The sequence below is a fragment of the Synechococcus sp. M16.1 genome, assembly GCF_014279895.1.
In the GTDB taxonomy this organism is placed as follows: Bacteria; Cyanobacteriota; Cyanobacteriia; order PCC-6307; family Cyanobiaceae; genus Parasynechococcus.
Map to the genome: position 1 here is coordinate 1,140,103 of NZ_CP047954.1, position 49,945 is coordinate 1,190,047.

Sequence of the window (49,945 nt, forward strand, 5' to 3'; positions counted from 1 at the left end):
GCTCATTGGCTCGAATGCTGACCCACCTTTTCGCGATCGCTCCCGCCTCCGTGTCCTGGTCTCCCAAGGTCGCCCTGGTGATGATCCTCTGCAATGTGGTTGCCATCATGGTCGGCAAGGCCACGATCAAGCACCCCAACGTTGGAGCCGCACTCCCCAACGCTTCCTTCTTCGGCGGCATGGGTCATGCAGCCCTGCTCGGCACCACCAGCCTCGGCCACATCATTGGCATCGGCGCCATCCAGGGTCTGGCCGCCCGCGGCGTGCTCTGAAGCACATCTCTTGAGGGAGGAGCCCGTCTCCTCCCTGAAACAACCCTTGGCTTAGAGCAGATACGGCAACAGACGCAGGCCGTAACGCTCGAAGTTGTAGTTGAACAACAGCTCTGAGAGAGCGGTGGCTTCTGCGGTCGCAGACAGCCCATGGATCAAACGTTCCAGACGTCGGTCCGCCCTTGGATTGTCGAGGCCCCACCAGGTGCGCCGCGCCAGCCGGCCCGACACCAACCAACGCCAACTCCGTTGGGCCTTGAGTTGCTCTTGGTAGCGAAGGGCAATGGCCGTGGAGTCCCCAGACATCCCTTCAGCGATCAGCAGTTCGGCCAGTTGATCCGCGCTGTCCATCGCATGGCGGATCCCTTCTCCCCCAAGCAGATTGGCGGAACTGGCCGCATCCCCCACCGCCAGCAGGGCACCGGCCACCAAAGGTTCTGAGCGGGCGATGCTGCTGGACACCGGCCCGCCATGGCGATCCAGCACCGGGCAGGCGCTCAAGCCGCAGCGTTCAATCAAACGCCGAAGGGGTCCAGCCAGGCTGCCTGGACTCGGACGATCCGCCGGTGGGAGGTGACAGACCCCCACCTTCAGCCGTTGCCCCTGCATGGGAAAGATCCAGCCGTATCCATGGGGGATCCAGTCGGTGCCCAGAAAGAAACTGATCCGATCCCGCCAGGCAGCCGCCTGACGGTCATCGGCCTGCAGCAACCACTCAACGCCGATCCCCTGCAGCAGAGGATCCTCGGGATTGGGGCTGAGGCCGGCCTGCTGCAGCAGATCTCGGCGTGCACCGGTGGCATCAATCAGCCAGCGCGCTGAGCGCAATGACGTACGCCCATCACGTGTTTGCAACCGCACGCTGGCTTGATCGGCCGTGAGCGTGCTCAGCGCAGCCCGGCAGCCCTGGATCAACTCGACCCCATGGCGGCGCGCTTCCTCCCAGAGCCAGGACCGAAGCCAGCCGAAGTCGAGCACCACCCCCAGATCGCCGGACGACCACCACTGATGAACCAGACCCGAGGGATCGTGCAGCTGCCAGCCCTGCCAGGTGGCGGCAATGGCGTCATCCGGAAGACCCAAGCGACGAACAGCCTCCAGAGGCAGGGCTCCACTGGAATAGGCATGGCGATGGGGATCAGCCAGGCGATCCACCAGGGTCACCTCAGCACCCGCCCGCGCCAGTTGAATCGCCAGACGGGCACCGGACGGTCCCGCGCCAACGATCAGAACGGACACCGATCCCTCAGCTTCAGGCCTGGAGGGCCTTGATCGAAGCGGTGGCTGGCAGATCACCAGAGGTGTTGCTGAAGCGCTCAAGGATGCGTTCAGCCATCTGCGCAGGAGTAAGGCCAAGGGCTTCCTTGCTCTGCTGCGGCGTGGCGTGATCAACCAGCTGGTCGGGGATACCGATGCGCAACATCGACACGTTGATGTCCTGATCGATCAACGACTCCAGAACCGCTGCGCCAAAACCACCGGGCAGGGCTCCCTCTTCCATGGTGACCACGCGGGGAATGCGACGTGCCAGGGGATGGATCAGCGCCTGATCCAGGGGCCTCAGGAAGCGGGCGTTGATCACGGTGGTGGAGAGACCGGCTTCCTCCAGAAGCGTTGCTGTGGCGAGGGCCGGAGCCACCATCGAGCCGTAGGCCACGATCATCAGATCGTCGCCTTCCCGCAGCAGTTCACCGCGGCCGATCGGCAGAGACTCCCAACCCTCTTCCATCAAGGGCACGCCTTCCCCGGAGCCCCGCGGAATCCGCAGCGCCGTGGGCCCGTCGTGCTGCAGGCAGGTCACCAGCATGCGCTGAAGCTCAGCCTCATCCTTCGGTGCCATCACCGTGAAGTTGGGAATGGCCCGCATGTAGCTGATGTCGTACTGACCCTGGTGGGTCGGCCCGTCGGCACCAACAATGCCGGCACGATCGAGCACGAAGGTGACCGGCAGCTTCTGGATGCCCACGTCGTGGATCAACTGGTCGTAGGCGCGCTGAAGGAAGGTGCTGTAGATGGCAACGACAGGACGCAACCCCTCGCAGGCCATACCTGCCGCCAGGGTGACGGCATGTTGCTCAGCGATGCCCACGTCCACGTACTGGTCAGGAACGGCCTTCTGAAGCAGATCGAGACCGGTACCAGTGGCCATGGCCGCAGTGATGCCGATCACCCGACTGTTCTGCTCACACAGCTTGACCAGGGTCTGCCCAAACACCTTGCTGTAGCTGGGGGGCTTGGGCTTGGACGACGGAATCGCCTTGCCGGTGCCGAGATCAAAAGCTGATTGGGCGTGGTAGCCCACCTGATCGGCCTCGGCGTAGGGATAGCCCTTGCCCTTTTTGGTGACCACATGCACCAGCACAGGGCCACCCTCACGGTGAGCTGCCTGGAAGGTGCGCACCATTTCACCGATGTCGTGGCCGTCGATCGGCCCCATGTAGGTGAAGCCAAGTTCCTCGAACACCGCACCCACCTTGGGAACCGCGAGGCGACGCATGCTGCCCTTGAGGCGGTTGAGTTCCGCAGGAATCTCACCACCCATGAAGGGCAGATGCCGAACGCTTTCCTCAACACTCCCTGAGAGGAACTGCATCGGTGGGCTGAGCCGCGCACGGTTCAGCACGTTCGAGAGCGCACCAACCGGCGGAGAGATCGACATGTCGTTGTCGTTCAGCACCACAAGGAGCGGCGTGTTGGGAAGGTGTCCGGCGTGGTTGATGGCCTCCAGAGCCATGCCGCCTGTCAGGGCTCCATCACCGATGACGGCAACGCATTTGAACGACTCGCCCCGGTTGTCCCGCGCCATGGCCATGCCCAGCGCCGCTGAGATGGAGGTGCTGGCATGACCCGCTCCGAAGTGGTCGAAATCGCTCTCTGTGCGCTTGAGGTAACCCGCCACCCCGTGCTGCTGGCGCAGGGAGTCGAAATCGTTGAACCGGCCGGTGATCAATTTGTGAGGGTAGGCCTGATGGCCCACATCCCAGATCACACGGTCATGGTCGAGATCCAGCGTCTGGTAAAGCGCCAGGGTCAGCTCCACAACCCCCAGGCCAGGCCCCAGGTGGCCACCGCTGGTGGACACCACCTGCAGATGCCGCTCACGAATCTGCCGAGCCACGTCCTCAAGCTGGGCCGGGCTGAGTCCGTGCAGTTCATTCGGATGCTTCAGATCTCCGAGATGCATGCACTGCCAACTCCAATACGTGCAATCTACGGGAACCAACCCGGATCCTGTCTGGATCGAACCCTTGGAAGAATGGTGAGATGACCGACTACCTTCAGCGGATCCTGCGTGCCCGCGTCTACGACGTGGCGCGGGAAACCCCTTTGGATCCCGCACCCAATCTGAGCCGCCGGCTGAACAACACGGTCTGGCTAAAGCGTGAGGATCTCCAGCCGGTGTTCTCGTTCAAGCTGCGCGGCGCCTACAACCGCATGGCGCAGCTCAGCAGAGACGAGCTCAAGCGCGGTGTGATTGCCTCCAGTGCCGGGAACCATGCCCAGGGCGTCGCCCTGAGTGCCCAGCGCCTTGGCTGTCGGGCCGTGATCGTGATGCCAAGCACCACACCCGAGGTGAAAGTGCGGGCCGTGCGGGCCCTGGGTGGTGACGTGGTCCTCCATGGCGAGACCTACGACGAGTGCTCCGCGGAAGCGCAGCGACGCTGCAAGGCCGAGGGGCTCACCTTCATTCACCCCTTCGACGATCCGGAAGTCATCGCAGGCCAGGGAACGATTGGCATGGAGATCATGCGCCAGGCCGAGCAGCCACCCAATGCGATCTATGTGGCCGTGGGTGGCGGTGGCCTGATCGCGGGCATCGCCGCCTACGTGAAACGGCTGTGGCCGGAAACGGAGGTGATCGGCGTGGAGCCGGTGGATGCCGATGCCCTGAGTCGCTCCCTCGAGCGAGGGCAGCGGGTGGAACTGGAACAGGTGGGGCTGTTTGCCGATGGTGTCGCCGTGAGAAAGGTGGGGGAACACACCTTTGCGCTGGCCCAGCAGTTCGTCGATCGGATGGTGAGGGTCGACACCGATGCCATCTGTGCCGCGATCAAGGACGTTTTTGAAGACACCCGTTCGATCCTTGAGCCCGCGGGTGCTCTGGCGGTGGCAGGACTCAAACAGGACGTGGCCGAGCGCCAGCTGGCGGGGCGCAAGCTGGTGGCGGTGGCCTGCGGGGCCAACATGAATTTCGACAGGCTGCGCTTCATCGCCGAACGGGCTGAGCTCGGGGAAGAGCGCGAAGCAATGCTGGCCGTGGAGATTCCCGAATCACCCGGCAGCCTGAGGCGGCTTTGCGAACTGCTGCGGGAGCGAAGCCTCACGGAATTCAGCTACCGCATGACTGATGGCGCCTCGGCGCAGATCTTCATCGGTGTGCAGGTGAGCGATGACAACGACCGTGCATCCCTGCTGGGCCAGCTGGAGCGTGGCGGCTTCCCCTGCCTCGATCTCAGCGACAACGAATTTGCCAAGGTTCACCTGCGCCACATGGTGGGCGGCCGTCTGCCGGCTTCAGCCCGCACGGCCTGTGCCGGCGAATGCAAAGAGCTGCTGTATCGCTTCGAATTTCCCGAACGCCCGGGTGCCTTGATGAGCTTCGTGGATGCTCTCCACCCCGGCTGGAGCATCAGCATCTTCCACTACAGAAACCATGGCGCTGACGTTGGGCGCATCGTTGTTGGCGTGCTGGTGCCGGAACAGGACATGCGGGGCTGGACCGAATTCCTCAATGCCCTGGGCTATCGCCACTGGGATGAAACCAACAACCCGGCCTATGGCCTGTTCCTCTGAGTTTCAGGGCGGTAACTTGAGTGCTCTCGAGGGGTTGTGATGACGTCTCCATCCCTGCCCACCCGGCTCGAGGCGATTCTTTATCTCAAGGGTCGGCCCGTCAGCATCGGTGAACTGGCCGAGCTAGCCGACGCCGACCGACGAAGCGTTGAAGAAGCCCTCGTCGCCCTGACGGCCTCCTACGCCCAGCGGGACAGTGCCCTGGAGGTCGTTGAACAGAGCGGTCGCTACGGGCTGCAGCTGCGCCCGGGCATGGGCGATCTGGTCAAAGACCTGCTGCCGGTGAACCTCTCCACAGCAACCCTTCGAACCCTCGCCACCATTGCCCTGAAGAAACGCATTCTTCAATCGGATCTTGTGGATCTGCGGGGCTCGGGGGCCTACGACCACATCAAGGAACTGCTGGCGCAGGACTTCATCGAACGGCGTCGTCAAAGCGAGGGGCGGTCCTATTGGCTCACCCTCACCGAAAAATTTCACCGCACCTTCTCCGTGCTTCCTGATCTTGGGGCAACCGATCTGACGGAAGCTGCATAAAGTCAGAGCAGATCAGCTCCCGTCATGGAATCTCTACCCGTCACCTTGCTGCAGGTGCTGTCCCAGACCCTGCAGATCTATTCCTTGGTGCTGATCGTGCGGGTTCTGCTGAGCTGGTTCCCAAATCTCGACTGGGGCAATCCGGTGCTCAGCAGCGTGAGTGCGATCACCGACCCTTACCTGAACGCCTTCAGGGGTTTGATCCCACCGCTGGGGGGCATTGACCTCTCCGCCATCCTGGCCTTCCTGGCCCTGAACCTGTTGCAGAGCCTGGTGGGGCAGTCGATCAGCGCCTTCTACATGTCGGGCTCCAGCTGGTGATCACGTCTGGGTGATCACTGCTGGTTAATGCCCCGTTCCAACGGCAGCAAGTCATCCTCGTCAACATCAACGCGGCTGCGGACTGGAGCATTGAATCCACGGGCACGGGGATTTTTGATCACAAACGGCCCTGGGGTTCCGGCCGGCACTGAGATTCGCAGGGCGAACGGGGAGTGACCAGGGTTCACATCCCCGATGGATCCCACCCGGGTTCTGTTGGGAAGAACCGGTTCACCACTGGCATCCAGGATCCGTGCATACACATCGGTGTCGATGACGCTGTTCTTGCTGCGGTTCTCAACGTCTCCCGTCAGCACATAACAGCTGGCACCAACCGGGCGGCTTAATTCAGGTTGATTGCCGGCATCCAGCTCTCCGCAGGGATCCAGGCGAACCTCACTGAGCTGCAGTTCAGCGGCGTCACAGGGGAGCGCCAGCCCCAGCAGCAGGGGCAGGCAGAACAACACGGGAACAAGTCGACGGAGCATCAGGAGATCAACGTTGGTCACCACTGCCTCCGATGCGCCCACGGGCAGCCCGGCTCGACAGTTTCTGCAGGTTGGCGTCAGCCACCTCATTCAGGTCATAACCCAGTTCGCTGGCCAGCTGAGCCACGTACCAGAGCACATCTCCCAGCTCCAACTTGATCGCTTCGCGGGTGTCGGCATCAAACACACCGCCACGGTCGCGAATCACCTTTTTCACCTTGTCGGCCACCTCGCCGGCTTCACCGGTCAAACCGAGGGTCGGATAGATGGGATTACGGCCCACATCCGGGTAGGCAGCCGTCTTTCGGGCGGCGTCCTGATAGGAATTCATCTCCATGGGTCCGGTTGGGAAACGCCCGGATGGTAGTTTCCGCAAGGATTTTCAGCCGCGATATGGGCCAGTTCGACCTGAACCGACGGACCAAGATCGTGGCCACCATCGGCCCTGCCACCGAGAGCCCGGAGCGGATCAAGGAGCTGGTGAAGGCTGGTGCCACCACTTTCAGGCTGAACTTTTCCCACGGGGACCACAGCGAACACGCCGCTCGCATCGCCACGATTCGTCAGGTGTCTGAGGAATTGGGGCAGACCATCGGCATCCTCCAGGACCTTCAGGGCCCGAAGATCCGGCTCGGGCGGTTTGCTGAGGGGCCGATCACTCTGGCTAACGGTGATCCGTTCACGCTCACCTCAAGGCCGGTGAGCTGCGACAAGACGATCGCAACAGTCACCTACGACAAGCTGGCGGACGAAGTCACCGCAGGAAGCCGGATCCTGCTCGACGACGGCCGCGTTGAAATGAAGGTCGACACCGTCGACAAAGCGCTGCAGACCCTGCATTGCACCGTCACCGTGGGCGGTGTTCTCTCCAACAACAAGGGCGTCAACTTCCCGGACGTTCAGTTGTCCGTTCGCGCCCTCACGGACAAGGACAAGACCGACTTGGCCTTCGGACTCAGCCAGGGCGTGGACTGGGTGGCCCTCAGCTTCGTCCGCAATCCCTCCGACATGGAGGAGATCCGCGGACTGATCCGCGAACAGGGCCACGAGACCCCTGTGGTGGCGAAGATCGAAAAGTTTGAGGCCATCGATCAGATCGATTCGATCCTGCCGCTCTGTGACGGCGTGATGGTGGCCCGCGGTGACCTTGGCGTGGAGATGCCGGCCGAGGAAGTGCCGTTGCTGCAGAAGGAACTGATCCGCAAGGCCAACAGCCTGGGCATCCCGATCATCACGGCCACCCAGATGCTGGATTCCATGGCCTCCAGCCCCCGGCCCACCCGAGCCGAAGTCAGCGACGTGGCCAACGCCATCCTGGATGGAACCGACGCTGTGATGCTCTCCAACGAGACCGCGGTGGGGGATTTCCCCGTGGAGGCCGTTCAAACCATGGCCACCATTGCTCGCAGGATCGAGAAGGACTACCCCCAACGCTCGATCGACAGCCACCTGCCCAGCACCATCCCCAATGCCTTGAGCGGTGCGGTCAGCACCATCGCCAGCCAGCTCAATGCCTCCGCGATTCTTCCCCTCACGCGAAGCGGGGCCACAGCTCGCAACGTGAGCAAGTTCCGGCCTGCGGCACCGATCCTTGCCATCACTCCTGATCGCACGGTTGCCTGTCGTCTGCAACTGGTTTGGGGCGTGACACCGCTGGTGATTCCCCAGGGCGAACGCACCACGCAGACCTTCCAGGCGGCGATGGTTAAAGCCAAGGAGCTCGATCTTCTGAAGGAGGGTGATCTCGTGGTGCAGTCCGCAGGCACGCATACCGGCGTTTCCGGATCCACAGATCTGGTCAAGGTGAGCATCGTCGGCAACGAAGCTGAAGCGACACTGATCTGAGCGACGCCACACCATGAAACGGCGCATGCCCGCAACGGAAACGGTGCGGATGGCCCTGTCCACCCTGCGCAGCAACCGCCTGCGCAGCCTGCTCACGATGGTGGGCATCGTGATCGGCAACGCCTCGGTGATCACCCTTGTTGGGGTTGGACGGGGAGCGCAATTGCTGGCTGAAGGCCAGTTGAACAACCTCGGCGCCAATGTGTTGTTTGTGGTTCCGGGCAACACAAACGCCAGACGCCAAGGGGTTGCGCGACCGAAAACGCTCGTGCTGGAAGATGCCGAAGCCATCGCCACCCAGGTTCCCAGCGTCAAGCGCGTGGCGCCCGTGATCAACACCAATCAGGTGGTGCAGGCCGGAGCCCGCAGCTCCACGGGGGCGGTCTTCGGCGCGACATCGGAGTTCCCCCCCGTGCGCGGATTCGACGTGGCCAAGGGCCGTTTCATCAACGCAAAGGACGTGGCCGGTGCGAAAGCCATCGCCGTGCTCGGCTCGGATCTACGCACCAAGTTGTTTCCCACTGGCTCAGCGATTGGCCAGCAGGTGCGCATCGGCAATCAAAGCTTTGAGGTGGTCGGTGTGATGGCCCCAAAAGGGGCAGTGTTCGGCAGCAACCAGGACGAAAACACCTATATCCCCATCACCACGATGGTGAACCGGATCACCGGTCGGGATCCGATTTATGGCGTCAGCCTCAACTCCATCAGTGTTGAAGCCAGGGATGAAAACAGCATCAACGCAGCCAGCTTTCAGATCAACAACCTGCTGAGGCAGCGGCACCGGATTCTCCGGGACGACGATTTCGTGGTGCGATCCCAGAAAGACGCTCTCACCATCGTGGGCACCATCACCGGAGGACTCACCCTGATGCTCGGGGCCATTGGTGGGATCTCCCTGCTGGTGGGAGGCATCGGGATCATGAACATCATGTTGGTGTCCGTCAGCGAACGCACCGAGGAGATCGGTCTGCGCAAAGCCCTGGGGGCCCGCAGCGCTGATGTTCTGCAGCAGTTTCTGGTGGAATCCCTTGTGCTTGCCAGCCTTGGCGGCGCCATCGGCACGCTGGCGGGTCTTGGAACAGTGAGCCTCGTGGCGGCGGTCACGCCCCTGCCAGCGACGATCGGCGCAACGATGGTGGTTGTCACCGTTGGACTCTCAGGATCCATCGGGCTGTTCTTTGGAGTTGTTCCAGCCCGACGCGCCGCAAAGCTCGACCCGATTGTTGCCCTGAGAAGCCTTTGATCAGGCCTCAGAAATCAGTCCAACTCCTTTACACTCGTTAACGAATTTCTTCAGCTCATGAATCAGCGCTGGCGCCTTCTTGCCCTCTGGCTGTTGCCAATCGGCGTCGTGTTGCTGATTGGCTGGCAGGTGGTGAGCAACGGGGGCATCAACGGCCTCAGCCAGGACAGCAATGGCACCACCGTCGCTCCCCGCAATGCTGCGGTGGCACGGATGAGCTACGGCCGCTTCCTCGATTACGTCGAGGCCGGTCGCGTGACAGCCGTTGATATCTACGACGGTGGCCGCAACGCTGTGATCGAAGCCGTCGATCCCGACCTCGACAACCGCGTTCAACGCCTGCGCGTTGACCTTCCTGGTCTGGCCCCTGAGCTGATCAACACGCTGAAGACCGAAGGCATCAGCTTTGATATTCATCCGCCCCGCACAGCACCTCCGGCCCTCGGCGTGCTGGGCAATCTGGCCTTTCCTCTGCTGCTGATCGGTGCCCTGATCTTCCTGGCCCGCCGCAACAGCAACATGCCTGGCGGCCCTGGTCAGGCCATGCAGTTCGGCAAGAGCAAAGCCCGCTTCATGATGGAAGCGGAGACCGGCGTCATGTTTGATGACGTGGCCGGCGTCACCGAGGCCAAGCAGGAACTCCAGGAGGTGGTCACCTTCCTGAAGCAGCCCGAGCGATTCACCTCAGTGGGTGCTCAGATTCCCCGCGGCCTTCTGCTGGTCGGCCCTCCCGGCACCGGCAAAACCCTTCTGGCCAAGGCCATTGCCGGCGAAGCGGGCGTTCCCTTCTTCTCCCTTTCTGGTTCTGAGTTCGTTGAGATGTTCGTTGGCGTGGGTGCCAGCCGCGTCCGCGATCTGTTCAAGAAGGCCAAGGAAAATAGCCCTTGCTTGATCTTCATCGACGAAATTGATGCCGTCGGCCGCCAGCGCGGTGCCGGCATCGGTGGAGGCAACGACGAACGCGAACAGACGCTCAACCAGCTCCTGACGGAGATGGATGGCTTCGAAGGCAACAGCGGCATCATCATCATTGCCGCCACCAACCGCCCCGACGTTCTGGACTCAGCTCTGATGCGTCCCGGCCGTTTTGACCGTCAGGTCACCGTGGACGCCCCCGACATCAAGGGTCGCCTGGCCATCCTCGATGTGCACTGCCGCAACAAGAAGCTCGAAGAAGAGCTGTCCCTCGAAAGCATCGCCCGCCGCACACCTGGTTTCACCGGTGCAGACCTGGCCAACCTGATGAACGAGGCGGCAATCCTCACCGCCCGCCGCCGCAAGGAAGCCATCGGCTTGAGCGAGATCGACGACGCTGTGGATCGGATCATCGCCGGCATGGAGGGTCGTCCCCTCACAGACGGTCGCAGCAAGCGTCTGATCGCCTATCACGAAGTCGGTCATGCCCTGATCGGCACATTGGTCAAAGACCACGACCCTGTTCAGAAGGTCACCTTGATTCCCCGTGGCCAGGCCCAAGGCCTGACCTGGTTCTCCCCTGATGAGGAGCAAACCCTGGTCACCCGTGCCCAGCTCAAGGCACGCATCATGGGAGCCCTGGGTGGTCGTGCCGCAGAGGACGTGGTGTTCGGACACCAGGAAGTCACCACCGGAGCCGGTGGCGACATCCAACAGGTGGCGTCGATGGCCCGCAACATGGTGACCCGACTCGGCATGAGTGATCTCGGCCCTGTAGCCCTCGAGGGCGGCAGTCAGGAAGTGTTCCTGGGGCGCGACCTGATGTCACGCAGTGACGTGTCGGAATCGATCTCCCAACAGATCGATGTTCAAGTGCGCAACATGGTGAAGCGCTGTTATGACGAGACCGTCGAGATCGTGGCTGCCAACCGCGAAGCCATGGATCGCCTGGTGGAACTGCTGATCGAAAAGGAAACCATGGATGGTGATGAGTTCAAGGCTGTGCTGGCTGAATTCACCGCTGTTCCTGAGAAAGACCGTACCGTCGTCACCCTCGACTGATTCTGGGTCGAGCAATAAAGAACCCCCGCCTTGTTCAGACGGGGGCTTTTTTTATGGATTGGATTTGTTCTTGCGTCGTCGACAACGCTCGGAGCAGTACACAACTTCATCCCAGCAATTTCTCCAGGCTTTGCGCCACTCAAAGGGGCGCTCGCAGACCGGACAGATCTTGCTGGGACGGTTGTTGTTAGAGCTTCCCTTCTTCAAGCAACAGCCTGAACGGGACGCTTGTCGATCACCGAATCAATCAAGCCGTAGTTCACCGCTTCGGTGGGTGACATGAAGAAGTCACGGTCGGTGTCCTGCTGGATCCGATCAAGGGGTTGGCCGGTGCGATCAGACAGTTCCTTGTTGAGGCGATCCTTGAGGAAGAGGATTTCGTCCGCCTGAATGCGGATGTCGCTGGCTTGGCCCTGGGCACCACCCAAGGGCTGGTGAATCATGATCCGGGAGTGCTGCAGGCTGCTGCGCTTGCCCTTGGTGCCGGCACAGAGCAGGAAAGCTCCCATGCTTGCGGCAAGGCCGACACACACCGTGTGCACATCCGGTTTGATGTGCTGCATCGTGTCGAAGATGCCGAGGCCGTCGTAAACCGAGCCGCCGGGAGAGTTGATGTAGAGGTAGATATCTTTCTCGGGATCCTCAGCTTCGAGGAACAACATCTGGGCCACGATCCGGTTGGCGGAGTCACTGGTGACAGCCTCACCAAGGAAGATGATTCGCTCGCGCAGAAGCCGGGAATAAATGTCAAAGGCCCTTTCTCCCCGGCCGGACTCCTCAATCACAATGGGGATCATCTGAGCATCAGCAGGGTCGCGCAATCCTAACGGCGATGTCTGCGGCGCTAGGGTTCCGGCCATTCATTCCTGGACTGCACGTTGGCCGCAAGTCAGACCATCGCCGACAGCAAACGCGCGTTTCATCAGGCCTTTCCCCACGTCATTGCGCCGCTTTACCGCCGCCTTGCTGATGAGCTGCTGGTGGAGCTGCATCTGCTGAGCCATCAAAGTCGGTTTGAAGCCAACGGGCTGTTCAGCGTTGGGCTCTGCACAGTGTTCGACACCTTCACCAAGGGCTATCGGCCTGAAGCGCAAACCGAGGCACTGTTCAGTGCCCTATGCAGCAGCAATGGCTTCGATGCAGCGAAGCTGCGCAAAACCAACGCCTCTCTGGTGGACCAGGCCAAGGGAAAGGATCTCGAGAGCCTCAAAAGCTTGCTGTCATCCCACAGCCTCAAGGAGGGCAGCCACTACTCGCGTTTGATGGCCGTTGGACTGATGAGCCTGCTCAAGGCGGCTGCAGCGGATGCCACCGGTACGGACTCCGAGGCCATCGTCAAACAGAGCAAGGAACTGGCTGAGGGACTCGGTTTGCCCACCGATCGCGTTGAGAAGGATCTAACGCTGTTTGGCTCCAACAGTGAACGGATGGATCAGGCCGTTGAACTGGTGGAAGAGACCATCGCTGCCGAGAAGCGCAAGAAGGAACGTCGCTTGGAAGAGCAGGCTCAACGCACGTCCAGCTGAAGCCGAAGCCATCCGGGCTGGAGCTGCTTCGGCAGTGCCGTCATCTCAAGCTCCAGTTGAGGTGCCTTGCCAAGCACCCGCGGCCAGCCCGGTCCGAGCCACCCCAACCGAGTCAGTTGATCCGGTCGTGCGCGAAGGCGAAGCCGCTGTTGGCCCATTCGTTTCAGCGGATCGCCGTAGAGGCTCGGGGCATCCCCCAGGGCCAGCAGCAACTCCACCTGACCTCGGAGTGCAGGACCCAGTGACCATCCACCTTGGGGATGCCCCTGTGGATCCAACCAAACAACGGCCAGATGGTTTGAGGGCCGACCATCGGGAGACAACAGGGGACGTTCAACCCGTTGAAACCCGCCCTTCAACAAAGCGGTGGCAACGGCATCAAGACTTCTCTTGGTCATGGCGATTTCACCAGCAGCCAGCATCAACCTGGCTTGAATCGCAGCCTGGAAACGACCACCCTCCAGCGCATCCAACCTCACAAGGACAGGTGCCTTGAGCAGAACGTCGCGCAACTGCTTCGGCAATCCATAGAGGCTGTCGAGTTGTTGGGCGAACAGTGAATTGTTGAACAAGGATCCCAGCAGCTGCCACAGGGAAACGCTGTTGAGCTCCAGGTAAGCCGACGGCGGATCGAAGCGAACGAAGTTGGCTTGGTGTTCCGGGTGGTGAGCCTGCAGGGACGCGAAGGGGCTGGAGGCCACAGGCCCTTCAGCCATCAGACGATCGCCCTGAAGCGCAACACCCAGACAACCATGCGACACGCTCGCCAAGGCGGGAAAAAGGGAACCGCTGATCGAAGCCAAGCCTGAGGGTTGCCACTGAACGGCCGATCCGCTGGTCAGCAGCCGCAAGCAGTGCTGTTCCAGAGCCGAGGGCTCCCGTCGCTGAAGCGACGGGAGTTGATCAAAACTGCTGCGGTGCAGTTCATCAGCGAACAGCAGATCCAGAGCAGACGAATGCGGTGCTGACGGAAGAGCCAGAAGGGGTTCACCGTCGTCCAGCCAGATCAGCCACCAGGTGCCGCGACCATGACGGGCCCAGCGATCAGGAGCTTCCGAAGAACCAAGCCGCTGCTGCCAGAGCTTCGGCACCGGTGCGGCGGGGTCCGCCTCAAAACTCTGAACCAACCGTGCCCGCCGACTGATCTCAAACAGCTCTGCTGTTCCACGGCGATTCAGGGAAGGCGTTTTCAGGCTGGAGGTGCCCAGCAGCAGGGCGGGCAAAAAAAAGCACAACCCAAGGAGAAGGGCTGTGCAGGGATGAAGTCCAAGTTGACGTCGGACGGACGCAATCAGGACGACGACTTGGTTGAACCTTGACGGCGTCGACGGTCTCTCCATTCGATCGTTGAGAGATAGATCACGGCAACGCTGACGAAGACAAGAAGCACAGCTGCCGTGACCGCCAGGGTCTGGCTAAGAAGGGGTGCGTCTTGAAGCACAGATTCGATCAGAAGTTCAGGGTGCCGTCACCATTGCGTCCCCAGACGACCATGGCGATGGAGAAACTGAACATGGCGGCCAAGGACGCCCAACCCAGAGTGAACAACATGCGCTTGACCACTTGACTGCCGGGATCCTACCTAGGGTTCAGCACCTTTTCGTCCGCCCGAAGGCATCTGTCATGACCAGCTCCAGCCCAGGTTCATCAGCAGTGCTGGAGCGTCAGGGAACAACACAGCGCTACCCCCAGGCTCGCGTGATCGTTCTGGACGACGATGTGAACACCTTCCAGCACGTGGTGGATTGCCTACGCAAGATCATTCCCGGCATGAGTGAGGACAAGGCCTGGAACCTCGCCAACAGGATTGATGGTCAGGGTGCGGCCGAAGTTTGGTGCGGCCCCCTGGAGCAGGCCGAGCTGTACCACCAGCAGCTTCAGGCCGAGGGGTTAACGATGGCCCCTCTGGAACGCTGCTGAGTCAGGCCGCCGGCTTACGGCTGGCTTTGGTGAGGCGCAGCAGATCAGCCACCTGCAAACGCTGCATCTGCTCGTCCATCACGAAACGCACCACACGGCCAGGGCACAAGGCCAGGCCCCGAACCTCCGTTCCGTGCACCTCAGCGGTGAGCATGCGGGCCTGGGGGCCGCAGGCATCTTGCAGCGGTCCGCTGATCACGTGGCGGAGAGCGTCTACTGATTTCAGCATCACAGCCCCGGAGCGCTCTCTCTGGCATAGCCAAAGTGGCTAACTTTCACCAGTTCTCGGGTTTTCGTTCAGCTTTGGGCCGGGTCGTCATCACCCACAGCACCTATGTGGACGGCTTGATCCCATGGCTGAAGGCCCTGTCCCACGAGACGGAGATCCAGACGATCACCCCTGCCGTGATCAGCCGCGTTCGTGGCCGCTGTCCCGAACTACAGCTGCGGGTGTCCACACCGATCCAAGGGGGTTTCAAGCTGGTGGCTCGCAAAGGCACTTCAGCCCAAGAGGTCTTTGTCGTGACATCGATGCGTCGGCCAGACCTAGAACAGGCCGTCCTGCATCACCGCCCCTGAAGGCGATTGCCTGACTCAAATCCAGCAGCACGACAGGCCTGAGGATGACCATCGGCAACGCTGGGATCACGGGCACAGAGTTCAGCCCAATCAGATCGGCGGAAACATTGGGGAAGGATGGCCCGGCATGCGATTTCAGCGTCATCCGGCAAAAAGGTGACAGCGTCAGCCGCGGGGCTGCCGAAACAACCCACAAGCAGTGCGCTTGCCAGCAGGCCGAAGACGGATGAGAAGAAAGAAACCAGCACGGAGGGATGAACAGTGAAGCGATGCGGAAAAGTGATTCTCAACAACACCGACAGCCAACCAACTCAATAGGAGAACGAAATGGGTTCCCTCAATCCATGCACAGTGGCATCAAGAAGTGGCATCAACAAGTGACATCAACCAGCGGCATCAATCCTTGGAGTCAGATGCAGGAATCTTGAATTCCATAAACAGCGCTTCCGCATCAGCATAATCTTTCTTTTCGCGCAAATAAAAGACCTGAGCTTTCCACCAATCCCAGGTTTCCATTTGGATCAGTTCGTCCAGGCGTGGATCACGCATCTCAGCACTGCAACCAAACAAACGCTAAGTACAGGAAAAGCGCTGACAAGCTTTGTTCACACAGCCGTAAGCATCATCGACTACACAACAGCACAGGGGTAGCCTTGATGGCTGCAGCGATCGATCCATGCCCCTCGAAATTGCCGTCAAACAAGGGCAACAAACGATGGAGAGCATGGGCAGTTTCGACGACCTCGAAGACGCTTTGACCGAATTCAACGAATTGATCAACCGTCGGAACTGGCATCAGAGCGTAACCACCATCTCGCTGACCGACACCGATAAAGACAAATGCCTCGCCCAGTACGCGCTCCAGGAGTTCAACCACTCCGAAAACTAGCTCCACCAAGAATCTCCACTCCAACCCAGACGAACGCATCTAGAGTGCAATAAAAGAAAAAATCTCAGCATGAATGGGAAACTACTGGTGATCGGCATCGGCTCATTCTTTCTTCTGTTTTTTGTGGCCGAGTCTTGGTTGATGAGAAGCCTGCCTCACTAACAAAGCTGAGACATTTTAAAGCAGAACCTAGAGAGAATACAAAAAAATTATCCGGTAAATCAAGTCCAAAAAACAAACTTTCAGAATATTGACGCAGAAACTTGGAGATATTGGTTTTGTGATGGCTTGGCGAAGTCCAAGGCACCCACCACATTGATCAAGCGAAGGGGGTGAACCGCCATGCCGTGCGAGCCCCAGTGGTCGACCTGGAAGAACCAGAAGGGGCGACAAAGTGGGGTTTCGTTTCCGGCTGCATGGCCGGTCTACGTCACCGTCACGACAGTCTCCCCAAGTCGAAAGAGAGTCAGATCAGAGCACTAGAAAAAGGCCGTCACCAACACAGCAGTTCGCTACCAACCCTAGTCCTGACTCTCGCTCTAGAGGGGCCAGATCCGGCGAATGGCGGCAAGTGCTGACTCAGCCTCATCGCGCCGCTTGAGGAGTGTGTCACCCTCAAGCAGCAGCGTCACGTGCCCCAACTTGCGGCCCGGTGTTTCCGGTGACTTGCCGTACCAGTGCAGGTGAAGCCCCGGCACGGCCTCCAGGGACTCAAGCCGCTGATCCAAAGGAGGATGACGCTCGGGGTCGAGGCCGAGCAGGTTGACCATCAAGGCACCACGGCTTTTGAGCTCGGGATCAGGCACGGGAAGACCAGCCGCGATGCAGAGCTGCTGATCGAACTGACTGCTGGTGCAGGCCTCGATCGAGAAATGCCCGGAATTGTGGGTGCGTGGAGCAATTTCATTCACCTGCAGGCCAGCGGGCCCATAGAAAAACTCCAGAGCCAGCACCCCCACATAGCCGAGCTTCGTCATCAGAGAGGCCGCCACGTTGTAAGCCAGCGCAGCCACCGAAGGATCCACGGGAGCAGGGGCCAGAACCCAGTCGCAGACTTGTTGATGTTGGTGGGTTTGCACCAGCGGAAAATGGCGGATGCGGCCGCGCTGATCGCGGCTGACCACGAGAGCCAACTCCAGCTCGTAGTCCACCCAGGATTCCAACAGCCAGTCGTCGGCAGGGACCGCCCGCAACAACTGCGCCAGGCCATCGATGTCGCGCAACACCACCGTGCCCTTGCCGTCGTAACCACCACGGGAGGCCTTGGCCATCACCGGAAAGGTCCAGCCCTGAGGAAGCGCGGGATGGGCCGGTGAAATCAAACTGAGCGGACACCAGGGCGGGCTCGGGATCGCCAGATCGTCGAGCAGCTGGCGCTGCGACAACTTGTCGACCAAGGGCGAAAGCGCAGCAAGCGAGGGCTGGAAACGAACCCCCTGCTGCTCCAGCGGCAGAAGGGCATCGATATTGACCCACTCGTTCTCGAAGGTGATGCCGTCACAACCCACCACCAGCTCCCGGGTTCCTGCCACATCCCGGGGATCCGCTGCCACGAGGCGCGAGGCCAAACCAGCCGCGGGATCCGCTGCATCGGACGTTTGAACAGCGATGGGAACATCGCGTTGCGCAGCAGCCTGCACAAGCATCCGTGCCAGCTGACCACCTCCCACAACGCCGATCATCGTGTCCGAGCTGATCTCCGCAGCTTGCCAGTTTGCAGGGTCGATGACAGCGTCAGATCAGGGGGCGATCGCCGGCAAAGGCCAACCGGATCATGGTGAACAGCAACACCAACAGGAACAGCGCCAGGCCCAGGGTGCAGGCGTAGCTGATCTCCAACTCGGCAAAGGCCTGGTCGTACACGTAATAAACGATGGTTCGCGTGGCATCCGCAGGACCTCCCTGGGTCATCAGGAACACTTCCTCGAACACCTTCGTGGCCGCGATCGACGACACCACGGCGACCAGGGTCACGTAGGGACTCATCAAGGGCAGGGTGATGTCGAGATGCTTTCTCCAGCCCTCGCTGCCATCCAGCTCCGCTGCCTCATAGAGCTCCTGGGGAATGCCCTGCAGACCCGCCAGAAAAATCACCATGTAATAACCAAGTCCCTTCCAGAGGGTCACCAACATCACGGCGGGCAGGGCCAGCTGCGGCGTGGTGAGAAAACCAATCGGGCTGAAGGCATCACCAAGCAGGGCGCTCAACCATCCATTGATCAGACCGTTCTCGGCATACAGCCAGCGAAAGGCGATGGCTGCAACAACGATCGACACCAGAACCGGGGTGTAGAAAGCGCCCCGCAGAAAAGACCGACCGGGCAGCCCCTGGTTCACCAGCACCGCCAGCGCCAGCGCCCCAAGAACGATGGGAGGCACCACACCAACTAGATAGAGAAAGGTGGTGACCAGCACCTGCCGCGCCATCGGATCCGACAGCAGGCGCTCCAGGTTGGCCAAACCGACAAAACGCAGGGGTTCACTGACGTCCAGCCCTGTGGCGGTGAAACTCATCACCAGAGCCATCAGGGCCGGCACCAGCACCGACAAACTGATCAGCACCACCGCCGGCAACAGGAACGCCCAGGCCGAAAGGGAGTTGCGCACTGATCTTTCGCGCACAGGACCAGCGACACTGTTGCGAGAGTAGGTGGGTTCCAACGGTTTCATGACCACAATCACCCCGTTGCATCACATCCGCGTTGCGCTGGAGCGCAACCCCTACGACGTGGTGATTGGAGACGGCGGCCTGGCCAGGCTTGGTCAGCAGATGCTGGACGCTGGAGTGCAGGCGGGTCGGCGTGTGCTGGTGGTCAGCAATCCGGATGTGGCCAGCCCCTATGGCGACGCCTGCCTGAACAGCCTCAGAGCGGCAGGTTTCAGCGTGGAGTTGTTGGTGATTGACGCCGGCGAAACCCAGAAGACACCCGCCACGGTGGCGGAGATCCACGATGCGGCTTACAACGCCAAGCTCGAACGCAGCTCCTTGATGGTGGCCCTCGGCGGCGGCGTTGTGGGAGACATGACCGGCTTTGCGGCAGCCACCTGGCTGCGGGGCATCCAGGTGGTGCAGGTGCCCACAACCCTGCTGGCCATGGTTGACGCGTCGATCGGTGGCAAGACCGGGGTCAACCATCCCCGCGGCAAAAATCTGATCGGCGCCTTTCACCAGCCGCGGCTGGTGTTGATCGATCCATCCACCCTGAACACCCTGCCCGAACGCGAGTTCCGGGCCGGCATGGCTGAGGTGATCAAATACGGAATCCTCGGTGACACGGCGCTGTTCGAGGAACTGGAGGCCTGCCCCGACCCGAGCACGCCCGCTGGGCTTGGATCGGAACGCCTGAGCTCGATCCTGCAACGATCGGCCGCGGCCAAGGCCCGGGTGGTGGCCGCCGACGAAAAGGAAGGAGGCTTACGAGCGATCCTCAACTACGGCCATACCTTCGGCCATGTGGTGGAGACCCTCTGCGGCTATGGCACCTGGCTGCATGGCGAGGCGGTTGCCATTGGCATGGTGGCCGTGGGTGAACTCGCCGTGCTGCGGGGCAGCTGGAGTCGCGAGGATGCCGAGCGCCAACGCCGGCTGATCGACAGCGCCGGACTGCCCACCGCCTGGCCCGATCTTGCCGCCGATGCAGTTCTGGACAGCTTGCAGGGGGACAAAAAGGTGCGCGACGGTCGCCTGCGCTTCGTGATGCCCACCAGCATCGGAACCATTGAGATTCGCGATGACGTCAGTCGCGACGAGATCCTCAGCTGCCTTGAGCGCCTGAAAGGCTGAAGCCGTCTTCCGGCAACCCGCGCCGGTAGGTGAGCCAGCGGAACGCACCGAGCCCCGCAGGGTCCACCAGGCGAAGCAGGGCTTCACGCCGTTGCAGGGCTTCTGCCAGCTGATGGCCCGGTAGCTGCTGCAGTCCATGCAGACGCTCTGCAAGCCCCAAGGCCAGCAGGGCCTCGCCCTGCTTCGCCTGATCACCCACCATCCAACCGTTGCGCTGAGCCGCTTCATCCACGACTTCGATACAGAGGTGGGCCGTGAGGTCCTGCTCGCCGGGCTGATCCAAGGGCGACAGCCCCGCCTGCTGAGCGCAAACAGCCATCAAGGTGCCGTCGGAGCGCCGGGCTGTGAAATAACGCTGGGCCTCCAGGGCGTAATCGATCACCAGCAGCACGCCGGCATCCACGGCAGCCGCCGCCGCAGCGAACCAGTCGGGCAATGCAGTGTTCCACTCGGTGGTCCACCCCTCTTCGGCATCGGGTGGCGGCAACTGAATGCCGCCTTGGCTGCACACACGCCTGATCTCCTGCTGCAAACCATCGGGGAGAGGACGATGCGTTGTTCGCAGGCCACCGTTTTGGTTGAGCTCCACCCACTGCTGCCGGAAGGATCCCTCCCGCCAGATCAAGCGCTCCACCGGGAGGGCATCAAGCAACTCATGGGCAATCACCACCCCATGAACCGGAGCGCTGCCCAACTCCTCCAGGGAACACCAGCGCAGCGGCAGATCATCCGCCTCCTGCAGCAGAGCCTGTTGCCGCCGCCGCATGCCGGGATTGGCCTCCACCAACACCAATTCGATCCGAGCCAACAGCTCTGGATCAGCACCAAGCAATGCAGTAACGAGATCCCGGGCCAGATGGCCCTCGCCAGGGCCGATTTCCACGATCGACAGACGTTGATCCGGATCACTTCGGGACATCGACGTCAGCCAGGCCAGGATCTGAGGAGCCAGAAGGGCTGCGAAATCACTGCCCAGCGAGGGGGAGGTGACGAAATCACCCTGGGCTCCGATGCGTGCGCGGCCTGAGCCGTAATACCCGTGCTCCGGCTCATTCAGAGCCAGATCCATGAACCGGGAAAACGGAACGGCACCCCCCGCCTGATGCAGATGCGTTGCCAACCAGTCGGGACAGGACGCAGCCATCGGTTCCATTGGAGAGAATGCCGGTCGCTGCAGCAGTTCCATGGGAACACATCACATCCGACATCTGTGGAGCCTCGTCGTGGTGGCTCTGGTCAGCCTGGGTGTTCTGGTGACCCCGGCTGAGGCCTACGACAACCCGGAGCTGCTGCCGGATCACCCCACCCCGGTGATCGACCTGGCCAAGGTGTTCAATGACACCCAGCGGGCCCAGCTGGAAGCATCCCTGGCGGATGTGGAGGAACGCACCGGCTGGAAGATGCGGGTGTTGACCCAGTACGAACGCACACCAGGTCTGGCCATTCGCGAGTTCTGGGGGCTGGATGAAAGCAGCCTGCTGCTGGTGGCCGACCCCCGCGGCGGGAACCTGCTGAACTTCAACGTTGGCGATGCCTACTTCGCGATGATGCCGCGCACTTACTGGGTGGAGCTGCAGACCCGCTACGGCAACCAGTACTACGTGAAGGATCACGGCGAAGACGGAGCCGTGCTGGATGCCCTCAATGCGGTGGAAATCTGTCTGGACCGTGGTGGCTGTCAGGTGGTTCCTGGTCTTCCCCAGGAACAGTGGCTTTGGACGCTGACCACCTCAATCTTTGGCGGCTTGATTGCTGGCTTTGCGGCCTATCCCCGCAAGGAGGGCGAAACCATCGCCTGGGCCTGGTTGCTGCTGCTCTCACCGCTGTGGGTGATGCTTTTCGGCGTCTTCGGCGTTGCCCCTGTGATCACACGCACGTCTGAAGTGATGCCCCTGCTGCGCAATGGAGTCGGCTTCCTGGCGGGAGGCATCGCCGCCTATCTGATCGCCCAGGCCACGGTTGGTCGAAAGCTTCAGAACGACGCCGAAGGCTGAGGAACGTCGAGAAACGTGAATGCCGTCAGAGCCGGGTGGCGCATTCAATGCGCGACCCGGTGCAAAGGGCCGGAGGGGGAGTGACGAGCGCCTGGCGCTTGACGTCACGCAGACGCCGCAACTCCGCGAGGTTCACGTCATAGAAAGAACGCAGTCGTGCGTATTTCTTGACGGGTTGGCCGTAGTAGCTGCGACCGGCGAGGGTTGGAAACGACGCCCATTCCGGAGCCAGCATGGCGGCGAGCAGCGGGCTGAGAACGCCGGTGTCGGTCAGACCCAGGGCTTTGCGCCGCTGAATCAGAAACAACGCGCCCTGGTCCTGAGCCTCAGGGCCGAAACCGCGCACGCCGATGCTGCGCTGTACCAGATTCCAGGTGAAGGGCATGAACTGGTAAGCCCCCGCAGCTGCACTGGCGTAGCGGGAGCTGTAGATCACCCGGTTGGGATGCCGGTCGAGCGAAGGCATCAAGCCACCGCCGAACATCACCCGATAGCCCACATCCAGACCACCTTTCCAGGTGCCTTCCGCAAAACGGATCGTGTTGAGCATCGCCCGACGTTCGGGCGTAATTACATAGGGAATGGCCCGGCTGGGCTGGAAGTCAGAGGTATGGATCAGCTGCGCCCGAGAGGCGGGGGGGAGCAGGCTCGCCTGGGCAGGAAGAAGGGAACTGAGGGCAGGCAGAACTCCGACGATCACGGCCGCATGAAGCGTCTGACGACCGATGAATGCAGAGATAGCCATAAAGAGCGTTCAAGGAGCATGCCCTCGAAAGAGGACGATGAGCAGATCAGAAGCGGATGAAATGCTCGAGCGGAAAAAAATTTCCACACGCTGTGACTTTCTCGAATTAAAGGCTCAAATCAATAGGTATATATGCCAGTCAAATAATCGGCCAGACCACTAACAGGCAGGCAAATCGGCTCAAAAAGGTGATGAAAAAGACCAAAAATTAAAAACGACTTGCAACCCAACCCACCAGTGCCAGAGCGGCTTCTTCAGCCCCTGATGCAGAAAGAGGGGCTTCGCTTGGCGCCAGTAACGGCTGGTCCAGCTGCCATGCGCCGGTGTCCAGCTCCTGACGGCTGAGGCAGCGATGCTGGCCGTGGCGACGCAAACCATCCATCAGCGCCGAAGCTTCGGCAAATCCGCTGCGCTCCACGACGTGCATCCCAACCCCTTGGGCCATCGCCTCGCAGAAGCTGCTGAAACCCGGCTTGCCCAGAAAACGGGAGCAACGGCCGAGCACATCGACGGGGCGCAGCCCATCCGGCAGAAACGTGAGGTTGGGGAGCGCCGCCAACTCAGGCGCTTGCGAGGCATCTGCTGACGCCGGCAGCAGGAAATGGTGGTTGGGCCAGAGCTGAAACAGATCCCGCGAAAGGGACAAGCCCAGGCCTCCAAACCCCACCAACACCAGGGGAGCATCCTGGGCATCAAGGCAAGCCTCAAGATCCGCCGGAATGGGCCGCGGGCTGGCGCAAACCAAACCGAGCCTCTGTTCAGGCAACCCCCAGTGCATGGCGAGGTCAAACGGGCAGCGCAGCAACAGATCACCGCAGCGGTAGGCCTCAGCAGCAGCATCGGCCCAGCCTTGGAAGGCAGAGCCCAAGGGGCGATAGATGTCATCCCACCCGAAATTGCTCATCCACACCAGAGGTGCATCGAGGCGCTGGGCCAGGGCGGCTGCGGCCGGGGGAATGTCCCCGATGATCAACACCGGCTGCCCCTGCGACGCAATCCAGAGAGCCTCAGCCTCGATCATGGCCGGCAGCCGTTGCTCCAGCTCATCCAGGGCCCTGAGGGTGGTGGCGCAATCCACACCGAGCGCGTCGGCCTGCACCATGCCCACATCCCATTGACAAGACCGCTGCTCAATCGCTGCATCCCCCAACAGCAGGTTGAGTACGGGGGAGGGCAGACCCGAGCTCATCACCAAGGTCCATTCAGGACGCAAGCGACGCAGTTGGTGGAGCACCGCAGCATCGCGAGCCGCATGGCCGAAGCCATGGCTGCTGCTGCAGAAATAGATCAGCACGGCAACGGAGCATCGATCGGCAACTGCTCCTGATGGATCAACTCAGCATCGGGGGTATACCAGCGATGGGCGAGCTGCGTGAGGCGGGCCCCCTGGAATTCAGCCCAGGAGAGATGCAGCAGCGTTCGACCTTGCCCATCCACACCTGAACGGGGCACACAGGCGGCATTGATCAGCGCGGTTCCATGGCGATGACGCAACAGGGTCTGGCGGAAACCAGAGCCGCGCTTGAGGGCATGGTGCATGTGGCCAAAGATCACCAGATCGGCAGGTCGGTCTTTGGCCATGCGGTCCAGGGCAAGGGCCAAATCCTGATCCCCCCAGTCCACTGCCGGCGTCTTCCAGTCGCGTCCGCAGGGACTGGCGGCCTCGGATCCCAAGCCTGAGGGACCGCAGTGGGCCATGACGATCAGGGGCTGATCAGCGGGCACATCAGCGGCGGCCTGCACAATCCGCTCGGCTGAAGCTTCAAGCGACACCGGGCCGTACACCGCCTCCACCGCTTTCGATAGGTGAAAACCTCCACCAGCACTGCATGGACGCGCACCCACAACCGTCAACGGGAGCTCCGGCCATTGGATTGAGCACCAAGCGCAATGGAGATCGCCGAGCACAGCGCGTTGTTGCTCGAGGATGCCGCCACTGCGATCACGCCCGCGGTCGTGGTTCCCCAGGATCACGGCCACGGGGAAGGGAAGCCGCGTGATCCGGCGCGTCAGACGCAGATCCCCATCAGCAAGATCACCAACGAAAAGAACAGCGTCGGGCTTGAGCTGCTGCAGCAGCTGCTCATCCGCGTCGCCCCAGGCGCCGTGGAGATCACCGGCAATGGCAAGTCGCAGGTGCTTCAGAGCGAATGCCTAGGCTGTGGCCATCCTGCCCCGAACCGGTCCTGATGAGCGCTGACACCGCCCTTGTTGCGGCGATCAACCGGCTTCGCCAGGACCGCAATGCCGTGATCCTGGCGCACTACTACCAGGAGCCTGAGATTCAGGACATCGCCGATTTCGTTGGTGACTCCCTGGAGCTGTCGCGCAAGGCCGCCAGCACCGATGCAGACGTGATCGTGTTCTGCGGCGTGCACTTCATGGCGGAGACCGCCAAGATTCTTAGTCCGGAAAAGACGGTGGTGCTGCCGGATCTAGAGGCCGGATGCTCCCTGGCGGACGACTGCCCCGCCGATGAGTTCGCCCGCTTCCGGGCAGAGCACCCCGACCACGTCGTGGTGAGCTACATCAACTGCACGGCCGCAGTGAAGGCGCAAAGCGATCTGATCTGCACCAGCAGCAATGCCGTTGATCTGGTGAACCAACTGCCTGCCGATCAGCCCGTTCTGTTCGCCCCCGATCAGAACCTGGGGCGCTGGGTTCAGCAACAGAGCGGTCGCGAGCTGACCCTCTGGCCGGGACGCTGCATCGTTCACGAGACCTTCAGCGAAGAAGCCGTGCTGGCCCTCAAGCACGAACATCCCGGGGCTGAAGTGATCGCCCACCCCGAGTGCCAGCAGAATCTGCTGGACCTGGCGGATTTCATTGGATCCACCAGCAAGCTGTTGAATTACGCCGAACAAAGCTCCTGCAACAGCTTCATCGTTCTGACGGAACCGGGGATCTTGCATCAGATGCAGCAGCGGGTTCCTGAAAAAACCCTGCTCGACGTTCCAGGGATCGATGGATGCAGCTGCAATGCCTGCCCCTACATGCGGCTCAACACCCTTGAAAAACTGAAGGCATGCCTGGAGACCCTCACGCCTGCAATCGAGATGGATGAATCGATGCGACTGAAGGCCATAAAACCCATGCAGCGCATGCTCGAAATGAGCCGGTGACGCGCCAACAGATCAAAGAACGACGCGGTACGCGAATAAATTTTCGATAATCCAGTCCCTGCGATTAATGGCCCGCGTCATCCAGCCCCAGGGCATCAGGGTTCTGACCTTGACGGCAGCGTTGGCGGGGACGTTGTGCACCGCAGCGACTGCACAACCGTGGAACCAACCGATTCCTGAACCCGCAACGGAGTCCACAGCACAAACGATCAAGTTGGCCGAGCAACTCAACACGGTGGGCGCCAGGTTTTTTGGAGCCCATTGGTGCCCCGCCTGCAAAGAACAGATGAAGCTCTTCGGCAAACAGGCCGGAGCCAACCTGAACTACGTGGAATGCGGTCTGCCCGAAAAGTACCCCGATCAGCTCAGGCAGTGCAGGGATAAAAACATTCGATCCATCCCCACCTGGACACGGCCGGGATCAACGCGACTCCAGGGTGTTCAATCGATCAACACCCTGGAGCGCTGGAGTGGCCTAAGGCCTGAGCCACTGAATTGATTACTTCTTACGGCAATAGCCAGCGCCAACATTCATCCAGCCGGAGGGGCAGGCTTCACCGTTGGTGGGCTTCATCTCGTAATAGATCGGAGACACACAAGTGGTGCCAAGGGTGTTGACGTAACCCAGGGGTCATTGGTTGTGGCCTTGGGCCTTGGGAATTTTTTTCTGAGCCAAAGCGGAGCTGGGCACAGCCAGGGCTGAAACAAACAGAGCGGCAGCGAGCAGCTTCATGGCAAGCGGGTCGAACGCGCTCAAGGTATGGGCCTTTCAGACTGTCTGCAGCGATCGGCAGCGGAGCTTGATCGAACGCACACCGGAAGGGTTGTATTGCCGTGCCGCAAAGGCCTGGGTCGATCCGTGGCGTCCGGTTCCCCGGGCCCTGATCACCCACGCCCATGCCGACCACGCCCGCCCCGGATGCGGGGAGTACTGGGCCGTGGCCTCCAGTGAAGGGGTTCTGCGCCAGAGGCTCGGCAAAGACATCACCCTTCACCCGGTGGCCTACGGCGAAGAACACTGGCTAGGGCAGTGCAAGGTGTCGTTTCACAGCGCCGGGCACGTGCTTGGTTCAGCGCAGATCCGCCTGGAATCGGAGGGTGAGGTGTGGGTGGTCAGTGGGGATTACAAACGGGATGACGATCCCAGCTGTGACCCCTTCGAACCAGTGCGCTGCGATGTGTTGATCACCGAAGCCACCTTCGGAATGCCGATCTATAGCTGGCAAAGCGGTGAGCAGGTGGCCAAGGAGATCCATGCCTGGTGGAGCCGTGATCGCAGCAGGCCATCTCTGCTGTTCTGCTACGCCTTCGGCAAAGCCCAACGCTTGCTGGCTGAACTGAAGGCCATCGGCGTGGAGGAGGAAGTGCTGCTGCACGGCGCCGTTGAAACCGTGACCCGCCACTACCGCGAGGCAGGGGTTCCGATGACCCCCAGTCGTTCCGTCAGTGAACTGCCCCGCAAGGATCCGCTCGAGGGACGATTGATCCTGGCGCCACCGTCGGCCCATCGCTCCAGCTGGATGCGCCGCTTCAAGTCACCCCAAACCGCCTTTGCCTCCGGCTGGATGGCCGTGCGCGGAGCCCGTCGACGGCGGGGCTACGAGCGGGGATTCGTGCTCAGTGATCATGCCGACTGGCCTGGACTGATCCAGACCGTTCGCGACAGCGGCGCCCGCAAGGTGTACGTCACCCATGGACAGAGTGACGTTCTGGCCCGTTACCTGCGGGAGGTGGAGGGTGTGGATGCGGAGCCGCTGGACACCCTGTTCGAAGGGGAGTCGGACTAGAACTTGGCGATGCCGTCCGGCAGCTCGGGGAGGTTGAGGTTTGCTTCGCGACCTTCGATCGCGGCTGTGAGCGATTCGATCATCATGGCGTTGCCGCTGTCTTTCACGGCCTCAAGTGCCTTCTGAAGACGACGACGACGGTCGGATGGATCATCCGATGTGCCGGAGCCAGCCACGGGGGTGACGACGGCCGTGGCTGAGGCGGTAGCGCGCACGCTGCTGAGTTGTTGCGCGAGGTTGTCCCAGAGGAGTGCCATCCGGCTGATTCAGGAATCTGTGGCTCAGATCAACACAGGTCTCCGCCGGATTTCCAGCACTGCTCACAAAATGTCTTGTCAGGATGGCGGGGCTTTCCATCCATCCCGTTCCAGCGCGCATGCGTGCCTTTCAGAACCTGTTCAATCAGTTGGATCAGGTCACGGGCACCAAGGCCAAGGTGCAAGCGCTGGTGGATCACTTTCAGGGGGTCGAACCAGGGGAGGCGGCCTGGGCGTTGACGCTGCTGCTGGGCAAGCGCCGCAGGCGCCTGATCACCGGTCGCCGACTTCGCGACATCCTGCGGGACCGCGGTGGTCTTCCGGATTGGCTGATCGACGACTGCTACGGCCAGGTGGGCGACTCAGCTGAAACCATCAGCCTGCTCTGGCCCGCCGTGCAAGAGCGCGTCGAAGCAAGCGATCCGGATCTGCCCAGCGGTGATGGAGACATGCCCCTGAGCTGGTGGATGGACACCCTGCTGCCGGCCATCAGCACCAGAAGCGACGACGATCAAGCCAATGCCGTGATCTGGCTCTGGCACCGAACCCCGCTCGACCAGCACTTCATCGTCAACAAGTTGCTCACGGGGGGATTCCGTGTCGGCGTGTCGACAGGCCTGATCAGCCGGGCCATCGCCGAAGCGTTTGATCTCGAGGAAAACCTTGTGGTGCAACGGCTGATGGGCGGCTTTGAGCCCTCCGCAGAGCGCTTCAGGCAACTCACCGCCTGCGCGACGGCGGATGAACACCATTCCAGCGGCACCGCCTACCCCTTCTATCTCGCCAGTCCCCTGGAACCCGACCGACTGCTGGAGACATCGGCAAGCGATTGGCAACTGGAGTGGAAATGGGATGGAATCCGCGGTCAGCTGATTCATCGCGGCTCCGGCGTCTACCTCTGGAGCCGTGGAGAAGAGCTGGTCAACGAGAGCTTCCCTGAGCTTGTGGAGGTGGCCAAGGCCTTGCCATCCGGAAGCGTTCTGGACGGCGAGCTGATCTGCTGGCAACAGGACGCCGCCGCGCCGCTTGGCTTTGATCAGCTGCAACGACGGCTGGGCCGCAAAAGCGTTGGAGCAACGTTGAAACGGGATTGCCCGATGCGGTTCATCGCCTACGACCTGCTGGAACATCAAGGCGTGGACATTCGCCAGCAGGGATTACGGCAGCGCCAGCAGCAGCTGGCTGCGCTGCTGGGCAGCATCGAGCATCCAGAGTCGTGGCGGCTGAAGCAGAGCCCGTCCTGGTCGATCGACTCCTGGGAGGAACTGGAGACACAGCGCAACCAGGCCCATCAGCACAACGCCGAAGGGTTAATGCTCAAACAGGCGGAATCGCCCTATCTGAGCGGCCGCAAACGGGGCAACTGGTGGAAACACAAGCTGGAGCCGATGACCCTCGATGCGGTGCTCCTCTATGCCCAGGCCGGCAGTGGGCGTCGCGCCAACCTCTTCACCGACTACACCTTCGGCCTCTGGACCAACGCTGAAGAGCCGCAGTTGGTGACCTTCGCCAAGGCCTATTCCGGCCTCAATGATGCCGAAATCCTCGAGCTGGACCGCTGGATCCGACGCAACACCCTGCAGCGTTTCGGGCCGGCACGGTCCCTGAAAACCGAGCTGGTGTTTGAAATCGGCTTTGAAGGCATCCACCCCTCAAAACGCCATAAATCCGGCATCGCCGTGCGTTTCCCGCGGATCCTGCGCTGGCGACGCGACAAACCCGCCGATGAAGCGGATTCACTCCAGACCGCGATGGCATTGATCGAGAACCGCTGATGGCAGCTTCAGAAAAGAAGGCAAAAGCGAAGGCGAGGCCAAAGCCAACAACCAACGACCCTCGCTTGGAGCCGATTCATGCCTGGTTCGCGCAAAGGAACTGGACGCCGCTGCCGTTTCAGCAGCAGACCTGGAGCGCCTATCTGGCGGGGCGGAATGGCTTGATCCAAGTGCCCACAGGGTCCGGCAAAACCTTCGCCGCCGTGATGGGACCGATCGCGCGGATGTTGGCGGAGGAGGAGCCGTTGAAGGGAATACGACTGCTCTACATCACGCCCTTGCGGGCCCTCAGTCGCGACTTGTCGCTGGCGATCCGCGAACCGATCGAGGCGATGGGCTGGCCGATTCGGGTGGGCATCCGCAATGGCGACAGCAGCAGCAGCGAACGCACCAAACAGCTCAAGGCACCACCACAGATTCTGGTGACGACTCCAGAGTCCCTCGCCCTGCTGCTGAGCAATGCCAAGGCCGAAGAGCTGTTTGGCCAACTCGAGACGGTGATCCTCGATGAATGGCACGAGTTGATGGGCAGCAAACGGGGCAGTCAGACGGAGCTGTGCCTGAGCTGGTTGCGCCAGCTGCGCCCCCAGCTCCAGACCTGGGCCATCAGTGCCACCATCGGCAACCTCGAGCAGGCAGCGCGCCATGCCCTGGGAACGGCAAGTGAGCCACAGCTGATCGGGGGCGCTCCTGCCCGCAGCACGGAGATTCAGAGCATCCTTCCGGAGACGATCGATGGCTTCCCCTGGGCCGGACACCTCGGGTTGCGGATGTACGAGGAGCTGGTGGCACGTCTCAATCCCGGCATCAGCACCTTGCTGTTCACCAACACCCGCAATCAGTCGGAGCGTTGGCACCAGTGTCTGCGCTTCGCCTGCCCGGAAATGGAAGAGGGATTGGCCCTCCACCACAGCGCCATTGATCGCAGCGAGCGGGAAGCGATCGAAGCCTCCGTGAAGGCCGGCGGCATTCGTTGGGTGGTCTGCACCAGCTCCCTGGACCTCGGGGTGGACTTCCAACCCGTGGAACAGGTGGTGCAGATCGGAAGCCCGAAGAATCTGGCGCGGCTGCTGCAGCGGGCGGGGCGGTCAGCGCACTTGCCCGGCGGAACATCCCAGGTGCTGTTCATGCCCACCAATGCGCTCGAGCTGCTCGAACTCAGTGCTGTGCGTCGGGGACTGGCGGAGGGGCTGGTGGAACAACGCAAGCCGCCGAAAGCCCCTCTGGATGTGCTGCTGCAGCACCTCACGGGATTGGCCTGCGGCCCTGGCTTCCATCCGGAGCAGACCTTGCAGGCCGTGCGCAGCTGTGCCGCCTACGCCGAGCTGAGCCAGGAGGATTGGGACTGGTGCATGCTGTTTCTGGAGCAGGGCGGAGAGTGCCTCGGTGCCTACCCCCGCTACCGCAAGCTCGAGTGGGAGGAGACAAGCCAGCGCTACCGGGTTCGCGAGAAGGCCATCGCCCGGCTGCACCGTCTCAACGTTGGAACGATCACGGCCGCACCAGCGATCACCGTGCGCTTTATTCGTGGTGCCGTGCTCGGACATGTAGAGGAGAGCTTCATCAGCCAGCTGAAGCCGAAGGATGTGTTCTTCTTCTCCGGCCGCCAGCTGGAATTCGTGCGGCTGCGCGACATGACCGCCTACGTGAAGGTGAGCACCAAGAAAACGCGCGCGGTGCCTGCCTGGGCTGGGGGGCAGATGGCTCTCTCCGATCTGCTGACCCATCACCTGCGTCTTGAGGTGGACCGCGCCAGCCGTGGTGATCTCGACAACGCTGAACTTCAGGCTCTGAAGCCCCTGTTTGATCGGCAACAGGACATCTCGGTGTTGCCATCAGTGGGGCAGCTGCTGATTGAGACCTGTCGCACCCGGGAAGGCACACACCTGTTTGCCTTCCCCTTTGAAGGGCGGTTCGTGCATGAGGGCATCGGCTTCCTCTGGGCATCGCGGCTCACCCGTCTGGAGCGGGGCACGATCACGGTGTCGGTGAACGACTACGGCTTTGAGCTGTTGGCACCGAAGAGCTACCCCATGGCGGAGTTGCTGGAAGACCACATCGATCTGCTGCTCGATCGTCAAAAGCTGGAGCGGGATCTGAAGAACGCACTGAATCTTTCCGAGCTGCAACGGCGACGCTTCCGCGCCATCGCCCAGATCGCAGGCCTGATGAACCGGGGATTCCCGGGATCGAGCAAAAGCACCGGTCAGCTTCAGATCAGTGCATCGCTGCTGTTCGATGTGTTCAACCGCCATGAGCCGAACAACCGCTTGCTGCTGCAGGCGCAGCAGGAGGTGCTCGATGACCAGTTGGAGATCTCACGCCTGGAGGCGGCCTTGGAACGCGCTGCAAGCCAGGAATGGCTGCACGTTGAAACTCCGCGGCCCAGCCCATTGGCCTTCCCACTGCTGGTGGAACGGCTGAACAACAGGATGAGCAATGAATCCGTTTTGGAGCGGGTTCAGCGGATGAAAGAAGAGGCGATCAGGCGCGAGGGGTAGCGATCACTGCAAGACCCACCGAGAGCGGCGGCACTTAGGCCTTAGATACCTAGGCGAGGAGACCGGAAACCCTGACGTCGATCTGATCAGAAGCTGAGTGTGTTGGCCTCAACCCGCCTCAGTTCTGTTGACGAGATTGCTTCACTGCGAGCCCAGCCTCTACTGCTGTTCCAGCTGCGAGAGCAACGAGCCCAAGCAAGCCAATCCATTGGTTTTGGATTTCTTCAGCAGCCTCAGCCCCCTGTCCCAGCACTCCACCCAGGACAAACCAGGTCGTCGCAATAGCAGATGTAATCCAGTACGCCTTCCAGCGGCGCTGGTAGAGGTAGCCAGCACCCAAGCCCGGAACCACGTTCAACGTGACGGCAACCCAGCCTGCCGATGCGGCAAGGATCTCTCTTTTGGTGGGCGCCATAACAACAGATGTTTCAGTCCATTTTTGTCGATATCGAGAGCCATCGCGCGTGGCGGCCCCTTATCCATAGGGCCCAAATCGCGTCGCACAGGCGGCACCACACTGGGCACCCAAAGCGATGGCCTTCGCCAGGGGCCAGCGCGCCGCAAGACCCGTGACCACGCCTGCCGCAAAGCTGTCACCGCAGCCATAACTCTCGACCAAGGGCCCCGGAAGGGGTGATGGGTCATAGCGGCCGCCTGGATAACTAACACCGCCTGCGGCACCTTCCGTGCGAATCACTGTGTGGGGAGCTGGGTTCAACTGCCCCGACTCCACCCGTTCACCTGGATCAAGGCCACTGCCAATCAAGGCATCGAGGGGCACACCGGCCTGCTGAAGCACGGGCAAACGAACGCGCGGGGTCGCCGCCAAAACTGCAGCAGAACGGCAGGCTTTCAACAAAGGAGCATCAGCGGCCGTGACGAACAGGCCGTCGCATTCGCCAAGGGCGTTCCAGGGAAGGTCGTCATCCAGTGATGGGGTCAGCCGCTCGCCGATCACCGTGATCGCCCGATCCCCCTCACCATCAACCATGCTCACGCCCCGACGGGTTGGCACCTCCCTCCAGGCGACATGAACCTCAAGGCCCAGATCCTCGAGTCGCTTGACGCAGGCTTCTCCAACCGAATCGCGACCTAGAGCCGTAAAGAACTGGACGGGTTGCTGCTGCAACCGTGCCATCTGCACCGCAACGACGGCTCCACCGCCAGCAGGCTCCTGCAGGGTCTTCAAGGCATGGCCAATGGCTCCGGGACGGGGCAACTGATCCACCGCCAGAAATTCCACCCATTCGACGTGACCCACAACGGCCAGGCGTAGAGGCGGCAGAGCTGAGGCGGAAGACAAGGGCCGTTCAAAACAGCTGGACCCCATCCTCTCTGCAGAAACGGCTCAGCAACAGGATGGGCGCGGATGAAGGACGAGGCCATCCGCGAAGTGGGGAGAGATCGCTGTCCACTGCGGTGCCCTTAAGGTTCAACAGCGGAAGGTATGAACAACGTTGGCCAAGCTCGGGGAGATCAAGCTCAAACAGATTCCGCAACTGAACACGGCCAACAGCTCGCCATTGATTCGGAAACACAAAGAGGTTCTGAATCTGATGATGAGAACGCTTTTCCTCGATACCTACGGCCTCACCTGGGCCCAGTTCATCAAGGGGTTTGGTTGCGGTGCTTTGGCCGTTTGGCTGCTCATGCGCTGAGCTCAGCCATGACGCACGGGCCTTCCACCCCGTCGCAGCGACTCCAACATTCCCTTTTCCAAGGCCGTCAGTTTTGGTGCCGGCTCGTTTAATGCAGCTTCCGCCCGTGTCTTGGCTGCGGCAATGAAGCGATCTGTTTTATCTCCAGAATCAAAAGCCACGGTTCCTCAGCAAGAATCACCAAAGGTATGGATCAGCACCTGTTGAGGCTCAGGACTTAAGAAAGATGCCTGAACTCAACAGATGTGGGGGTGAGCTCCCCGCAGCCATCCCCTCGATCGCAAAATCGTTGCTATCGGTTGGAGGTTGCAGCAACCCGATGAGCCGTTACCCCGTCTTCTATTGCGCTCCAGCGGCCGTTGACGCTGGCTTCAAGCCTGTTGAAGCGGCGGATGCCTACGAGGCTGAGCAGATCGTGCAGCGCGAGCACCCCGGCGCAGTCACGGCATCTCTGAGCGAACGGGTGACCAACGAAGAGGAAATCCGCCGGTTGTTCTTGGCCTGGCTCGAAAAAGTCTGAACACCTGGAGCCACCAAAGGGGTGCATGGAACGCAATCCGTTGTCGGTCACGCCCCCTAGCTGGCTGGACATCGACCCCGACAGCTACAAGCGGCTGCTGAACCGCACGGCTTTGACGATCACCAAGCGCGCCAGGAAGCGAGGGGCGACGTATCAGGTGAGGGAAGCCATCGATACCATCCATGCAGCCTTCCTTCGTTGTGACGGCACCGATCCCTACGACGGACTGCCGCTGGACAAACGCCTTCATGATGGAGGCCGCAGTCCGACCGTCTCCCCGGTGAGCAGCAGCACCACCGCAACCTTTGAGATTCTCAGCCTGCAGACCAAGGAAGCCAAAGGGGAGAGGAACGGCGAGGAGTTCATCGCCCACTGCCGTGCGGTCGTCGCCCATGCCGACGCGTCATCACAGGGCCAGCGATGAGCAGCGCCAAGAAGCTGTTCCTGGTGGTGCTGGGGGGCCGTTGCAAGGGCTGCCATGTGGAGCAGCACGATGTGCGCTGGGTCGTGGGCGAGACCATCGACGCAACGCTGCCGGCGCTGCGGCAGGAATGGATCGGCCTCCGCCGTGGCTTGCACATCGACAGCTACCGCTGCATCGACCATGTCGATGGCTATCGCGTTGAGGTTGTTGAGCGAGCGCAGGATCCATCCAGTACTGACGGTCCGCAGCTGTGGTTCGTCAACCTTGGCGCCTATGACCCCACCTCGATGGCAGAACAGCATGCCTTCGGGGTGATCGTGGCCCGGTCTTCAGCCTCCGCCAAGGCGCGGGCACGGCAGCGTTGGCTGAACGGACAAGAGCAGGTGCACAAGGACGATCTTCACCCTGTCGAAATGGACAGCGCGCTCGATGATCTGCTGCCGATTCACGGCAATGGCCAGTGGGACTTGAAACTGATCGCGGATGGCCAAGTTGACGACGGCCCAGCCCATCCCGATTGGTACGGCTACTGGAAGATCTGACCACAGAACCAACACGGCTCAGCTACAACAAACCACCACGTTGTGGATGTGTCGTGCTGATCTTGATACTCCTCGTGCTGACGGGCTCCTACGCCGGACTGTGGGCCCTGCGTTTCGTGCTCGAACAACGCACAGACACCGAGTAGGGAATCACGCCCTCAAGACGCATCCAGTCACATCTGGCCGAGATGCTGTCACGTTCACCAGGCAAAGCCGAAATACGTTTTCCTCAGTCCACCGACGCCCCTTGTCGCTTGTTCAACGTCTTGGCATCGCTGCGTTCGTGGTGGTCATCACTGGTGTCGGCCTGAGCCCTGCGGTGGGAGCCCATAGTGCTCATCACCACCATCACCACCACTCCCGCAAAAACAAAAAAAAGAAGGCCTACAACAGGGGCTACAAGCATGGCTACGGAAGGGCCATCGAAAACAGCTACCGCCCCCACTACCGAAGGCACTACCGCAGCTATTCCCCGCTGTACGGCCCCATGGTTTCACCAATGCCCCGGCGCGTCATCGTCACCCCAACGCCCTGGATGGTTCCGGTTCACCTGCATCACCACGGCACCCGCGTCCATGTTGGGCACGGGTTCCATCTCTAAACACCGCGTCATCCACCATGTCTGATCGAATCAGCAAAGACGCCAGCGAGGCCTGGCGCGACCATGTGCTGAAGCAGGTGGTGGATTACCTGGAAAAAAATCGCGATGAAATCATCGATGGCTTCGAAGCAGAGAACGCTCACAACTTGAAGCGTGAAGACATCGAACAATCCGATCTTCTCGATTTCGATGTTTCAGTTACGCTGCATCGCGATCAATCCTCATCCTTTGGCCTTGGATTCGGTTTTTTCAAGGCCAACATGATTCGCTGAATCAACCTTCAGGCTTCCAGAGCACCTCGGCATCCTGGCGTTGGAGTGTCTGTTCAGCCAGCTTGAGGTAATAAAAATAGCTCTGTCTGTCTTCCGATTCAGCAGCTTTGTTCATCAAGTGCAGATAACTGAGACGCTGATCGCTGTTCATGCATGGGCTGGAAGAGAAGCAAACAATCACCTCAGCTGGCCTTCAACTTCGGTATCGGAGCGAACAACCGAAACAATTCTGGGTATCGATTGAGCACTTTTTTATCTTTTCTTTTGAAACTCTGGCCATAAAACCCGTCCTCACGATGCAATCAACAGGGCTGGAAATTCGTCGTGACAGGCGGACCACCTCCAGGAGGAACAACACAGCTTGGATCGGATGAGCCTGTGTTCTGCTCGGGCAACGCAGGAGATTGGCCAGGCCCTCCCGGCGATGCCGGGCCCAAGTCAATCTTGCCGGGCCGGATCAGTTGGGACGTGACGTTGAACGCCAACCCGCCGAGCAAGCCAAGCCCCATCGAGGCCGAAAAAGCAACAAGAATTTGACGCTGACGGTTGTTCATCCCACTGCTCGATCCCGATGAAGGTTGATTGGCCGCGAGCTCTGGCCTCAATCTCAGTGAATAACGGAGATTTGACAGATCAAAACAGACCGCCGGATGATCCGCTTGCTGCAACCGGAACGATCGAAACACAGTCTTTGCTGACGCTGCTCACACCCTTCCTCGTGTTCGGGGCCTTGTTTGTGGTGCTCCTGCTGGTCTGGGACCGATGACAGCCCCGGTTGCGGGACTGTTCTGGACGCCATACGCCGATTGGATCTACACCGTGGTAAGCCTGAGTGGCTTGATGCTGATCACCTGGCTGGTGCTGGGCCGCAGCAGCGGCAGCTGAACCACTTGGACGCACGTCAAGGTCGTCAGGCAGCAAGCATCTCCATCTCGGGCTCAAGCAGCACATCGCGGGCGGTGTTGAACCGTGTCATCACCTCAGGGTCGCCCCCTTTATCGGGATGGTGTTGAACAGCCAGAAGCTTGTGTGCCCGCTTCACCTGGGCAACAGTTAACCGCCCAGTGAGCGGCAGGCCGAGGCACTGTCTGGCCTGAATCGCCTCGAGGCCGGGGTCGCGCCCCATTGGGCATTGATCACGGCGATGGTTTGACGTTCCCGGCTTGCGCTTCTTGCTGGATTTGCGTTTGGCCGACGTGGCCTGACCCCCAAACCCTTTCGTTTCCTGCACAAGCTGATCGCCGAAGCAGGCCACAATGCCTGATCGCCTGGTTCAGTCTCCGAGCTGCGACCACCAACGCTCGATGCGATCGGTGGAGCCGTACCAGCTTTGGCCGAACAATCCGCCGTGGGCCGTATCAGCCAGCTCAATCGACCGGGCATCCCGCAGCAGGGCTGATGGAAGGGGAACCAGACCGTCCCCCTGCAGATCCGGGTCGCCCATGATCTGGCGATAGCTGCTGGCAGCGCTGCGGCGCGAAAAATTGGATGCATTCGCTCCCAGCGGATCAAGCCGACCCGCAACCGCGACGTAGTCCACCCGATCGGCTTCAGGGCAACCCGGAAACTCACGATCCACACGAGCCCGCAATCGTGTGGAACGCAGAGCCTGATGGGGACTGCCGAGCGTGATCAGGCGATTGCATCGGGCTGCACCGTTGAAACGGCGTCCCAGAAAGGTCTGATCAGCCAGATAGGGCCGCAACATCACCCCGCCGGAGCTGTGACCAATCAACGTGACGCGCCCTGTGGGCGACTGGCTTTGAAGCTCACGCACAGCGGCATCAACGCGATCAAGCAGGCGACGCCAACCGAAGCCCCAGCTGGTGGCCAGCCAATCCAATTTGGACGCAAGCACGATGCGCACCGCAGCGCCGGTTGCCTGATCAATCCAATCAGCGAGGGGGCGATAGGCCTCCTGCGTGATCAGAAAGCCACCGAAGATGACGACGGGCTGGGTGAGGCGAGACGTGTTGCTCACCGAATCAACGCACATTGCGGAGCCTTGATCAGGTCGTAGCCACGCCGAATGCGACTTCCACCAGGTTCAAGAACCGTGCTCAGCTGTTGATCCTCAGACGAAGCCTCAAGAACCACCTGCTGACCGATCAACACGATCCTGAAGCGCCAGGGGAGAAGACCCGGAAGGGTAAAGCTCATGCAGATCCTGGTTCTCGCCTCACGCTGCCGCAATTCAGAACAACGTCCATCCCTGCAAGGCAAAGGAAAGTCGAGGAATCAGTAGAGAGGTTTCTCGGCCACGACGGCAAAGAAAGGATCTCCCTTGCCACCGAACAAGCCCATCACACCCTCGGCGCGGGTGTCTTCGGCAACGATCTCCGGCTGGGGCCAGCCCTGGGCCATCAACACCTCAGCGACGTAACGCAGGTGATCACCGTCATCACCGTCGGTCCAGACCTGGGGAGCCTTGGTGAAGAACATTCGATTGGAAAACGCCACGATCACCTGGCCCCGGGGGCGGGTGATCCGCCACAGCTCAGCGGCGATCGGCTCGGGCTGTTGCAGGTATTGCCAACCGGCAACGATCAAGGTGGCATCGATCGATGCATCCTCAACCGGGAGGGTTTGGTCGCTGTTGAGGTTCTGAACCCAGTGCCGATCCAATCGGGGGTTGGCACTCAGCTCCTCAGCATTGAGGCCATGGCCGATGACGTTGTCGTAACTGACATCGTCCGGCAGGTGGCTCACCCAACTGCTCATCAGATCCAGCACCTGGGCACAGGGAGGAATGCGCTCGCGGTAGAGGGCCGCCAGCCGAGCACGAAAACCCGCATCCAGATGGTGAACGAAACGCGGCTCGCTGTAGAAGATCGCGTCGTCGGTGGCATCCAACTTGAAGCGTTGGGAGTCCTTCAGAACAGGAACAACCGTCATCAATCAACCCAGCTGCAGGTACCAGCGCAGAGCTGCACCAAGCTGACCCGCGATTCCCAAGCCCGTGGCTTTTTCAAGCACCACGGCAGCCAAGAAACCGAGCATGGCCACCCGGCCATTGAGCCGCTCCACATCGGTCAGGGCAGACCGGTTCCAGGGGCGTGCTGTGGTGAGCGACTCGCCGAAGCGTTCCGGTTCCTCGTAACGAAAAGCAGGCCGACTCATCGCAATGCGCAGATCCAGCGGACCTTAACCACGGTTCCATCGCGACCGGGGTACACGGTCCAGGCACCATCGGGCTGGCGTTGCTCCAGCTGACCTTTGGCACAGTTGGCACGCATCGGCAGAACCCGTTGGGTCCACCGGTCCTGGCCAGCGCGCTGAATCAGCAGGCCTGCTTCCACCTCAACGGAACCGTCCACGCTCTGGGGAGCCCGGATGTATTCAGCCGCCTTGATCGCGGGGGTGTCGAGGGCTTCCATGAAGATCCAGCCGTCGCCGGGAAGCAGATCGCCGCGACGGGATTGCCAAACCGCCGGCTCCTGCATCGGCTGCCATTCCGCCTGAACAGGCCCTGCGATCAGGGACAGGAGTGAAGCGAGAGCAACGTTGAAGGCCAGAGCAGGGGAGGCCATGGGCAGCGGGATGCGGGCAGAGAGGTGAGACGGACTGTCGATCGCTTCAAACAACTTTACGAAGCGTTGAAACGCAAACATGAATGAATGGTTATGGAATTCCTCAGGGCAGGAGTGCCAGCTTGAAACCACTGCTTCATCAGTCCATGGCCAGCATTGCTCAGGGACGGGCTGCCTACACCGTCCGACACAAGACATCCAACGGAGAAAAGCTGGAATCCTGCTTCTACGCCACCGATGCCTTTGAGGCCCGTCTGCTGGCCATGGAGTTCAACGCCTATATCCGACAGCACCCGAACTGCATCGATTCGATCCTCAGGACGGAGGCTTGAGCGGCGCCCGGCGACGCTCCACCTGAACGAAGACCAGCCAGGCCAAGCTGGCGAGCCCCCCTCCGATCCAATCGCTGCGCAGCAGTTCAACCAGGGCAACGGTGCTGGCCCCGATGCGCAGTCCCCGTAGAAGCAGGTCCGTTATGGGAGGTGTCCGGCGCTTGTCGCGCTGCATGGGCCGACTCCGAAAAGATGGGGGTGTTGCAGAGCCCCATGATCTCAGCCTTGCCTGGTTCTCCTGCCGCAGCTCTTCTGGCGAGGGAAGACCAGAGCCGCCGTGAGGGCAGCGGCATTCAGATCGAGCAGCTGCCGGGCTGCTGGATGTTGCAGCAGACCTGGACCCGCAGCGGGGATGCACCGGCGCCCGGCACCGCAACGCTGCTGCGCTGGCTGCAGGCCAGCCTGAGCTTGAGCCGCGGCGACCAGGGCCTGAGCATCGTGAATCAGGTCTGCCTAGCCGGTTTCCGCTTGCGGTTCAGCGGCCAGGCCCAGCTCAAGGGTTCCAGACCACTGCTGATGTTCAGCTTCACGTCGTTGGAGCTGAGCTGGTCCGATCAGGTACTGCTGCAGCGAAGCCTGCCGTCACCGGAACCCCAACGCTTGCCCTTCTTTGCCCTGATTGAACTGAACGAGCAGCAGGGAACACTCACAGCGCGGGGGCGGGGCGGTGGACTGGCCCAGTGGTCCCGCAAGACACCGGAGGCGTCATGAAGCCCGCCGTCGCCCTGGCCATGCTCGAGCGGGAAGGCCGATGGCTGCTCCAACTGCGCGACGACATCGACTCGATCATTTATCCGGGCCACTGGGGGTTGTTTGGTGGCCATCTCGATCCGGGAGAAACAGCCAGCGAAGCCGTGCACCGCGAATTGCAGGAGGAGATCGATTGGTCACCCAGCGTGCCGCTCGAACCATGGTTCAGCGATGACAGCGGCAACCGGGTGGCCCACGTGTTCCGCGGAACGCTCAGCGTGCCCGTGAGCCAACTGCAGTTGAAGGAGGGCCAGGAGATGAAGTTGGTGCCCCTCAGTGATCTGGTGCGTGAGGCCATCTGGAGTGAGCGGCAGCAGGCGCTCCGGCCTGTCGCTCCGCGCCTGTCGATCGTGATCGATCGGTTGCTGAAGGAGGGCCATGACCACTGAAACCTGGCTCGATCTCCGCAATGTGGAGGCATGGCTGGGCCATCGGCCGGTGCTGCACAAGCTCAACCTGCTACTGAAACTGCGGCAGTCCACAACGGTGTTAGGGCCCAATGGCGCAGGCAAAAGCAGCCTGGTGAAACTGATCGACCGCAGCCTGTATCCCATCGTTCGCCCCGACGCTCATCTGCGGTTGTTTGGCAGCGAGACGGTGAACCTCTGGGCGCTGCGTAGCCGCCTTGGGGTGGTGTCGAGCGACATGGAACAGCGGCTTCACCCCAAAACAGCTGTTGAAGAGGCGGTGGTGAGCAATTTTTTTGGGGCCACCCGACTGGGCCGGGATCAGAAGCCCAGTGCGCGGCAATGGGAGCAGGCGCGGGATCTGCTCGATCAACTGCACCTCCACAGCATCCGCGAACGCTGCTGCGGAGAGCTGTCGGACGGACAGCGGCGCCGCCTGTTGATCGCTCGCGCCCTGGTTCACCAACCCGAGGTGCTGGTGCTGGATGAGCCGAGCCGTACCCTCGACCTCCAGGCCTGCCATCAGTTGCTGGCGATCCTGCGGCGCTTGATCCAAACGGGAACCACCGTGGTGCAGGTCACCCATCGGGTGGACACAATCGTTCCCGAGATGGAACGGGTGCTGTTTCTGGCAGAGGGACGTCTTGTTGGGGATGGAAGCCCACGGGAGATGCTGCGGCCCGCCGAACTGAGTGAACTGTTCAACACCCCGCTCAACGTGGTGGAAGCCCATGGCTTTCGCCAGGTTCTTCCGGGGTAGATCGGTAGGCAGCACCCTGCTCTGCTAGGGATGAGGGCCAGACCACGCAATCGCCATGGCAACGGCAGAACAGAAAAAGACCATCACCAAGAAGCGCCTGCAGGAGCTGCGCAACCAGTGCCGTGACCACTACAACGTGGTGGCCGATGGTGTTCTGCCCGATGGTGCCGATGTGCGCGTCACCATGGGCAAGCTCCAGGAGCTGATCGAACTGCTGGATGGCAAAGCCAAGTGGGATGACAGCGAAGCCTCCTGAGCCGTTCCAGAACATGCGGGACGATCTTGATTACCGCGAGCCGTGGGACCAAGACGGTTCCAAGCAAACGTCATCAGATCAGGGTCGTTCCGCCAGGGACTTTCACTTTCGGGAAGCAGGCGTTCAGCGCTTCAACGACACCTACGACTGGGACGACGACGAGCGCTGATCCACTGATCCAATCATCCACACATCAACTGATCAGAGTCGCCGCAGCACCCCCTGCCCAGGTGCAAGAAGAAAGGCGAGCACGAATTGCGCGGTTTGCGCCAGCACGATGCAACCGGCGGTGGAGCTGTCGGTCCAGTAGCTGATGAACACCCCCAGCACACTGGAGAGCACGCTGCTGGTGACGGCTAGCAGCGTCATCCGGTCGAACCGATCGGTGAGCAGATAGGCCGTGGCCCCGGGGGTGACGAGCATCGACACCACCAGGATGATTCCCACGGTCTGCAGACCGGCAACGGCGGCCAGGGAGAGGAGTCCCAACAGCATGTAGTGCAGGAGTCCGGTGTTGATCCCGATCGATCGGGCGTGGGTGGGATCGAAGCAGAAGAGCATCAGGTCCCGCCGGAACAGCAGCAGCAGTACCAGAACCAGCACCGAAATCACCAGGGTCTGCTGCACATCCCCCGCTGAGATCCCCAGCACATTGCCAAACAGGATGTGGGTGAGATCGATGTTGCTGCGCGTCTTGGAGACGAGCACGAGCCCCAGAGCGAAGAAACCGGTGAAGACAAGCCCGATGACGGTGTCTTCCTTCACCCTCGACTTCTGCTTCACAAAGCCGATGGCGGCAACGGAACCCACACCGAAGACGAACGCCCCCAGGGAGAAGGGCAGGCCCAGGGCATAGGCAACCACCACGCCAGGCAGGACCGCATGGGAGACGGCATCACCCATCAACGCCCATCCCTTCAGGGTCATGAAGCAGGACAACAGCCCGCAAACACCCCCAACCAGGGCACTGATCATCAACGCCTTCACCATGAAGGCGTGACTGAGGGGTTCCAGCAAAAGCTCCATCGGATCAGTATGGGCGCGCTGCAGTCGGTTCGATGCCTCGCGCCTCCACCCAGAACGCTCGTCCCGCACTGCGCCGGCTGCCCACCCGTCCCAGCCGGATGGTTCAGGCCGTGGTCAGCCGCCTGCTTCCGCTGCTCTTCCGCAGTCAGGGCCTTGAGCTGAGCCACCGTGATGCAGCAGAAGCCCTGGCCGAGGCCTTTGCAGCCCAGCACTCGGGGGCCTGCAATCTGCTGATCGCCTTTCGGCACCCCAGCACCCGAGATCCGGTGGTGATGGCGGATCTGTTCTGGAACGGCATTCCCCAGGCAGCACGGCGACTCAAGCTGCAGCTGCCACGACCCATCCAGCTGCGCTTTCTCTACGACCGCGGCATTCCGATCTGGGCTGGCCCGGTGATCGGCTGGCTGTTGCAACGCAGTGGCGGCATCGCCATCCACCGCGGCCGCTTGGATCGCCCAGCGCTGGCCCAGGCCCGCGGGGCTCTGGCCCAGGGGCGCTACCCGCTGGTGGTGGCACCGGAAGGAGCCACCAACAACCTCTCCGGCGAGATGGCGCCCTTGGAGCCGGGAGTGGCCCAGCTGGCGTTCTGGGCAGCGGAGGATCTGGAGAAAGCCAACGACGAGCGGCCGCTGGTGGTGTTGCCCATTGGCATTCACTACAGCTGGAGGCACCCCAACTGGATCGCCCTCGAAGCGCGACTGGCTTGTCTCGAACGCCATCTCGGCATCTCCTCCCCCGACGCCGACTCGGGCAATTCAGAGACCAGCAGTCGCGACCGGCTGATCCAGATCGGCATGAATCTGCTCAAAGCCCTTGAGCAGCTCGAACGGCTGAAGCCCGATCCAGCTCAGACCTTCAGCGAACGGATTGATGCCTACCGCCGGCATGGCCTGGCCAAAGCCGAAACCCATTTCGGCCTGCGTGCCGTCGGCAATCTTCAGGAGCGCTGCCGCCGGATCGAGCAGGCCGCCTGGGATCGGATCTACCGGGAGGGTGTTGATCAGCTTCCGCCACTGGAGCGGAGCCTGGCGGACTGGGAGGCACGGGAAGCCGACCTCCAACTCACCCGCATGCGACTGGTGGAGCATTTCACCAGCGTGAGTGGTCATTACATCAGTGATCGACCCGACTTTGACCGCTTTGCCGAGATGTTGCTGCTGGTGGAGGAAGCGATCGGCTGGATCGAAGACAAGCCCTGGAAGGGTCAGCCCAGCCTCGGCCCACAACGGGTGGAGGTGCAACTCGGACGAGCCTTGCCCGTGCGGCCTCGCCTGAATCAGTACCGCAGCAACCGTAGCGAGGCGATGCAAGTGTTCATGCAAGACCTGGAGCAGGCTCTCGTTGCCCTGATGCCCGACGCCTCTCGGACCATGACGACGGACGCGGGAGAGCTCTGATTTAGAACGTCTCCTCCGGGGAGCTGTTGCCCGTCAGCAGATCGGGCGGCACGCCACCGAAAGTCATGGCGAGGTTCTCGGGGGTGAACACTTCTGAGGTTTCCCCGTAGGCGAGCACGGTCTTATTGATCAGAACCACCAGATCGCAAAAATCACGAACGTGGCCCAGGTCGTGGGTGGAGATCAGGATCGTGCGGCCCTCGTCGCGGAACTGAAGAAACAGCTGGGCCATCAGCTGCTCAGTGCGCACATCAACCCCATTAAAGGGCTCATCCAGCAGCAGCACATCAGCGCGCTGGGCGATGGCTCGAGCCAGGAACGTGCGCTTGCGCTGACCACCGGAGAGAGTCCCAAGGGGACGATCGGCCAGCTCCAGCAGATCAACCCGCGTCAAGGCGTCCCGCACAGCCACACGATCCGAGCTGCGGGGAATCCGCAACGCATTCATCGCGCCGTAGCGGCCCATCATCACCACATCCCACACCGACACGGGGAACTGGGCATCCACCCCTTCGCTCTGGGGCACATAGGCAACCGCTTGATGACGCTGCGCTTCGGCAACGCTGCTGCCGTTGATCCGGATTCTGCCGCGCGAAGGGCGAACAAACCCAGTGAGAGCCTTGAAGAACGTCGATTTACCGGCACCGTTCATGCCCACCAAACCGCAGATGCAACCGGCTGGCAGGTGCAGGCTGGCGTCGTACAGGGCAACGGTGCCGTTGTAGTCCACACAGAGCTGGTCGGCCTGAATGCGCATCAGCGGTTGCTCTTGGACAGGTCCAGGCCCTTGCGGATCAGACCCACATTGTGCCGCTGCAATTCCAACAGGGTGGGGGCAGGCCCGTCCGGAGGCGAGAGGGAATCCACGTAAAAGGTTCCACCGAATCGCGCCCCTGCCGCCGCTGCCACCTCCCGTTGGGCTTTATCGCTCACGGTGCTTTCACAAAAAATGGCTGGCACCTCGCGCTCTCGCACCGTGTCGATCAACCGTGCCATGCGTTTGGGTGTGATCTCGCTTTCGGCATTCACCGGCCAGAGGTAGGCCTCCTCGAGTCCGTAATCCGCTGCCAGATAAGAGAAGGCTCCCTCGCAACTCACCAACAGCCGTTGCTGAGCCGGCAGCGCGGCAATCGCCGTGCGCAGCTCCTGATCGAGGGCCTGGAGCTTAGCTTTGTAGGCCGACGCGTTAGCGGCAAAGTCCTCGGTACCGGCTGGATCGAGTTGGCTGAAGGCCCGCTCCAGATGGTCCACGTAGCCCATCGTGCGCTGGGGGGACATCCAGGCATGGGGATTGGGCTTGCCTGAATAGGCGTCCTCTGTGATCAGCAGAGGCTTCATCCCTTCCGAAAGGGTGATGGTGGGCACATCCCCCGCTGCAGCCGTGAAACGCCGGGCCCACAACTCCAGCCCCAACCCGTTCTCAACAATCAGATCCGCCTTGCTGGCGCGCTCGATGTCACTGGGGGTGGGTTGGTACCCGTGAATCTCGGCACCGGGCTTGACGATCGAAGCCACCTGCAACCGATCACCCGCCACATTGCGGGCCAGATCGGCCAAAACCGTGAAGGTGGTGAGCACCTGGGGGCGTGAATCCGCGCTGACGTCCTGCTCTCGGCTGCGGCAAGAGGACAGCAACACACCCATCACAACCAGCAGCGCTGCTGCCGAACGGTTCCAGTTCAACCGGGGCAAAGCGTGCTGACTCGTCCTGATCGAGGATCGCATCAATGGGTCCTAAAACAATCTCGGCAATGGCAGGGAAAGGCTGCAACGAAGCGATGCAATCACCGAAGCGCCAAGATCACCTCACCCACTGAACACCCGTGCGCAGGTCTGAGCGGGTGGAGGTGATTCTGCAGCGCCTCCACGAGCAGTACCCGGAAACACCGATCCCCCTGGATCACAGTGATCCGTTCACCCTGCTGATCGCTGTTCTGTTGAGTGCCCAGTGCACCGACAAGAAGGTGAATGAGGTGACGCCGGCGCTGTTTGCCGCTGGGCCAACACCCGCCGCCATGGCAGAACTCGAGGAGGAGCAGATCCTGGCGTTCATCCGGCAGCTCGGGCTGGCCAAAACCAAGGCCAGAAACGTGCGCCGCCTTGCCCAGATTCTGGTGACGTCCTACGACGGCGACGTTCCCCAGAGCTTTGAGGAACTCGAAGCCTTACCCGGCGTGGGCCACAAGACAGCCAGCGTGGTGATGGCCCAGGCCTTCGGCGTGCCCGCCTTCCCCGTCGACACCCACATCCACCGGCTGGCCCAACGCTGGGGATTGAGCGACGGCAGCAGTGTGGCGCGCACGGAACAGGACCTCAAGCGCCTCTTCCCCAAGGAGCACTGGAACCGACTGCACCTGCAGATCATTTTCTGGGGCCGTGAATTCTGCACAGCACGGAGCTGCGACGGAACCGTCTGCCCCATGTGCCGTGAGCTCTATCCGAAACGCCGCCGTCCTGTGATCACCCGCAAGCCCTGATCAAGACAGCAGCTCTTCAGCGTTGGCCTTGATCACGCAATCAGCGGTGGGATAGCTCACACAAAGGAGGGCAAACCCCTGGCCGATCTGATCATCATCGAGAAAGCTCTGATCGGTCTGATCCACCGAACCACTCACCAAACGGCCGGCGCAGGTGGAACAGGCCCCGGCCCGGCAGGAATAGGGCAGATCAACTCCGGCCTCCTCGGCTGCATCGAGGATGTATGTGTCATCAGGACACGAAAAGCTGGCACCACCCTCGATGCTGATGTTGAAAGAGGCCATGACGCGGAAGATCCTGAACGGTTGGTAGCTGGATCAGCCCATCGGCGCCAAAGCAGCTGGATCCGCACCCTGCTCCCATGAATGTTTGGGGGAGGCGCAGGCGAGGGAACCTGCGCTCGTTCAACTCCCCGAAGCGTTGGCAGTGATGCTCGCGCCTCCGGAATCATCCCGTGAATGAGAACAGCTCTTACTAGGCAGTAATGCTTAAAAACGTACGGATCGATACCCGCCAAAGCGCCATCGTCTTGGACACTGCATCACGAAAGCAGTGGTGCTTTCCATGCGTCACGGAGGGGGTGGGCTGAGGGGCCTGCTCCTTTTTTTTGGCCTGGGCCTGAACCAGAAGACCACTTGACCAGCCAAACCCACCATTGCTAGTACTGATGTACTTGCAGCATGGTCATGGGAGAGGGCTGGCTGATTGACAGCGACGACCGCTGGATCTGGCGATTCCATCGCGATCAGAAAGGATGGATCCATGAGCCGAAGGTCTTCATCGACAGAGGCCGGCGCCTGCCTAAAGGCCCTCCCCTGCTGAAGGAACGCCGACACCTGCGAAAGGCCGAAGCAGAACAACTCTGGGCGTCCTTGCAGACCCAGGGCTGGAAGCGCCTTGCATCTCCGGCCTGGGGCGACGCGGTTGAACTTTGAGACAGGTCGCTGGGGCCAACTGCAAGGCTGTCCATCAGCAATCCCAGCGCACGCGTCGGATTGGCATGTTGGTCTTGTGAGGAAAAACGCCTCACAGGGTGGAAACAAGGACACACTCCTGCGAGCCGTTTTGGAACCCCTGCCTTTGGCGGGGGTTTCTTTTTGCCTGCCAGGGAGCCCATGGAATCGGTCATCAACGAAATCGAGTTCAACTTCGAGCAGACCGTCAGCATTCGAACTGACGTGAAGCTGAGCAAGGACGACGTGAAGCAGATCGTCTCAGAAGCTCCCGCAGAAACCCTGGAGGAGATCGTTTACCAAAGCCTGGTGACCGATGAGCTGTATCTGAGGGCGAGGGCCAAGGAGATCGCCGCCAAACTCAAACAAGACGATCTTGAAGTGAACAGAATCGAGTACTGGGACGACGAAGGAAACAAGGTCTGAACCTGTCGCCCCTGGGCAGGCACTGTCTGACGCCTCTTACGAACGGGAGAACACTGCTGGCGAAACAAGACCTGCTTGAGCCATGGTGCAAGAAGGTGCCTTTGAAGGCTGTTGCGCACTCAACATCAACTTCGCCAGCAGGTGCTGGCTCAGTCCCCGGCCGGCAAGCCCCGATCCTTGATGGATTTCCGCTGGGCGCTATCAGAACCTTCAGGCCCTAACCCTGCGTCAGCCAAGCAAAGAGCAGCGGTTGTTTCGACGCAACAAGCTGCACCGGATCGATGGATGGCGAAAATCTCGCGCCTTTTGTCTCGCTCTAAAAAGCAGACCCGCTGATCAAATCAGCCAGGGCAAACCATCAAAACCATCAATCAATCAGTCTCCAGACGCACAGGCCTACGCAGAAACAAGCCACTGAGACTGATCAAGGCTTAAGCAGCTATCCAATTCTGCTGAGAATCGGCTCCAGATCGAAGTTGTAGCCCCGAACAACAAGATCTGCGCGACGCTTCAAAGGGTGAATGAAGCGACGCTCACCCGGGAGCATTTCGCGCAGCATCTGGCGAATCACATAGGAAGCCGGCCTCTGCCTGTCGCGAACATCACGCCAGAGACGCTTGATCAACCTCTGAAGTAGTGGGGTTTCGACGTACACAACCAGCGAGATGGGCACAGCCTCCAACAGATGCTGTGGCCCGTAGGAGCCTTCCACCAGAACCAGGTCATAGGGCTGCTGCAACAACCTGGAGCTCACCCTGCGGCTGCGCATGTCGTAGCTGCGCAGCGCGTTCAACTGGCGGTAGCGAACAGCGCTGAGCTGCAACCTCAGCTGATCCGCGTCAATGGCATCCACCGTGTCGAAGCCGTAGCGCGAGCTGGGCGACCAACCACAGCGGTAGTAGTCATCGCAGGCGATCAACAGGGGATGACGCCCCCTGGCACGCAGCTGCTCGGCCAGACGGGCGGCCAGGGTGGTCTTGCCGGCCGCAGACGGCCCGCAGATGCACACCAGAGGAACTGCCCCAGACAAGCGCTGTCTTCATCCAGAACCATGCTGACAGCGCCGTCCCAAAAGAAGCAGAAAAACAGTAGCCGTTGATACAGATTAGGGCTAGGGTGTGGTCACGTTGGGCCTCATCAACAGGCCGCAGTCAGATCCACGCCAGGCAACGGGGGCGTGGGCACCGCGCAAGAGAGAGATGAACACCCTTCAACTGATCAAGGCACGGACTGTGCGCAATCAGGCCATCGAAACGG

Annotated in this window: 70 protein-coding genes, 1 other RNA gene and 1 pseudogene (1 of these 72 cut by a window edge); 38 read left to right on the forward strand and 34 right to left on the reverse strand. The window is 61.2% G+C overall.

Translation table 11 applies throughout. The features are described from left to right. Positions 1 to 14: 14 nt before the first annotated feature. The gene (gene psaK / locus SynM161_RS06425) at positions 15 to 272 is read left to right on the forward strand and encodes a photosystem I reaction center subunit PsaK (protein ID WP_041434789.1); all 258 of its coding nucleotides are present in this window, start codon (positions 15 to 17) and stop codon (positions 270 to 272) included. Positions 273 to 323: 51 nt separating this feature from the next. Here psaK and SynM161_RS06430 read toward each other — a convergent pair whose 3' ends face one another. Further along, the gene (locus SynM161_RS06430) at positions 324 to 1,511 is read right to left on the reverse strand and encodes an NAD(P)/FAD-dependent oxidoreductase (RefSeq protein ID WP_186540366.1); all 1,188 of its coding nucleotides are present in this window, start codon (positions 1,509 to 1,511) and stop codon (positions 324 to 326) included. Positions 1,512 to 1,524: 13 nt separating this feature from the next. Beyond that, positions 1,525 to 3,456, reverse strand: coding sequence for a 1-deoxy-D-xylulose-5-phosphate synthase (dxs, locus tag SynM161_RS06435; protein ID WP_115082331.1), 1,932 nt, complete (start codon positions 3,454 to 3,456; stop codon positions 1,525 to 1,527). Between the two features lie 80 nt (positions 3,457 to 3,536). On the opposite strand from dxs, the gene ilvA reads away from it, so the two are divergent. Genes ilvA through SynM161_RS06450 form a run of 3 tightly spaced genes read left to right on the forward strand, consistent with a single transcriptional unit; the run spans position 3,537 to position 5,924 of the window. Beyond that, positions 3,537 to 5,066, forward strand: coding sequence for a threonine ammonia-lyase, biosynthetic (ilvA, locus tag SynM161_RS06440; protein WP_186540368.1), 1,530 nt, complete (start codon positions 3,537 to 3,539; stop codon positions 5,064 to 5,066). Between the two features lie 39 nt (positions 5,067 to 5,105). Beyond that, positions 5,106 to 5,603, forward strand: a complete 498-nt coding sequence (gene scpB / locus SynM161_RS06445) for an SMC-Scp complex subunit ScpB (protein ID WP_115009114.1) — start codon at positions 5,106 to 5,108, stop codon at positions 5,601 to 5,603. 24 nt (positions 5,604 to 5,627) lie between these two features. Continuing rightward, entirely contained in the window at positions 5,628 to 5,924 is a 297-nt protein-coding gene (locus SynM161_RS06450) for a YggT family protein (protein WP_114989255.1), read from the forward strand. A gap of 14 nt (positions 5,925 to 5,938) precedes the next feature. On the opposite strand, the gene SynM161_RS06455 is transcribed toward SynM161_RS06450, so the two are convergent. Both SynM161_RS06455 and SynM161_RS06460 read right to left on the reverse strand, forming a co-directional pair. Then, positions 5,939 to 6,412: a hypothetical protein gene (locus tag SynM161_RS06455; protein ID WP_186540369.1), complete on the reverse strand. Its 474-nt coding sequence runs from the start codon at positions 6,410 to 6,412 to the stop codon at positions 5,939 to 5,941. Between the two features lie 7 nt (positions 6,413 to 6,419). Continuing rightward, on the reverse strand, positions 6,420 to 6,749 hold the full coding sequence (locus SynM161_RS06460; RefSeq protein WP_006850816.1) for a nucleoside triphosphate pyrophosphohydrolase family protein: 330 nt from the start codon (positions 6,747 to 6,749) through the stop codon (positions 6,420 to 6,422). 56 nt (positions 6,750 to 6,805) lie between these two features. Here SynM161_RS06460 and pyk point away from each other — a divergent pair, with 56 nt between their 5' ends. Genes pyk through ftsH form a run of 3 tightly spaced genes read left to right on the forward strand, consistent with a single transcriptional unit; the run spans position 6,806 to position 11,477 of the window. Further along, positions 6,806 to 8,257, forward strand: coding sequence for a pyruvate kinase (gene pyk, locus SynM161_RS06465; protein WP_186540371.1), 1,452 nt, complete (start codon positions 6,806 to 6,808; stop codon positions 8,255 to 8,257). A 13-nt stretch (positions 8,258 to 8,270) separates the two neighbouring features. Further along, positions 8,271 to 9,500 carry an ABC transporter permease gene (locus SynM161_RS06470; protein WP_186540373.1) on the forward strand — a complete coding sequence of 410 codons (1,230 nt, stop codon included), beginning with the start codon at positions 8,271 to 8,273 and terminating at the stop codon, positions 9,498 to 9,500. A gap of 57 nt (positions 9,501 to 9,557) precedes the next feature. Next, a complete protein-coding gene (gene ftsH / locus SynM161_RS06475) occupies positions 9,558 to 11,477 on the forward strand; it encodes an ATP-dependent zinc metalloprotease FtsH (protein ID WP_186497740.1) in 1,920 nt (639 codons plus the stop codon). Positions 11,478 to 11,528: 51 nt separating this feature from the next. Here ftsH and SynM161_RS06480 read toward each other — a convergent pair whose 3' ends face one another. Beyond that, positions 11,529 to 11,684: a DUF2256 domain-containing protein gene (locus SynM161_RS06480; protein ID WP_186540375.1), complete on the reverse strand. Its 156-nt coding sequence runs from the start codon at positions 11,682 to 11,684 to the stop codon at positions 11,529 to 11,531. Further along, a complete protein-coding gene (gene clpP / locus SynM161_RS06485) occupies positions 11,681 to 12,274 on the reverse strand; it encodes an ATP-dependent Clp endopeptidase proteolytic subunit ClpP (protein WP_114989260.1) in 594 nt (197 codons plus the stop codon). Before clpP ends, SynM161_RS06480 begins: the two co-directional genes overlap by 4 nt. 81 nt (positions 12,275 to 12,355) lie before the next feature. Here clpP and psb29 point away from each other — a divergent pair, with 81 nt between their 5' ends. Next, positions 12,356 to 13,003, forward strand: coding sequence for a photosystem II biogenesis protein Psp29 (gene psb29, locus SynM161_RS06490; protein WP_186540377.1), 648 nt, complete (start codon positions 12,356 to 12,358; stop codon positions 13,001 to 13,003). Here the strand turns inward: psb29 and SynM161_RS06495 are convergent. After that, positions 12,985 to 14,226: a hypothetical protein gene (locus tag SynM161_RS06495; protein WP_186540380.1), complete on the reverse strand. Its 1,242-nt coding sequence runs from the start codon at positions 14,224 to 14,226 to the stop codon at positions 12,985 to 12,987. The two genes, psb29 and SynM161_RS06495, sit on opposite strands and share 19 nt — an antisense overlap. A 226-nt stretch (positions 14,227 to 14,452) precedes the next feature. After that, positions 14,453 to 14,554 carry a cytochrome b6-f complex subunit PetN gene (gene petN / locus SynM161_RS06500; RefSeq protein WP_011364412.1) on the reverse strand — a complete coding sequence of 34 codons (102 nt, stop codon included), beginning with the start codon at positions 14,552 to 14,554 and terminating at the stop codon, positions 14,453 to 14,455. Between the two features lie 72 nt (positions 14,555 to 14,626). Between petN and clpS the strand changes: the two genes are divergently transcribed. Next, positions 14,627 to 14,923 (forward strand): ATP-dependent Clp protease adapter ClpS, encoded by a 297-nt coding sequence (gene clpS / locus SynM161_RS06505; protein ID WP_115132689.1) that lies wholly within the window; start codon positions 14,627 to 14,629, stop codon positions 14,921 to 14,923. 1 nt (position 14,924) lies between these two features. On the opposite strand, the gene SynM161_RS06510 is transcribed toward clpS, so the two are convergent. Next, complete coding sequence (locus SynM161_RS06510) at positions 14,925 to 15,152, reverse strand: hypothetical protein (protein WP_186540382.1); 228 nt, start codon at positions 15,150 to 15,152, stop codon at positions 14,925 to 14,927. 74 nt (positions 15,153 to 15,226) lie between these two features. On the opposite strand from SynM161_RS06510, the gene SynM161_RS06515 reads away from it, so the two are divergent. Together SynM161_RS06515 and SynM161_RS06520 are read left to right on the forward strand one after the other, a co-directional pair. Next, the gene (locus tag SynM161_RS06515; RefSeq protein WP_186542564.1) at positions 15,227 to 15,502 is read left to right on the forward strand and encodes a DUF2103 domain-containing protein; all 276 of its coding nucleotides are present in this window, start codon (positions 15,227 to 15,229) and stop codon (positions 15,500 to 15,502) included. 44 nt (positions 15,503 to 15,546) lie between these two features. Next, a complete protein-coding gene (locus SynM161_RS06520) occupies positions 15,547 to 15,732 on the forward strand; it encodes a hypothetical protein (protein WP_186540384.1) in 186 nt (61 codons plus the stop codon). Positions 15,733 to 15,898: 166 nt separating this feature from the next. Here the strand turns inward: SynM161_RS06520 and SynM161_RS06525 are convergent, their stop codons facing one another. After that, a complete protein-coding gene (locus SynM161_RS06525) occupies positions 15,899 to 16,051 on the reverse strand; it encodes a hypothetical protein (protein WP_170951012.1) in 153 nt (50 codons plus the stop codon). Positions 16,052 to 16,178: 127 nt separating this feature from the next. Here SynM161_RS06525 and SynM161_RS06530 point away from each other — a divergent pair, with 127 nt between their 5' ends. Beyond that, positions 16,179 to 16,391, forward strand: a complete 213-nt coding sequence (locus tag SynM161_RS06530; protein WP_186540386.1) for a hypothetical protein — start codon at positions 16,179 to 16,181, stop codon at positions 16,389 to 16,391. A 330-nt stretch (positions 16,392 to 16,721) separates the two neighbouring features. On the opposite strand, the gene ssrS is transcribed toward SynM161_RS06530, so the two are convergent. From ssrS to SynM161_RS06545, 3 genes are all read right to left on the reverse strand, one after another. Next, positions 16,722 to 16,905, reverse strand: a non-coding RNA gene (ssrS, locus tag SynM161_RS06535) — 6S RNA. A 25-nt stretch (positions 16,906 to 16,930) separates the two neighbouring features. Further along, a complete protein-coding gene (locus SynM161_RS06540) occupies positions 16,931 to 18,073 on the reverse strand; it encodes a 5-(carboxyamino)imidazole ribonucleotide synthase (protein ID WP_186540388.1) in 1,143 nt (380 codons plus the stop codon). Positions 18,074 to 18,125: 52 nt separating this feature from the next. Next, positions 18,126 to 18,998, reverse strand: a complete 873-nt coding sequence (locus SynM161_RS06545; RefSeq protein ID WP_170951968.1) for a carbohydrate ABC transporter permease — start codon at positions 18,996 to 18,998, stop codon at positions 18,126 to 18,128. Positions 18,999 to 19,059: 61 nt separating this feature from the next. Here SynM161_RS06545 and aroB point away from each other — a divergent pair, with 61 nt between their 5' ends. After that, positions 19,060 to 20,175, forward strand: coding sequence for a 3-dehydroquinate synthase (gene aroB, locus SynM161_RS06550; protein WP_186540390.1), 1,116 nt, complete (start codon positions 19,060 to 19,062; stop codon positions 20,173 to 20,175). Here the strand turns inward: aroB and SynM161_RS06555 are convergent. Next, positions 20,147 to 21,319, reverse strand: a complete 1,173-nt coding sequence (locus SynM161_RS06555) for a class I SAM-dependent methyltransferase (RefSeq protein WP_255441723.1) — start codon at positions 21,317 to 21,319, stop codon at positions 20,147 to 20,149. The two genes, aroB and SynM161_RS06555, sit on opposite strands and share 29 nt — an antisense overlap. Positions 21,320 to 21,359: 40 nt before the next feature. Between SynM161_RS06555 and SynM161_RS06560 the strand changes: the two genes are divergently transcribed. After that, positions 21,360 to 22,169, forward strand: a complete 810-nt coding sequence (locus SynM161_RS06560; RefSeq protein ID WP_186540395.1) for a TPM domain-containing protein — start codon at positions 21,360 to 21,362, stop codon at positions 22,167 to 22,169. A 25-nt stretch (positions 22,170 to 22,194) separates the two neighbouring features. Here SynM161_RS06560 and SynM161_RS06565 read toward each other — a convergent pair whose 3' ends face one another. The 3 genes from SynM161_RS06565 to SynM161_RS06575 all read right to left on the reverse strand — a co-directional run bounded on the left by SynM161_RS06565 (position 22,195) and on the right by SynM161_RS06575 (position 25,050). Beyond that, a complete protein-coding gene (locus SynM161_RS06565; RefSeq protein ID WP_186497722.1) occupies positions 22,195 to 22,914 on the reverse strand; it encodes a glycoside hydrolase family 104 protein in 720 nt (239 codons plus the stop codon). 208 nt (positions 22,915 to 23,122) lie between these two features. Then, positions 23,123 to 24,208 (reverse strand): hypothetical protein, encoded by a 1,086-nt coding sequence (locus SynM161_RS06570; protein WP_186540397.1) that lies wholly within the window; start codon positions 24,206 to 24,208, stop codon positions 23,123 to 23,125. Next, positions 24,202 to 25,050 (reverse strand): TIGR04168 family protein, encoded by an 849-nt coding sequence (locus tag SynM161_RS06575; RefSeq protein ID WP_186542567.1) that lies wholly within the window; start codon positions 25,048 to 25,050, stop codon positions 24,202 to 24,204. The genes SynM161_RS06570 and SynM161_RS06575 overlap by 7 nt, the downstream gene beginning before the upstream one ends. Positions 25,051 to 25,103: 53 nt before the next feature. Here SynM161_RS06575 and nadA point away from each other — a divergent pair, with 53 nt between their 5' ends. Both nadA and SynM161_RS06585 read left to right on the forward strand, forming a co-directional pair. Continuing rightward, entirely contained in the window at positions 25,104 to 26,036 is a 933-nt protein-coding gene (nadA, locus tag SynM161_RS06580; protein WP_186540399.1) for a quinolinate synthase NadA, read from the forward strand. Between the two features lie 67 nt (positions 26,037 to 26,103). Beyond that, the gene (locus SynM161_RS06585; RefSeq protein WP_186540401.1) at positions 26,104 to 26,535 is read left to right on the forward strand and encodes a hypothetical protein; all 432 of its coding nucleotides are present in this window, start codon (positions 26,104 to 26,106) and stop codon (positions 26,533 to 26,535) included. On the opposite strand, the pseudogene SynM161_RS06590 reads toward SynM161_RS06585, so the two are convergent. Continuing rightward, positions 26,536 to 26,769 (reverse strand): annotated as a pseudogene (locus SynM161_RS06590) (hypothetical protein). A 67-nt stretch (positions 26,770 to 26,836) separates the two neighbouring features. Between SynM161_RS06590 and SynM161_RS06595 the strand changes: the two are divergent. Continuing rightward, positions 26,837 to 27,823, forward strand: coding sequence for a ligase-associated DNA damage response exonuclease (locus SynM161_RS06595; RefSeq protein ID WP_186542569.1), 987 nt, complete (start codon positions 26,837 to 26,839; stop codon positions 27,821 to 27,823). Here the strand turns inward: SynM161_RS06595 and SynM161_RS06600 are convergent. Then, positions 27,820 to 28,080, reverse strand: a complete 261-nt coding sequence (locus SynM161_RS06600; RefSeq protein ID WP_114989278.1) for a hypothetical protein — start codon at positions 28,078 to 28,080, stop codon at positions 27,820 to 27,822. The genes SynM161_RS06595 and SynM161_RS06600 overlap by 4 nt on opposite strands. Positions 28,081 to 28,199: 119 nt before the next feature. On the opposite strand from SynM161_RS06600, the gene SynM161_RS06605 reads away from it, so the two are divergent. Beyond that, positions 28,200 to 29,855: an ATP-dependent DNA ligase gene (locus SynM161_RS06605; protein ID WP_186542572.1), complete on the forward strand. Its 1,656-nt coding sequence runs from the start codon at positions 28,200 to 28,202 to the stop codon at positions 29,853 to 29,855. Continuing rightward, a complete protein-coding gene (locus tag SynM161_RS06610; RefSeq protein ID WP_186540403.1) occupies positions 29,855 to 32,356 on the forward strand; it encodes a ligase-associated DNA damage response DEXH box helicase in 2,502 nt (833 codons plus the stop codon). The genes SynM161_RS06605 and SynM161_RS06610 overlap by 1 nt, the downstream gene beginning before the upstream one ends. Before the next feature lie 118 nt (positions 32,357 to 32,474). Here the strand turns inward: SynM161_RS06610 and SynM161_RS06615 are convergent, their stop codons facing one another. Both SynM161_RS06615 and SynM161_RS06620 read right to left on the reverse strand, forming a co-directional pair. After that, entirely contained in the window at positions 32,475 to 32,771 is a 297-nt protein-coding gene (locus SynM161_RS06615; RefSeq protein ID WP_186540405.1) for a hypothetical protein, read from the reverse strand. Between the two features lie 60 nt (positions 32,772 to 32,831). Continuing rightward, on the reverse strand, positions 32,832 to 33,686 hold the full coding sequence (locus tag SynM161_RS06620) for a PfkB family carbohydrate kinase (RefSeq protein WP_186540407.1): 855 nt from the start codon (positions 33,684 to 33,686) through the stop codon (positions 32,832 to 32,834). Between the two features lie 127 nt (positions 33,687 to 33,813). Here SynM161_RS06620 and SynM161_RS06625 point away from each other — a divergent pair, with 127 nt between their 5' ends. From SynM161_RS06625 to SynM161_RS06650, 6 genes are all read left to right on the forward strand, one after another. Then, positions 33,814 to 34,014, forward strand: coding sequence for a hypothetical protein (locus SynM161_RS06625; protein ID WP_186540409.1), 201 nt, complete (start codon positions 33,814 to 33,816; stop codon positions 34,012 to 34,014). Between the two features lie 319 nt (positions 34,015 to 34,333). Continuing rightward, positions 34,334 to 34,534: a hypothetical protein gene (locus tag SynM161_RS06630; protein ID WP_244273128.1), complete on the forward strand. Its 201-nt coding sequence runs from the start codon at positions 34,334 to 34,336 to the stop codon at positions 34,532 to 34,534. 25 nt (positions 34,535 to 34,559) lie between these two features. Then, the gene (locus SynM161_RS06635; protein WP_186540411.1) at positions 34,560 to 34,958 is read left to right on the forward strand and encodes a hypothetical protein; all 399 of its coding nucleotides are present in this window, start codon (positions 34,560 to 34,562) and stop codon (positions 34,956 to 34,958) included. Beyond that, on the forward strand, positions 34,955 to 35,500 hold the full coding sequence (locus SynM161_RS06640; protein ID WP_186540413.1) for a DUF1543 domain-containing protein: 546 nt from the start codon (positions 34,955 to 34,957) through the stop codon (positions 35,498 to 35,500). Before SynM161_RS06635 ends, SynM161_RS06640 begins: the two co-directional genes overlap by 4 nt. A gap of 247 nt (positions 35,501 to 35,747) precedes the next feature. Next, positions 35,748 to 36,101 (forward strand): hypothetical protein, encoded by a 354-nt coding sequence (locus SynM161_RS06645; protein WP_186540415.1) that lies wholly within the window; start codon positions 35,748 to 35,750, stop codon positions 36,099 to 36,101. Positions 36,102 to 36,118: 17 nt separating this feature from the next. Beyond that, complete coding sequence (locus SynM161_RS06650) at positions 36,119 to 36,373, forward strand: hypothetical protein (RefSeq protein WP_186540417.1); 255 nt, start codon at positions 36,119 to 36,121, stop codon at positions 36,371 to 36,373. 1 nt (position 36,374) lies between these two features. Here the strand turns inward: SynM161_RS06650 and SynM161_RS06655 are convergent, their stop codons facing one another. Then, the gene (locus tag SynM161_RS06655; RefSeq protein WP_186540419.1) at positions 36,375 to 36,524 is read right to left on the reverse strand and encodes a hypothetical protein; all 150 of its coding nucleotides are present in this window, start codon (positions 36,522 to 36,524) and stop codon (positions 36,375 to 36,377) included. 420 nt (positions 36,525 to 36,944) lie between these two features. On the opposite strand from SynM161_RS06655, the gene SynM161_RS06660 reads away from it, so the two are divergent. Both SynM161_RS06660 and SynM161_RS06665 read left to right on the forward strand, forming a co-directional pair. Then, positions 36,945 to 37,139 (forward strand): hypothetical protein, encoded by a 195-nt coding sequence (locus tag SynM161_RS06660; RefSeq protein WP_006850620.1) that lies wholly within the window; start codon positions 36,945 to 36,947, stop codon positions 37,137 to 37,139. Continuing rightward, positions 37,136 to 37,258: a hypothetical protein gene (locus tag SynM161_RS06665; RefSeq protein WP_006849913.1), complete on the forward strand. Its 123-nt coding sequence runs from the start codon at positions 37,136 to 37,138 to the stop codon at positions 37,256 to 37,258. Before SynM161_RS06660 ends, SynM161_RS06665 begins: the two co-directional genes overlap by 4 nt. Positions 37,259 to 37,283: 25 nt before the next feature. Here the strand turns inward: SynM161_RS06665 and SynM161_RS06670 are convergent, their stop codons facing one another. From SynM161_RS06670 to SynM161_RS06695, 6 genes are all read right to left on the reverse strand, one after another. Then, complete coding sequence (locus SynM161_RS06670; RefSeq protein WP_186540421.1) at positions 37,284 to 37,628, reverse strand: molecular chaperone DnaJ; 345 nt, start codon at positions 37,626 to 37,628, stop codon at positions 37,284 to 37,286. 18 nt (positions 37,629 to 37,646) lie between these two features. Then, positions 37,647 to 38,369, reverse strand: coding sequence for an esterase (locus SynM161_RS06675; RefSeq protein ID WP_186540423.1), 723 nt, complete (start codon positions 38,367 to 38,369; stop codon positions 37,647 to 37,649). Then, positions 38,351 to 38,533 (reverse strand): hypothetical protein, encoded by a 183-nt coding sequence (locus tag SynM161_RS06680; protein WP_115132715.1) that lies wholly within the window; start codon positions 38,531 to 38,533, stop codon positions 38,351 to 38,353. The genes SynM161_RS06675 and SynM161_RS06680 overlap by 19 nt, the downstream gene beginning before the upstream one ends. Positions 38,534 to 38,611: 78 nt before the next feature. Continuing rightward, complete coding sequence (locus SynM161_RS06685) at positions 38,612 to 39,268, reverse strand: methyltransferase domain-containing protein (protein WP_186540425.1); 657 nt, start codon at positions 39,266 to 39,268, stop codon at positions 38,612 to 38,614. 3 nt (positions 39,269 to 39,271) lie between these two features. Beyond that, positions 39,272 to 39,493 (reverse strand): chlorophyll a/b-binding protein, encoded by a 222-nt coding sequence (locus SynM161_RS06690; protein ID WP_115009146.1) that lies wholly within the window; start codon positions 39,491 to 39,493, stop codon positions 39,272 to 39,274. Then, positions 39,490 to 39,984 carry a hypothetical protein gene (locus SynM161_RS06695; protein ID WP_255441724.1) on the reverse strand — a complete coding sequence of 165 codons (495 nt, stop codon included), beginning with the start codon at positions 39,982 to 39,984 and terminating at the stop codon, positions 39,490 to 39,492. Before SynM161_RS06695 ends, SynM161_RS06690 begins: the two co-directional genes overlap by 4 nt. Before the next feature lie 65 nt (positions 39,985 to 40,049). Between SynM161_RS06695 and SynM161_RS06700 the strand changes: the two genes are divergently transcribed. Next, positions 40,050 to 40,235: a hypothetical protein gene (locus tag SynM161_RS06700; RefSeq protein ID WP_114989374.1), complete on the forward strand. Its 186-nt coding sequence runs from the start codon at positions 40,050 to 40,052 to the stop codon at positions 40,233 to 40,235. Here the strand turns inward: SynM161_RS06700 and SynM161_RS06705 are convergent. Beyond that, positions 40,219 to 40,410 carry a hypothetical protein gene (locus tag SynM161_RS06705; protein WP_114989292.1) on the reverse strand — a complete coding sequence of 64 codons (192 nt, stop codon included), beginning with the start codon at positions 40,408 to 40,410 and terminating at the stop codon, positions 40,219 to 40,221. The genes SynM161_RS06700 and SynM161_RS06705 overlap by 17 nt on opposite strands. Before the next feature lie 38 nt (positions 40,411 to 40,448). Here SynM161_RS06705 and SynM161_RS06710 point away from each other — a divergent pair, with 38 nt between their 5' ends. The 5 genes from SynM161_RS06710 to SynM161_RS06730 are packed head-to-tail and all read left to right on the forward strand — an operon-like array spanning position 40,449 to position 42,577. Then, the gene (locus SynM161_RS06710) at positions 40,449 to 40,946 is read left to right on the forward strand and encodes a hypothetical protein (protein ID WP_186540427.1); all 498 of its coding nucleotides are present in this window, start codon (positions 40,449 to 40,451) and stop codon (positions 40,944 to 40,946) included. Then, positions 40,943 to 41,374 (forward strand): NUDIX hydrolase, encoded by a 432-nt coding sequence (locus tag SynM161_RS06715; RefSeq protein WP_186540429.1) that lies wholly within the window; start codon positions 40,943 to 40,945, stop codon positions 41,372 to 41,374. The genes SynM161_RS06710 and SynM161_RS06715 overlap by 4 nt, the downstream gene beginning before the upstream one ends. Beyond that, complete coding sequence (locus SynM161_RS06720) at positions 41,364 to 42,152, forward strand: ABC transporter ATP-binding protein (protein WP_186540431.1); 789 nt, start codon at positions 41,364 to 41,366, stop codon at positions 42,150 to 42,152. The genes SynM161_RS06715 and SynM161_RS06720 overlap by 11 nt, the downstream gene beginning before the upstream one ends. Positions 42,153 to 42,207: 55 nt before the next feature. After that, positions 42,208 to 42,408: a hypothetical protein gene (locus SynM161_RS06725; protein ID WP_006851769.1), complete on the forward strand. Its 201-nt coding sequence runs from the start codon at positions 42,208 to 42,210 to the stop codon at positions 42,406 to 42,408. Positions 42,409 to 42,421: 13 nt separating this feature from the next. Then, entirely contained in the window at positions 42,422 to 42,577 is a 156-nt protein-coding gene (locus SynM161_RS06730) for a hypothetical protein (RefSeq protein ID WP_186540433.1), read from the forward strand. A 32-nt stretch (positions 42,578 to 42,609) separates the two neighbouring features. Here the strand turns inward: SynM161_RS06730 and SynM161_RS06735 are convergent, their stop codons facing one another. Next, positions 42,610 to 43,434 (reverse strand): metal ABC transporter permease, encoded by an 825-nt coding sequence (locus SynM161_RS06735; RefSeq protein WP_011364450.1) that lies wholly within the window; start codon positions 43,432 to 43,434, stop codon positions 42,610 to 42,612. Between the two features lie 32 nt (positions 43,435 to 43,466). On the opposite strand from SynM161_RS06735, the gene SynM161_RS06740 reads away from it, so the two are divergent. Further along, positions 43,467 to 44,831 (forward strand): 1-acyl-sn-glycerol-3-phosphate acyltransferase, encoded by a 1,365-nt coding sequence (locus tag SynM161_RS06740; RefSeq protein ID WP_186540435.1) that lies wholly within the window; start codon positions 43,467 to 43,469, stop codon positions 44,829 to 44,831. Between the two features lies 1 nt (position 44,832). Here the strand turns inward: SynM161_RS06740 and SynM161_RS06745 are convergent, their stop codons facing one another. Both SynM161_RS06745 and SynM161_RS06750 read right to left on the reverse strand, forming a co-directional pair. Next, entirely contained in the window at positions 44,833 to 45,588 is a 756-nt protein-coding gene (locus SynM161_RS06745; protein WP_114989297.1) for a metal ABC transporter ATP-binding protein, read from the reverse strand. Beyond that, on the reverse strand, positions 45,588 to 46,475 hold the full coding sequence (locus SynM161_RS06750) for a metal ABC transporter substrate-binding protein (protein ID WP_186542576.1): 888 nt from the start codon (positions 46,473 to 46,475) through the stop codon (positions 45,588 to 45,590). The genes SynM161_RS06745 and SynM161_RS06750 overlap by 1 nt, the downstream gene beginning before the upstream one ends. 179 nt (positions 46,476 to 46,654) lie before the next feature. Between SynM161_RS06750 and nth the strand changes: the two genes are divergently transcribed. Then, positions 46,655 to 47,308 carry an endonuclease III gene (gene nth, locus SynM161_RS06755; protein ID WP_186540437.1) on the forward strand — a complete coding sequence of 218 codons (654 nt, stop codon included), beginning with the start codon at positions 46,655 to 46,657 and terminating at the stop codon, positions 47,306 to 47,308. Here the strand turns inward: nth and SynM161_RS06760 are convergent, their stop codons facing one another. Then, positions 47,309 to 47,593, reverse strand: a complete 285-nt coding sequence (locus tag SynM161_RS06760; RefSeq protein WP_006849985.1) for a 2Fe-2S iron-sulfur cluster-binding protein — start codon at positions 47,591 to 47,593, stop codon at positions 47,309 to 47,311. It abuts the gene before it with no gap. Between the two features lie 402 nt (positions 47,594 to 47,995). On the opposite strand from SynM161_RS06760, the gene SynM161_RS06765 reads away from it, so the two are divergent. Continuing rightward, a complete protein-coding gene (locus SynM161_RS06765) occupies positions 47,996 to 48,244 on the forward strand; it encodes a DUF1651 domain-containing protein (protein ID WP_186540439.1) in 249 nt (82 codons plus the stop codon). Positions 48,245 to 48,424: 180 nt separating this feature from the next. Then, complete coding sequence (locus tag SynM161_RS06770) at positions 48,425 to 48,688, forward strand: hypothetical protein (protein WP_114989377.1); 264 nt, start codon at positions 48,425 to 48,427, stop codon at positions 48,686 to 48,688. A 439-nt stretch (positions 48,689 to 49,127) separates the two neighbouring features. Here the strand turns inward: SynM161_RS06770 and SynM161_RS06775 are convergent, their stop codons facing one another. After that, positions 49,128 to 49,718, reverse strand: a complete 591-nt coding sequence (locus SynM161_RS06775; RefSeq protein WP_115161939.1) for a nucleoside kinase — start codon at positions 49,716 to 49,718, stop codon at positions 49,128 to 49,130. Between the two features lie 169 nt (positions 49,719 to 49,887). Here SynM161_RS06775 and SynM161_RS06780 point away from each other — a divergent pair, with 169 nt between their 5' ends. Next, positions 49,888 to 49,945, forward strand: partial view of a hypothetical protein gene (locus tag SynM161_RS06780; RefSeq protein ID WP_170950614.1) — the start only. The gene runs 185 nt beyond the window's last position; only the first 58 of its 243 coding nucleotides appear in the window; it begins with the start codon at positions 49,888 to 49,890; its stop codon lies off the right edge, out of view.

Excerpts from the sequence above, each read along its gene's own strand:
- SynM161_RS06455 (WP_186540369.1), bottom strand. The coding sequence starts at position 6,412 with ATGCTCCGTCGACTTGTTCCCGTGTTGTTCTGCCTGCCCCTGCTGCTG.
- SynM161_RS06630 (WP_244273128.1), top strand. The coding sequence starts at position 34,334 with ATGAGCCGTTACCCCGTCTTCTATTGCGCTCCAGCGGCCGTTGACGCT.
- SynM161_RS06585 (WP_186540401.1), top strand. The coding sequence starts at position 26,104 with ATGGCCCGCGTCATCCAGCCCCAGGGCATCAGGGTTCTGACCTTGACG.
- SynM161_RS06750 (WP_186542576.1), bottom strand. The coding sequence starts at position 46,475 with ATGGGTGTGTTGCTGTCCTCTTGCCGCAGCCGAGAGCAGGACGTCAGC.
- SynM161_RS06615 (WP_186540405.1), bottom strand. The coding sequence starts at position 32,771 with ATGGCGCCCACCAAAAGAGAGATCCTTGCCGCATCGGCAGGCTGGGTT.
- SynM161_RS06745 (WP_114989297.1), bottom strand. The coding sequence starts at position 45,588 with ATGCGCATTCAGGCCGACCAGCTCTGTGTGGACTACAACGGCACCGTT.
- ftsH (WP_186497740.1), top strand. The coding sequence starts at position 9,558 with ATGAATCAGCGCTGGCGCCTTCTTGCCCTCTGGCTGTTGCCAATCGGC.
- SynM161_RS06655 (WP_186540419.1), bottom strand. The coding sequence starts at position 36,524 with ATGAACAGCGATCAGCGTCTCAGTTATCTGCACTTGATGAACAAAGCT.
- SynM161_RS06605 (WP_186542572.1), top strand. The coding sequence starts at position 28,200 with ATGCGTGCCTTTCAGAACCTGTTCAATCAGTTGGATCAGGTCACGGGC.
- SynM161_RS06770 (WP_114989377.1), top strand. The coding sequence starts at position 48,425 with ATGGAATCGGTCATCAACGAAATCGAGTTCAACTTCGAGCAGACCGTC.
- SynM161_RS06725 (WP_006851769.1), top strand. The coding sequence starts at position 42,208 with ATGGCAACGGCAGAACAGAAAAAGACCATCACCAAGAAGCGCCTGCAG.
- SynM161_RS06600 (WP_114989278.1), bottom strand. The coding sequence starts at position 28,080 with ATGGCACTCCTCTGGGACAACCTCGCGCAACAACTCAGCAGCGTGCGC.
- SynM161_RS06705 (WP_114989292.1), bottom strand. The coding sequence starts at position 40,410 with ATGCAGCGCGACAAGCGCCGGACACCTCCCATAACGGACCTGCTTCTA.
- SynM161_RS06460 (WP_006850816.1), bottom strand. The coding sequence starts at position 6,749 with ATGGAGATGAATTCCTATCAGGACGCCGCCCGAAAGACGGCTGCCTAC.
- SynM161_RS06640 (WP_186540413.1), top strand. The coding sequence starts at position 34,955 with ATGAGCAGCGCCAAGAAGCTGTTCCTGGTGGTGCTGGGGGGCCGTTGC.
- SynM161_RS06760 (WP_006849985.1), bottom strand. The coding sequence starts at position 47,593 with ATGGCCTCTTTCAACATCAGCATCGAGGGTGGTGCCAGCTTTTCGTGT.
- SynM161_RS06560 (WP_186540395.1), top strand. The coding sequence starts at position 21,360 with ATGGGAACACATCACATCCGACATCTGTGGAGCCTCGTCGTGGTGGCT.
- clpS (WP_115132689.1), top strand. The coding sequence starts at position 14,627 with ATGACCAGCTCCAGCCCAGGTTCATCAGCAGTGCTGGAGCGTCAGGGA.
- SynM161_RS06765 (WP_186540439.1), top strand. The coding sequence starts at position 47,996 with ATGGGAGAGGGCTGGCTGATTGACAGCGACGACCGCTGGATCTGGCGA.
- SynM161_RS06540 (WP_186540388.1), bottom strand. The coding sequence starts at position 18,073 with ATGATCGGCGTTGTGGGAGGTGGTCAGCTGGCACGGATGCTTGTGCAG.
- SynM161_RS06470 (WP_186540373.1), top strand. The coding sequence starts at position 8,271 with ATGAAACGGCGCATGCCCGCAACGGAAACGGTGCGGATGGCCCTGTCC.
- SynM161_RS06650 (WP_186540417.1), top strand. The coding sequence starts at position 36,119 with ATGTCTGATCGAATCAGCAAAGACGCCAGCGAGGCCTGGCGCGACCAT.
- SynM161_RS06720 (WP_186540431.1), top strand. The coding sequence starts at position 41,364 with ATGACCACTGAAACCTGGCTCGATCTCCGCAATGTGGAGGCATGGCTG.
- clpP (WP_114989260.1), bottom strand. The coding sequence starts at position 12,274 with ATGATCCCCATTGTGATTGAGGAGTCCGGCCGGGGAGAAAGGGCCTTT.
- dxs (WP_115082331.1), bottom strand. The coding sequence starts at position 3,456 with ATGCATCTCGGAGATCTGAAGCATCCGAATGAACTGCACGGACTCAGC.
- SynM161_RS06610 (WP_186540403.1), top strand. The coding sequence starts at position 29,855 with ATGGCAGCTTCAGAAAAGAAGGCAAAAGCGAAGGCGAGGCCAAAGCCA.
- scpB (WP_115009114.1), top strand. The coding sequence starts at position 5,106 with ATGACGTCTCCATCCCTGCCCACCCGGCTCGAGGCGATTCTTTATCTC.
- SynM161_RS06635 (WP_186540411.1), top strand. The coding sequence starts at position 34,560 with ATGGAACGCAATCCGTTGTCGGTCACGCCCCCTAGCTGGCTGGACATC.
- SynM161_RS06565 (WP_186497722.1), bottom strand. The coding sequence starts at position 22,914 with ATGGCTATCTCTGCATTCATCGGTCGTCAGACGCTTCATGCGGCCGTG.
- SynM161_RS06735 (WP_011364450.1), bottom strand. The coding sequence starts at position 43,434 with ATGGAGCTTTTGCTGGAACCCCTCAGTCACGCCTTCATGGTGAAGGCG.
- SynM161_RS06620 (WP_186540407.1), bottom strand. The coding sequence starts at position 33,686 with ATGGGGTCCAGCTGTTTTGAACGGCCCTTGTCTTCCGCCTCAGCTCTG.
- SynM161_RS06530 (WP_186540386.1), top strand. The coding sequence starts at position 16,179 with ATGCCCCTCGAAATTGCCGTCAAACAAGGGCAACAAACGATGGAGAGC.
- ilvA (WP_186540368.1), top strand. The coding sequence starts at position 3,537 with ATGACCGACTACCTTCAGCGGATCCTGCGTGCCCGCGTCTACGACGTG.
- SynM161_RS06740 (WP_186540435.1), top strand. The coding sequence starts at position 43,467 with ATGCCTCGCGCCTCCACCCAGAACGCTCGTCCCGCACTGCGCCGGCTG.
- SynM161_RS06715 (WP_186540429.1), top strand. The coding sequence starts at position 40,943 with ATGAAGCCCGCCGTCGCCCTGGCCATGCTCGAGCGGGAAGGCCGATGG.
- pyk (WP_186540371.1), top strand. The coding sequence starts at position 6,806 with ATGGGCCAGTTCGACCTGAACCGACGGACCAAGATCGTGGCCACCATC.
- SynM161_RS06665 (WP_006849913.1), top strand. The coding sequence starts at position 37,136 with ATGACAGCCCCGGTTGCGGGACTGTTCTGGACGCCATACGCCGATTGG.
- SynM161_RS06685 (WP_186540425.1), bottom strand. The coding sequence starts at position 39,268 with ATGACGGTTGTTCCTGTTCTGAAGGACTCCCAACGCTTCAAGTTGGAT.
- nadA (WP_186540399.1), top strand. The coding sequence starts at position 25,104 with ATGAGCGCTGACACCGCCCTTGTTGCGGCGATCAACCGGCTTCGCCAG.
- SynM161_RS06555 (WP_255441723.1), bottom strand. The coding sequence starts at position 21,319 with ATGGCTGCGTCCTGTCCCGACTGGTTGGCAACGCATCTGCATCAGGCG.
- SynM161_RS06700 (WP_114989374.1), top strand. The coding sequence starts at position 40,050 with ATGGCCAGCATTGCTCAGGGACGGGCTGCCTACACCGTCCGACACAAG.
- SynM161_RS06520 (WP_186540384.1), top strand. The coding sequence starts at position 15,547 with ATGACCATCGGCAACGCTGGGATCACGGGCACAGAGTTCAGCCCAATC.
- SynM161_RS06660 (WP_006850620.1), top strand. The coding sequence starts at position 36,945 with ATGAAGGTTGATTGGCCGCGAGCTCTGGCCTCAATCTCAGTGAATAAC.
- SynM161_RS06675 (WP_186540423.1), bottom strand. The coding sequence starts at position 38,369 with ATGTGCGTTGATTCGGTGAGCAACACGTCTCGCCTCACCCAGCCCGTC.
- SynM161_RS06730 (WP_186540433.1), top strand. The coding sequence starts at position 42,422 with ATGCGGGACGATCTTGATTACCGCGAGCCGTGGGACCAAGACGGTTCC.
- SynM161_RS06710 (WP_186540427.1), top strand. The coding sequence starts at position 40,449 with ATGATCTCAGCCTTGCCTGGTTCTCCTGCCGCAGCTCTTCTGGCGAGG.
- SynM161_RS06525 (WP_170951012.1), bottom strand. The coding sequence starts at position 16,051 with ATGCGTGATCCACGCCTGGACGAACTGATCCAAATGGAAACCTGGGAT.
- SynM161_RS06510 (WP_186540382.1), bottom strand. The coding sequence starts at position 15,152 with ATGCTGAAATCAGTAGACGCTCTCCGCCACGTGATCAGCGGACCGCTG.
- petN (WP_011364412.1), bottom strand. The coding sequence starts at position 14,554 with ATGTTGTTCACTCTGGGTTGGGCGTCCTTGGCCGCCATGTTCAGTTTC.
- SynM161_RS06450 (WP_114989255.1), top strand. The coding sequence starts at position 5,628 with ATGGAATCTCTACCCGTCACCTTGCTGCAGGTGCTGTCCCAGACCCTG.
- SynM161_RS06690 (WP_115009146.1), bottom strand. The coding sequence starts at position 39,493 with ATGAGTCGGCCTGCTTTTCGTTACGAGGAACCGGAACGCTTCGGCGAG.
- psaK (WP_041434789.1), top strand. The coding sequence starts at position 15 with ATGCTGACCCACCTTTTCGCGATCGCTCCCGCCTCCGTGTCCTGGTCT.
- aroB (WP_186540390.1), top strand. The coding sequence starts at position 19,060 with ATGACCACAATCACCCCGTTGCATCACATCCGCGTTGCGCTGGAGCGC.
- SynM161_RS06695 (WP_255441724.1), bottom strand. The coding sequence starts at position 39,984 with ATGTTTGCGTTTCAACGCTTCGTAAAGTTGTTTGAAGCGATCGACAGT.
- SynM161_RS06680 (WP_115132715.1), bottom strand. The coding sequence starts at position 38,533 with ATGAGCTTTACCCTTCCGGGTCTTCTCCCCTGGCGCTTCAGGATCGTG.